General features: G+C 47.9%; 47 protein-coding genes and 7 pseudogenes (2 of these 54 running past the window's edge). 8 read left to right on the top strand and 46 right to left on the bottom strand.

All coding sequences use genetic code 11. The annotated features are described in order from the left end of the window. The 19 genes and pseudogenes from glyS to PAV_RS15860 all read right to left on the bottom strand — a co-directional run. Positions 1-1,244: the 5' portion of a glycine--tRNA ligase subunit beta gene (gene glyS, locus PAV_RS15940; RefSeq protein WP_005547996.1), read on the bottom strand. 826 nt of this gene lie to the left of the window's left edge; only the first 1,244 of its 2,070 coding nucleotides appear in the window; the start codon lies at positions 1,242-1,244; its stop codon lies off the left edge, out of view. Beyond that, a complete protein-coding gene (glyQ, locus tag PAV_RS15935) occupies positions 1,237-2,124 on the bottom strand; it encodes a glycine--tRNA ligase subunit alpha (protein WP_005547994.1) in 888 nt (295 codons plus the stop codon). The genes glyS and glyQ overlap by 8 nt, the downstream gene beginning before the upstream one ends. 309 nt (positions 2,125-2,433) lie before the next feature. Then, complete coding sequence (recO, locus tag PAV_RS15930; protein ID WP_005547992.1) at positions 2,434-3,198, bottom strand: DNA repair protein RecO; 765 nt, start codon at positions 3,196-3,198, stop codon at positions 2,434-2,436. Between the two features lie 33 nt (positions 3,199-3,231). Beyond that, positions 3,232-3,372, bottom strand: a complete 141-nt coding sequence (locus PAV_RS33500) for a YqzL family protein (RefSeq protein ID WP_005547989.1) — start codon at positions 3,370-3,372, stop codon at positions 3,232-3,234. A gap of 225 nt (positions 3,373-3,597) precedes the next feature. Then, positions 3,598-4,518: a GTPase Era gene (era, locus tag PAV_RS15925; RefSeq protein WP_005547987.1), complete on the bottom strand. Its 921-nt coding sequence runs from the start codon at positions 4,516-4,518 to the stop codon at positions 3,598-3,600. Positions 4,519-4,614: 96 nt separating this feature from the next. Then, the gene (locus tag PAV_RS15920) at positions 4,615-4,989 is read right to left on the bottom strand and encodes a diacylglycerol kinase family protein (RefSeq protein ID WP_005547985.1); all 375 of its coding nucleotides are present in this window, start codon (positions 4,987-4,989) and stop codon (positions 4,615-4,617) included. Next, positions 4,989-5,489: an rRNA maturation RNase YbeY gene (gene ybeY, locus PAV_RS15915; RefSeq protein WP_005547982.1), complete on the bottom strand. Its 501-nt coding sequence runs from the start codon at positions 5,487-5,489 to the stop codon at positions 4,989-4,991. The genes PAV_RS15920 and ybeY overlap by 1 nt, the downstream gene beginning before the upstream one ends. 66 nt (positions 5,490-5,555) lie before the next feature. Further along, positions 5,556-7,825: pseudogene (locus PAV_RS15910) on the bottom strand (HD family phosphohydrolase). 15 nt (positions 7,826-7,840) lie between these two features. Continuing rightward, on the bottom strand, positions 7,841-8,809 hold the full coding sequence (locus PAV_RS15905; protein WP_005547976.1) for a PhoH family protein: 969 nt from the start codon (positions 8,807-8,809) through the stop codon (positions 7,841-7,843). Between the two features lie 20 nt (positions 8,810-8,829). After that, positions 8,830-10,061: pseudogene (gene yqfD, locus PAV_RS15900) on the bottom strand (sporulation protein YqfD). Next, a complete protein-coding gene (yqfC, locus tag PAV_RS15895) occupies positions 10,058-10,351 on the bottom strand; it encodes a sporulation protein YqfC (RefSeq protein WP_005547970.1) in 294 nt (97 codons plus the stop codon). The pseudogene yqfD and the gene yqfC overlap by 4 nt, the downstream one beginning before the upstream one ends. A gap of 262 nt (positions 10,352-10,613) precedes the next feature. Next, positions 10,614-11,069: a hypothetical protein gene (locus tag PAV_RS32440; protein ID WP_157266880.1), complete on the bottom strand. Its 456-nt coding sequence runs from the start codon at positions 11,067-11,069 to the stop codon at positions 10,614-10,616. 84 nt (positions 11,070-11,153) lie between these two features. Then, positions 11,154-12,149, bottom strand: a complete 996-nt coding sequence (gene floA / locus PAV_RS15885; RefSeq protein WP_005547965.1) for a flotillin-like protein FloA — start codon at positions 12,147-12,149, stop codon at positions 11,154-11,156. A gap of 74 nt (positions 12,150-12,223) precedes the next feature. Further along, entirely contained in the window at positions 12,224-12,415 is a 192-nt protein-coding gene (locus PAV_RS37885) for an NfeD family protein (RefSeq protein WP_476638845.1), read from the bottom strand. Positions 12,416-12,556: 141 nt separating this feature from the next. Continuing rightward, a pseudogene (locus PAV_RS37880) lies at positions 12,557-13,425 on the bottom strand (NfeD family protein); the annotation flags it as partial. A gap of 403 nt (positions 13,426-13,828) precedes the next feature. Beyond that, a complete protein-coding gene (locus PAV_RS15875) occupies positions 13,829-14,272 on the bottom strand; it encodes a GatB/YqeY domain-containing protein (RefSeq protein ID WP_005547959.1) in 444 nt (147 codons plus the stop codon). 15 nt (positions 14,273-14,287) lie between these two features. After that, complete coding sequence (gene rpsU, locus PAV_RS15870; protein ID WP_005547957.1) at positions 14,288-14,461, bottom strand: 30S ribosomal protein S21; 174 nt, start codon at positions 14,459-14,461, stop codon at positions 14,288-14,290. A 183-nt stretch (positions 14,462-14,644) separates the two neighbouring features. Beyond that, positions 14,645-14,995, bottom strand: a complete 351-nt coding sequence (locus PAV_RS15865; protein WP_005547923.1) for a histidine triad nucleotide-binding protein — start codon at positions 14,993-14,995, stop codon at positions 14,645-14,647. A 188-nt stretch (positions 14,996-15,183) separates the two neighbouring features. After that, entirely contained in the window at positions 15,184-15,714 is a 531-nt protein-coding gene (locus PAV_RS15860; protein WP_005547921.1) for a hypothetical protein, read from the bottom strand. 209 nt (positions 15,715-15,923) lie between these two features. On the opposite strand from PAV_RS15860, the pseudogene PAV_RS15855 reads away from it, so the two are divergent. Continuing rightward, a pseudogene (locus tag PAV_RS15855) lies at positions 15,924-16,674 on the top strand (SAM-dependent methyltransferase). A gap of 267 nt (positions 16,675-16,941) precedes the next feature. On the opposite strand, the pseudogene PAV_RS37875 reads toward PAV_RS15855, so the two are convergent. The 5 genes and pseudogenes from PAV_RS37875 to addB form a co-directional block, all read right to left on the bottom strand. After that, positions 16,942-17,565, bottom strand: a pseudogene (locus tag PAV_RS37875) (SbcC/MukB-like Walker B domain-containing protein); the annotation flags it as partial. A 1,559-nt stretch (positions 17,566-19,124) separates the two neighbouring features. Then, on the bottom strand, positions 19,125-20,540 hold the full coding sequence (locus tag PAV_RS37870) for an AAA family ATPase (protein WP_051135139.1): 1,416 nt from the start codon (positions 20,538-20,540) through the stop codon (positions 19,125-19,127). After that, positions 20,537-21,736, bottom strand: coding sequence for an exonuclease SbcCD subunit D (locus PAV_RS15845; RefSeq protein WP_005547917.1), 1,200 nt, complete (start codon positions 21,734-21,736; stop codon positions 20,537-20,539). The genes PAV_RS37870 and PAV_RS15845 overlap by 4 nt, the downstream gene beginning before the upstream one ends. Before the next feature lie 36 nt (positions 21,737-21,772). After that, on the bottom strand, positions 21,773-26,110 hold the full coding sequence (locus PAV_RS15840; protein ID WP_005547916.1) for a UvrD-helicase domain-containing protein: 4,338 nt from the start codon (positions 26,108-26,110) through the stop codon (positions 21,773-21,775). Continuing rightward, positions 26,091-29,699, bottom strand: coding sequence for a helicase-exonuclease AddAB subunit AddB (addB, locus tag PAV_RS15835; RefSeq protein ID WP_005547914.1), 3,609 nt, complete (start codon positions 29,697-29,699; stop codon positions 26,091-26,093). The genes PAV_RS15840 and addB overlap by 20 nt, the downstream gene beginning before the upstream one ends. Positions 29,700-29,983: 284 nt before the next feature. Between addB and PAV_RS36215 the strand changes: the two genes are divergently transcribed. Continuing rightward, complete coding sequence (locus tag PAV_RS36215) at positions 29,984-30,289, top strand: hypothetical protein (protein WP_005547912.1); 306 nt, start codon at positions 29,984-29,986, stop codon at positions 30,287-30,289. Beyond that, positions 30,259-30,957, top strand: a complete 699-nt coding sequence (locus PAV_RS15830; RefSeq protein WP_238555838.1) for an RNA polymerase subunit sigma — start codon at positions 30,259-30,261, stop codon at positions 30,955-30,957. The genes PAV_RS36215 and PAV_RS15830 overlap by 31 nt, the downstream gene beginning before the upstream one ends. Before the next feature lie 152 nt (positions 30,958-31,109). Here PAV_RS15830 and PAV_RS15825 read toward each other — a convergent pair whose 3' ends face one another. Next, positions 31,110-32,492, bottom strand: a complete 1,383-nt coding sequence (locus PAV_RS15825) for a class I SAM-dependent rRNA methyltransferase (RefSeq protein WP_005547908.1) — start codon at positions 32,490-32,492, stop codon at positions 31,110-31,112. 104 nt (positions 32,493-32,596) lie between these two features. On the opposite strand from PAV_RS15825, the gene PAV_RS15820 reads away from it, so the two are divergent. After that, a complete protein-coding gene (locus tag PAV_RS15820; protein WP_005547906.1) occupies positions 32,597-33,562 on the top strand; it encodes a Na/Pi cotransporter family protein in 966 nt (321 codons plus the stop codon). Here the strand turns inward: PAV_RS15820 and deoC are convergent. The 13 genes and pseudogenes from deoC to hrcA form a co-directional block, all read right to left on the bottom strand. Continuing rightward, complete coding sequence (gene deoC / locus PAV_RS15815) at positions 33,495-34,208, bottom strand: deoxyribose-phosphate aldolase (protein WP_005547904.1); 714 nt, start codon at positions 34,206-34,208, stop codon at positions 33,495-33,497. The genes PAV_RS15820 and deoC overlap by 68 nt on opposite strands. Positions 34,209-34,241: 33 nt before the next feature. Beyond that, positions 34,242-34,673, bottom strand: a complete 432-nt coding sequence (locus PAV_RS15810; RefSeq protein ID WP_005547902.1) for an NUDIX hydrolase — start codon at positions 34,671-34,673, stop codon at positions 34,242-34,244. 194 nt (positions 34,674-34,867) lie between these two features. Further along, positions 34,868-36,208 (bottom strand): tRNA (N(6)-L-threonylcarbamoyladenosine(37)-C(2))-methylthiotransferase MtaB, encoded by a 1,341-nt coding sequence (gene mtaB / locus PAV_RS15805; protein WP_005547900.1) that lies wholly within the window; start codon positions 36,206-36,208, stop codon positions 34,868-34,870. A 3-nt stretch (positions 36,209-36,211) separates the two neighbouring features. Then, a complete protein-coding gene (locus PAV_RS15800; protein WP_005547898.1) occupies positions 36,212-36,991 on the bottom strand; it encodes a 16S rRNA (uracil(1498)-N(3))-methyltransferase in 780 nt (259 codons plus the stop codon). A 108-nt stretch (positions 36,992-37,099) separates the two neighbouring features. Continuing rightward, entirely contained in the window at positions 37,100-37,783 is a 684-nt protein-coding gene (locus PAV_RS15795) for a site-2 protease family protein (protein WP_005547896.1), read from the bottom strand. A gap of 17 nt (positions 37,784-37,800) precedes the next feature. Continuing rightward, complete coding sequence (gene prmA, locus PAV_RS15790) at positions 37,801-38,781, bottom strand: 50S ribosomal protein L11 methyltransferase (RefSeq protein WP_005547894.1); 981 nt, start codon at positions 38,779-38,781, stop codon at positions 37,801-37,803. A gap of 154 nt (positions 38,782-38,935) precedes the next feature. Further along, a complete protein-coding gene (locus PAV_RS15785) occupies positions 38,936-39,139 on the bottom strand; it encodes a hypothetical protein (RefSeq protein ID WP_005547893.1) in 204 nt (67 codons plus the stop codon). Further along, positions 39,136-39,333, bottom strand: coding sequence for a YfhD family protein (locus tag PAV_RS15780; protein ID WP_005547892.1), 198 nt, complete (start codon positions 39,331-39,333; stop codon positions 39,136-39,138). The genes PAV_RS15785 and PAV_RS15780 overlap by 4 nt, the downstream gene beginning before the upstream one ends. A 412-nt stretch (positions 39,334-39,745) precedes the next feature. Next, the gene (dnaJ, locus tag PAV_RS15775) at positions 39,746-40,876 is read right to left on the bottom strand and encodes a molecular chaperone DnaJ (RefSeq protein WP_040736000.1); all 1,131 of its coding nucleotides are present in this window, start codon (positions 40,874-40,876) and stop codon (positions 39,746-39,748) included. Positions 40,877-40,985: 109 nt separating this feature from the next. Further along, positions 40,986-42,823 (bottom strand): annotated as a pseudogene (gene dnaK / locus PAV_RS15770) (molecular chaperone DnaK). Between the two features lie 87 nt (positions 42,824-42,910). Further along, a complete protein-coding gene (gene grpE, locus PAV_RS15765) occupies positions 42,911-43,552 on the bottom strand; it encodes a nucleotide exchange factor GrpE (protein ID WP_051135138.1) in 642 nt (213 codons plus the stop codon). Positions 43,553-43,601: 49 nt separating this feature from the next. Beyond that, positions 43,602-45,197 (bottom strand): TCP-1/cpn60 chaperonin family protein, encoded by a 1,596-nt coding sequence (locus tag PAV_RS15760; RefSeq protein WP_005547888.1) that lies wholly within the window; start codon positions 45,195-45,197, stop codon positions 43,602-43,604. 26 nt (positions 45,198-45,223) lie between these two features. Further along, positions 45,224-46,251 (bottom strand): annotated as a pseudogene (gene hrcA, locus PAV_RS15755) (heat-inducible transcriptional repressor HrcA). Between the two features lie 982 nt (positions 46,252-47,233). Between hrcA and PAV_RS36210 the strand changes: the two are divergent. From PAV_RS36210 to PAV_RS36200, 3 genes are all read left to right on the top strand, one after another. Beyond that, complete coding sequence (locus PAV_RS36210) at positions 47,234-47,590, top strand: hypothetical protein (RefSeq protein WP_238555837.1); 357 nt, start codon at positions 47,234-47,236, stop codon at positions 47,588-47,590. Between the two features lie 266 nt (positions 47,591-47,856). Beyond that, positions 47,857-48,213 carry an IS3 family transposase gene (locus PAV_RS36205; protein ID WP_005547885.1) on the top strand — a complete coding sequence of 119 codons (357 nt, stop codon included), beginning with the start codon at positions 47,857-47,859 and terminating at the stop codon, positions 48,211-48,213. Between the two features lie 134 nt (positions 48,214-48,347). Beyond that, positions 48,348-48,560 (top strand): IS3 family transposase, encoded by a 213-nt coding sequence (locus tag PAV_RS36200; RefSeq protein ID WP_238555836.1) that lies wholly within the window; start codon positions 48,348-48,350, stop codon positions 48,558-48,560. A gap of 91 nt (positions 48,561-48,651) precedes the next feature. On the opposite strand, the gene PAV_RS15740 is transcribed toward PAV_RS36200, so the two are convergent. The 4 genes from PAV_RS15740 to tnpA (PAV_RS15725) form a co-directional block, all read right to left on the bottom strand. Further along, entirely contained in the window at positions 48,652-49,257 is a 606-nt protein-coding gene (locus tag PAV_RS15740; protein WP_005547880.1) for a hypothetical protein, read from the bottom strand. A gap of 215 nt (positions 49,258-49,472) precedes the next feature. Further along, entirely contained in the window at positions 49,473-50,201 is a 729-nt protein-coding gene (locus PAV_RS15735; protein ID WP_005547878.1) for a hypothetical protein, read from the bottom strand. A gap of 738 nt (positions 50,202-50,939) precedes the next feature. Then, positions 50,940-51,413, bottom strand: a complete 474-nt coding sequence (tnpA, locus tag PAV_RS15730; RefSeq protein ID WP_005547877.1) for an IS200/IS605 family transposase — start codon at positions 51,411-51,413, stop codon at positions 50,940-50,942. A gap of 283 nt (positions 51,414-51,696) precedes the next feature. After that, positions 51,697-52,170 (bottom strand): IS200/IS605 family transposase, encoded by a 474-nt coding sequence (gene tnpA, locus PAV_RS15725; RefSeq protein ID WP_005547875.1) that lies wholly within the window; start codon positions 52,168-52,170, stop codon positions 51,697-51,699. Between the two features lie 392 nt (positions 52,171-52,562). Between tnpA (PAV_RS15725) and PAV_RS36195 the strand changes: the two genes are divergently transcribed. Beyond that, positions 52,563-52,886 (top strand): hypothetical protein, encoded by a 324-nt coding sequence (locus PAV_RS36195; RefSeq protein ID WP_005547873.1) that lies wholly within the window; start codon positions 52,563-52,565, stop codon positions 52,884-52,886. A gap of 344 nt (positions 52,887-53,230) precedes the next feature. On the opposite strand, the gene PAV_RS15720 is transcribed toward PAV_RS36195, so the two are convergent. The 4 genes from PAV_RS15720 to PAV_RS15705 form a co-directional block, all read right to left on the bottom strand. Next, the gene (locus PAV_RS15720) at positions 53,231-53,692 is read right to left on the bottom strand and encodes an N-acetyltransferase (RefSeq protein ID WP_005547872.1); all 462 of its coding nucleotides are present in this window, start codon (positions 53,690-53,692) and stop codon (positions 53,231-53,233) included. A gap of 303 nt (positions 53,693-53,995) precedes the next feature. Continuing rightward, a complete protein-coding gene (gene hemW, locus PAV_RS15715) occupies positions 53,996-55,198 on the bottom strand; it encodes a radical SAM family heme chaperone HemW (RefSeq protein WP_005547871.1) in 1,203 nt (400 codons plus the stop codon). A gap of 93 nt (positions 55,199-55,291) precedes the next feature. Beyond that, complete coding sequence (gene lepA / locus PAV_RS15710) at positions 55,292-57,109, bottom strand: translation elongation factor 4 (RefSeq protein WP_005547870.1); 1,818 nt, start codon at positions 57,107-57,109, stop codon at positions 55,292-55,294. 127 nt (positions 57,110-57,236) lie between these two features. Continuing rightward, a protein-coding gene (locus tag PAV_RS15705) for a DUF3679 domain-containing protein (RefSeq protein WP_005547867.1) crosses the window boundary here: on the bottom strand, positions 57,237-57,671 show its 3' portion. Its footprint extends 45 nt past the window's final position; 435 of the gene's 480 nt are visible here — the last part of the coding sequence; its start codon lies beyond the right edge, outside the window — the gene reads right to left on this strand; it ends in the stop codon at positions 57,237-57,239.

Here is a 57,671-nt window from a genome sequence, read left to right as displayed (position 1 = left end):
TCTTCACCCATAACCCCTTGCAGTTCTGGGAACTCATATACCATTTGCGTAACAAGGTCGAACTTGCAAATGTCCGCAGCCCGGCTGACCCACAGTGCTGTCTCACGATCTGTCTGGACAGCCAGTGCCAATGCATCAGCAATAGCATGTATGCGGCGAACCTTATCACCGATCGAGCCAAGCTCCTCGTGGAACACGATCGAATCGAGCTTATGCACGCAATCAATAATATTCAGTTTTTGATCTTCTTCATAGAAGAACTTGGCGTCAGAGAGACGCGCACGAAGAACTTTCTCGTTCCCTTTTGCAACGATATCCAAGCCCTTGGAATCACCGTTGCGTACCGTTACGAAATAGGGAAGAAGCTGTCCCTCCGTATCCAATACCGGGAAGTAGCGCTGATGCTCGCGCATGGATGTAATCAGCACTTCTTGAGGAATGTTCAGAAATGCCTCGTCAAATCCGCCGAACAATACAGTTGGATACTCAACGAGGAAGAGAACTTCTTCAAGCAAGTCATCCTTGATTGCGATATTCCAATTTTTACTTTTAGCGAGCTCCTCGATTTGAGCCGTAATGTTCGCCTCACGCTCTGCCACATCCACGATGACAGATTGCTCTCGAAGACGTTCCACGTATTGAAGCGGCTCGTTAATAACTGTCTCTTCTCCGAGGAAACGATGTCCACGCGACGTACGGCCTGCTTTGACGCCTGCAATTTCAAGCGGAATAATCTCTTCCCCATGCAGAGCAACCATCCAGCGAATCGGGCGTACGAAGCGCATTTCCTTTGCACCCCAACGCATGTTTTTCGGGAAGGTCATCGCATGAATAATGGAAGTCAAACCTTCAACAAGCACATCCTCTGTATTGGTACCGAGACTGCTCTTATTTGCGTAAATATACTCGACTCCGTTCAATTCCTTAAAGAAGAACGCTTCAGGCTCTACACCTTGACTCCGTGCGAATCCGAGAGCTGCCTTCGTCCATTCACCATTGGCGTCAAGGGCAATTTTCTTCGCCGGCCCCTTTACTTCCTCGTGTACATCCGTCTGCTTGTCAGCTACATCCTGTATGAGTACAGCGAGACGTCTTGGCGTTGCATATGCAGACACAGTTCCGAATGTGATTCGGGATTCTGTCAGCCAGCGTTCTGTGCGATCCTTCAGCTGTTCCATCGCGCTGCGAATGAAACGTGCAGGCACTTCCTCCAAGCCGAGCTCCAACAACAAATGTCTAGGCATCTTGTTCCTCTCCTTTCTTCAAGAGCGGGAAGCCGAGCTTCTCACGTTCTTCCAAGTATGTTGCGGCCACATGACGTGCAAGATTACGAACACGGGTAATGTACCCGGTGCGCTCCGTTACACTAATCGCGCCGCGTGCATCCAGCAAGTTGAATGTATGGGAGCATTTCAGCACATAATCATATGCTGGGAATACCAAATGGGCATCCATCGCTCGATTTGCTTCTTTCTCGTACATATTGAACAGCGTAAATAGCATCGCCGTATCGCTTACTTCGAATGTATATTTCGAATGCTCGAATTCAGGCTGATGGAATACGTCGCCATAAGCTACTCCTTCTACCCACTCCAAGTCGAAAACATTTTCTTTTTCTTGAATATAGGAAGCAAGCCGCTCCAAGCCATACGTAATCTCGACAGCTACTGGATGTGCGTCGATGCCGCCCACTTGTTGGAAATAAGTGAATTGCGTAATTTCCATACCATCAAGCCAGACTTCCCATCCAAGGCCCCATGCACCCAATGTTGGCGACTCCCAGTTATCCTCTACGAAGCGAATATCGTGGATTGACGGATCGATACCAAGACGGTTCAAGCTTTCCAAATACAACTCTTGAATGTTGTCTGGAGAGGGCTTCAAAATCACTTGGAACTGGTGATGCTGGTACAAACGGTTCGGGTTCTCCCCGTAACGGCCGTCAGCCGGACGACGAGATGGCTCTACATAAGCTACATTCCATGGTTCTGGTCCGATCGAACGAAGGAAAGTCATCGGGTTCATAGTTCCCGCGCCCTTCTCCACATCATACGGCTGTACGATGATGCAGTTTTGTTCGGCCCAAAATTGCTGCAGCGTCAAAATCATTTGTTGAAAATTCACAGTCAGCACTCCTTTGCCTCATATTGACGGCATTGACGTATGGGAGAATGCAAAAAACTCCCGCCTCTACGTCTGATGCCAGACGTAGGGACGAGAGTTAAATTCCCGCGGTTCCACCCTACTTGATCGGAATAGATTCCGATCCACTTTCACATGAGCCCCTGCTCCAAAGCGCCATTTCATTCGTTTGTCCGTCCAGGCTTCCACTATCCCTGAATCGCTGCGTTCAAACATTACGAACTACTTTCTTCTTCAACGCAAGGTATAATCTTAATTCAATTAGCTTGATTTATTATAGCGAATTGGATTTTACTCGTCAAGCTGCGCCAAATCATATTTCTCCATCTGCTCAAGGAACTGAAGTGATTTCAAGCGCACCCCGACATGGGTGTCCATATAGCCTCGCATACATGCGCGAAGCTGCAATTTCGTTTCAGGCTTCAATGTTATATTGCCAAGACGACGCAAGTCTGTCATTTCGAAGCGCTGAAGCAATGCAAGCATGTGCAAATTAGCTACATAATTCGCATGCTCTCTTGACTTACAACTCTCACATAGGGCGCCCCCGAGACGCCAACTGAAAGCAGCAAGCCTATCTCCTGTACCACAAGCGACACATGCATGGAGTTGAGGAGCAACTCCCGTTCGCTGCCATAGCTTCATTTCGAACAAATGAGTTGTCACCTGCACATCCTTGCCTTCTGCAATTGCCCGCATATAGGCATGGAATTGGTCAAACATCGGCCCTCCAGCCTCTTCATCATGCAGTGCCTTATCCATCAGCTCGGCTGCATAGGAGGCGTAGGCTGCCAGATGAAGCTGTTCGCGCAGCAAATGGTTCGCTTCTATTATTTCGCAAGAATTAAGCGTTCCGATATGCCCCATACCGCGAAAGAATACATATTCTCCATAAGTGAACAGCTGAGTTGCCGCAGCATGACGGCTGCGAACCTTCTTCGCGCCGCGAACAAGAACACCCACCTTGCCATACGATTTCGTACAAAGTGTAATGATCTTATTTCCTTCCCCATAATCCATGCTGCGGATGACAATCCCCTCTACCCGATATAACACTCTCTTCCTCCCATGTATGACACTGCATAATCATTAATCTTCTGATTGCTCTGCGATTGGCGCCGTATCAGCTGTAAGTTCCTCCAACTCATCTGTCATTCCTGCCTGCTTATATAGCAAGTAAGCGTCGACATCCCCCGTCTTCGCAAAAACATTCCATGAAAAATCACGCATTGTTATAATCCCCTTTCGTATAAGAGAACCTTGATCAATGACATGCTTCTATGGTGCCCGCAAGCACCAACAGAGGCAGATATTAAATGCTGTGCCTATAACAAACATTTCGAGCATGAACGTCGGATACAGACCAGTAAGACTATGCGTCATCTTCTAGGTTGTACTGCTTATAGGGGAATATCCATTGCAAAAATTGGAGTGTATGAAACGTAAATAGGTTGCTTACTCGTGTCGGAACCCGAGATCCCGTAAAATCCGATCCTGATTTCGCCAATCTTTCTTCACTTTCACCCACAGCTCCATAAATGTCTTAGAGCCAAGTAAATTTTCGATATCTTGTCTCGCCAGCTTTCCAATTTCCTTCAACAATGCGCCTTGCTTGCCGATGACGATTCCCTTCTGGGAATCACGCTCTACAAATATGACTGCAGAAATATATACGACACCATTCTCTTGTACTCGCATATCTTCGATGGTTACGGCAATAGAATGAGGAATCTCCTCACGTGTCAGGTGCAATATTTTCTCACGGATCAACTCGGCCACAACGAATTGCTCAGGGTGGTCTGTAATTTGGTCATCTGGATAATACTGCGGCCCTTCAGGCAAGTAACCGCCAAGCACATCAAGCAGTCGGTTCACATTGCTGCCGTTTAATGCCGAAATCGGCACAATCTCCGCAAATTCATGCAGTTCATTGTACTCTGCAATTAACGGTGGCAATGCTTCTGGATGCACCTGATCAATTTTGTTCATGACGAGTATGACAGGAGTACGGACTTTTTTCAATTGTTCAATCACATATTTATCGCCGCCTCCAAGCCCTGCCGAGACGTCAACGAGGAACAACACTGCTTCGACCTCGTTCAAGGTATTCAGCGCCACATTATTCATATAATCGCCGAGCTTCGATTTTCTTTTGTGGATGCCTGGTGTGTCTAAAAACACAATTTGGGAATGATCGGTTGTGTAGACGCCATGGATTTTATTGCGAGTCGTTTGCGGCTTATCCGACATGATCGCAATTTTTTGCCCAATCACATGATTCATCAAAGTGGACTTCCCTACATTCGGGCGGCCAACTATCGCAACAAAGCCTGATTTATACGTATTTCGATTTGATTGATCTTGATTATAAAACATGTATTTTCCTCCAAAATGTCTCTGTATGTGCATAAACGGCGCCACGCCGTCCAAGTAACGACAATAGCGCCGCTTATGAAGTCTAATTTCATTACTTTAGTACAGGAGCCTATGAAGCAGCTTTATCCCTGGTTCGTAGAAAATCACGCAGCCGACAATAACGGCGAATACCGCCGTCACGAGCACGGCTCCTGCGGCGGTATCTTTGGCTACCTTCGCCAATGGATGCAGCTTCGGCATCACGAGATCGACGACAGATTCTACTGCGGTATTCATTAGTTCAGCTGAAATGACGATGGTAATTGCTAGTCCCAGCCACAGCCAGTCCGAGGTCGATATTTGCAGGATACCGCCTAAAATAAGTGCAATTCCACTCATGGCCACGTGTACCCGCATATTGCGCTGTGTACGTATCGCATAGACGATCCCTGCGATTGCAACGCGAAATGTATCGCTCCAAGGACGCTTCATTAGCGGCTCAGACCTACCTTCTCCAAAACAGCTTCCTGCTTGTCCATCATTACTCGTTCGCTTGGCTCATCCTGATGATCATAGCCAAGTAAATGCAGAAATCCATGCACAAATAAAAATCCAATCTCACGCTCCAAGGAATGGCCATACTCTTCCGCTTGTTCCTTGGCGCGCTCTGTAGAGATAATGATGTCGCCAAGCAAATCATTCATCTCATCCAATTCTTGCTCATCTTCAATTTCGTATAGAATATCCAATTCCTCTTCAACGGATTCGTTCAAGGCAAAGGACAATACATCCGTTGGACGATCGATTCCTCGATATTCACGGTTCAACTCGTGGATTTGCTCATTATCAACGAACGTTAGCGCGACTTCCCCCTCTTGAATGCCTTCCATCGCCGCAGCTTCCTGCAAAATGCGCTTCAGCAATTCGATCAATGAAGGATCGATCGGGTATATGTCTTGATCGTCATTCCATTCCAGCTTCATACTCGACATGTTCGTTGCTCCTTACTCACAGTTTATAGGTGATAGGCCCGTTCCTTTTTAATCATATATCGCAGATTAAGATTTTGCTGGTTCCTCGTTTGCGTCCGTTCCTTTATTTTTCAGCTTCGAATCGTCTGGATATTCGATGCGGGAATGGAATATTCCCATCACCGTCTCTTTCAGCGACTGTGCAACAATATCTAGTTCTCGAAGTGTCAAATCACATTCATTGAATTGATTGTCATCCATACGATCCTTCACAATTTTATGAATCATGGACTCAATCTGCTCAACAGTCGGGTGGCGTAACGAGCGAACAGCTGCCTCGACACAGTCCGCGATACCTACGACGGCCGCTTCCTTCGACTGCGCTTTTGGCCCAGGATAACGGAAATCGTCTTCTGTAAAATCAGGTTCTATCCCTTGCTCTTCTGCTTGCTTCTTCGCTTTGAAGTAGAAATACTTCAAGAAGGTTGTACCATGATGCTGCTCCGCAATATCGCGTATCGGCTTCGGCAGCTTATAATCCTTCAGCATCTCGGCACCGTCGCGTGCATGCGCAACGATAATAGATGTACTAAGCTTAGGATCAATTTGATCATGTGGATTGTCCATATTTGTTTGATTTTCAATAAAGTAACTTGGACGCTTTGTTTTGCCGATATCATGATAGTAGGCCCCAACACGGCACAGCAATCCGTTCGCACCAATCGCCTCAGCAGCCTGTTCCGACAAGTTCCCAACCATTACACTGTGATGATACGTTCCGGGCGTTTCCGTCAACAGCTTGCGCAGCAGTGGATGGTTTGGATTGGACAGTTCAACTAGCTTCAGTGCAGACAATATGCCAAATGTAACTTCAAAGAATGGCATAAGCCCAAGCACAAGCACAGAGGTCAGCAGACCGCTTGCAAAGGCAAACGCCGCCGCTAGCATCGTATTGCCCTGATTCATCGGTTCACCGTACAACATGGACAGCATTAAAGCAGTCACACTGCCGAAGATGCATACCATGATGCCTGCCTTCAATATCGTTGAACGCTGGCTGGCGCGATGAATAGCGAATATGGCTGCGTAGCACGAAACGAGTGCGAAAAATCCAAAATGGAAATCAAACAGCGTACTTTTATCTGTGTTCAATATAATACCCGCTATCAAGCTCAATACGATTGCACATAGATATGCCAGCGGCAGATCAATAAGCAGGGTAATCAGCATAACCCCCATAGCCGTAGGGGCCACATAGCCTATAAAAGGAATTTCCTTCGTCTGCGCGTAGCCGATAATATGAATCGCAATAATATTGATGGTAAAAATCAATACAAGCATTAATAGCTGAGTGTTGTTAAATTTGAAATGGGTGTGACTCGTTTGACGCATGAACATAAACAAAAAAGCGAGAGCATGACCGACAGAATCAGCAGGCCGAGCTGCGGCCAATAGTTAACCTCAGATTTCAAGAGATCGTTCTCTTTCAGCAAATCATAAGTCTCTTGGGAGATAAGCTGACCTTTTTTAATAAAGATATCGCCCTGCTTAATGAAGATAGGCGGCGTATTTTCCCGCGCCTGAACCTTCGCTTCCTTCGTTGCGTCATCATTATAGAACTTGTTTGGCGTAATGCACAGGCGAACGAGCTCCTGCACTGCCTCGCGAGCGGAACGCTTGTCAAGCGAGCTCGCATTGACGTATTCCGGCACCTTGGCTCGAGGCACAGAGGCATCTGGAACTGCATCTGCCATCAACTTGGACACGAGCTCACGGGCCACCGGCTTCATTTGCGCTACGTCTTCTTTGGACAAGCGTGCAATCTTCAGATACGTCTCCTCGGGAATATCGTACTTCTGCTCGTCAATACGTTTTTTCACTTCGTCAAGCAGTGTTTCCGAATACGTATCTTTATTTCGACTTGTCGTCATGAACTCTCGAAGATACTTATTAACCTCATCAGGGATGACTGTACGATACAGGCTAATCTTTTGTGAGTAAGAGATCAGCTCATCATCATTAAGTTGATCGATTCTCTCGAACAGTGAGTCAATTAATCGCTCATTTTTCAGCGAAATAATCTCGTAAATAGGCTGTACACGTTCAGCGGCCTGTTCCTGAGCTTTCAGCGTTGCCTTCTTGTCCGGTATTTGAATCGGTGCGATGATATCCTTTTCACTCTTCGCATTGACTTCAATATCCAGCTTCTCCGGCAAAATACTCGGTGCCAAGCTGAAATAAAATAATAATGTTAATAAGAAAAACAGAAGAAAACGTACGCCTACGCTATACTTCCATCCCGTCATATTGACCTGACGTTTGTTATTTCCGTTGCCGGAACGATTTGTCTGTAGCATAGAGAACAGTCCTCTCTATCCTTGGTTTTCGCTTTCCTTCTGGTAAGCTGTAATAATTTTCTGCACTAAGGAATGACGAACGACATCCTGCTCGGCAAAATGCACGAATCCGATCTCATCAATTTCCTTCAAGATCCGCCCTGCCTCTACTAAGCCTGAGTTCTTCCCGCGAGGCAAGTCGATTTGGGTAATATCCCCGGTAATGACCATTTTCGAGCCGAACCCGAGCCGCGTCAGGAACATCTTCATCTGCTCAGGCGTCGTATTTTGCGCCTCATCCAAAATGATGAACGCATCATCCAGCGTCCGCCCCCGCATATAGGCAAGAGGTGCGATTTCAATCAGTCCGCGCTCAAGAGCCTTTGCCACCTGTTCGGTGCCCATGACATCATACAGCGCATCGTACAGAGGACGCAAATATGGATCTACCTTTTCCTGCAGATCCCCAGGCAAAAAGCCAAGATTCTCCCCCGCTTCTACGGCAGGCCGAGTCAGTACGATTCGCTTGACAGCTCCTTCTTTTAGTGCAACCACGGCCAGCACGACCGCCAGATAGGTTTTGCCTGTACCGGCAGGACCTACTCCAAATACGATGTCTCTCTTCTTAATCGTGGATACATAATGCCGCTGGCCTATTGTCTTAACGCGGATTGGCTTGCCGCGGTATGTATGTGCGATTTCACCCCTGAATAAATCAAGCAGCTCATCAACCTTCCATTCCTGCGCCAAATCGATTGCATACATAATATCCCGCTCAGACAGGATAATATTGTTGCGGATCAACTCGAGTAGAACAAGAAATAACTGCTCTAATTTTTCAGTTTCTTCCGCTTCCCCCGTAATGACAACCTCTGCTTCGCGCGATGACACAAGTGCATCCGTACGGCTTTGGATAAGGCGCAGATGCTTATCTTGCGGCCCGAACAGCGCAAGTCCTTCAGCAGCGTTTTGCAGTGAAATTTTAACAGTCTGTTGTTGCGACAAAAACCTCAGTCTCCTTGTATTCAGTGTCCTTGTTCTTGTGGTTCTGATTCCGGTTGTGATTTCTGTTCAAACTGGCGAACAAGCGGAAGTTCTTCCGCAATTGATTGCTCCACTTCAAAAAGCACCTTCATGACCACTTTACCATTGTCCGTCTTCTGATGCAAAATTTTTTCCGAGTGGATGCGGGCATTCGGCCCATTCTTTCCAAGCACATCTGCTCTTGCCTGCTTAAGTCCCGCTTCTGACGCCTGTTCTGCCGTCCGTTCTTCAGAAGCAAATTGAACTTCCTTAATTTTTTCAATCATCCAGCCAATCGGCAATGACAGTTGCCTCCACCGGAGGGTGTTGTCCTCCTGCAGCAGTTCATAATGAGCATATGGAATATCTCCGAAGCCAGCTATCATGAGCCTACGACTGCCGGTAACAATATATTTCCGTTCCTTTTCTTCACCTGTATATACTTTATGTCTCATCACCAGCGGTGACGAAATCTCATACTGATGCCAGACTAATCCTCTCACTTCTCCTTTTGCCACCACATCTTTTGGCTCCGTCTCATTGCCAATTGCACCTGAGATCAGCACATCGCCTTTTTTCACTCGGGCATTGCGTGCAACGACAGCTCGTCCATTCTCCGCAATAATATCTGTAACTACTGCATCTGCTGAAGCCACAATATGTCTTGGGTTGACCAGCTTTAATGCATCAGGTTTAGTTGCCTCTATGACCTGTATAGCCACCCTTGTCCCTTCCCAATTCACACCGATCCAAGAAGCCTCCTTCAGCTTCGTATGCATCGCCTTGGCAATTACATCCGGATCGCGAAGTCGGAATGTCCACTGGAAAGGATATATTCCCTGCTCCTTGGCAGCTGCAAGAACCTGTTCTGTCGGGATACGAACATTCCCCTTTACTTCAATTGACCATACGAGTGAAGAGAGCATGTACAATCCGAGCATAAAAAAGCGAAGCCAATGAGAAAAAACTTTCGTCGCAGAACTCGTCTCATCGTGAAAGGCAGGCCCATTCGTTGTTCAACATGAACCCGACAGCCTGTCTGCTTCAATATTGGTTTCAGCTTAAAATAATCAGACACTAGTACATAACATTGGAAGTCGTGGAATGAAGTCCGTTGCACATCCCACACCTGAATTTGACTGGAGACAGCCGAATTGATAAAAGACTCCGCACTCCCTCCTCGAATACGAACTCTTACATAGCCTCGCGCATGTGCTAATACAGGTGCCTTCACTTCAATTCCCCCGTTCCTTTATATGTGATATGGCCTATTGTCCCTTCAATACGTATTTCTTCTGTCCATATTGCTCGAATCACAAGTTCAGATCCGGTTATCTCCAGTTCTCCATTGGTTAGCGCCAGACGAACCAGCTCGTTCGAAAAGTGAACAATGCCGCGATGATTTTCAACGATGAGATGCCGATTCCCAATCATGGCCAACCGGGGCGTATCCGATAAGGTATCCTGCGGCAAATCCAGCCAATTTGCTGTCCAGTTGCTCAATTTGCGGCCAAAGCGACTCATATTGCGACGGGCCCCCTTCCTATTCGTTACAATTTATGCGCCGGATGGCGTGATTATAACGATGGGAACAGGCCTTGGTGCGATATCCTCTAGGAATATTCCAAGAGATTGAGCCCAGCATAGTGAAATAAAATAAGAAAAAGAGCCCCACTCTACAGGATAAGCACAGATATGCCAATACTGTAAAATGGAGCTCTTTCGGTTCTTACATCATCCATAAATGATATAGCAAACAAGCTTGCGTATTTAGTTAATCAAGCACTTAGCGCTGCCGCTGATTGTATGGACGCTTGGCACGCGGTGGACCGAGGACTTCTGACCAAATGATCCCTTGCATTACCTCATCAGAAGTGATTTCCCGGCTCGGTATGCCCTGCTTCGATACAGACGAAACAGCCGCTGAAGCAGAGCCTTTTTTAACCCCTGCACCAGATGAAATGGAGCTAGCCATTCGGTCAATTGCAGCGAGACGCTGCTCCATCTCCGCAAGTCGTGCTTCATCGGAGTCAATCGTATCGCGAGAGATGTCGGAAGAGGAAGTCAGTACAATTGGCGAGGATTTGTCTGCGCTCGCATAGGCAGGCTGATGCTCTACTTCCTTATACTCCTCTTCGAGATCCTCATTGTACTTTTTATCCTCGCTCCCCCGTGTGCCTCCGCTAAAATCAGGCATCCGGTTTTTGCCGTCCTTTTTCTTCGAACCACCCAAGGATGACAAGATCGCACCTAAAATAAAATGGCGATTAACGGATTGCTCGTGATGAAATGAATAATCTTCTCAATGATTACCATGGCTCATCGCCTAGCTTTCCGATTTATTGTCATGATTGTTATCAGACGCTTTACCAATCGTGCCGCGCATTTGTGTATCGGCCTCAATATTCTTCAAATTCATATAATCCATAACACCCAGCTTGCCTCCACGAAGTGCCTCAGCCATAGCAAGCGGAACTTGGGATTCCGATTCTACAACACGTGCACGCATTTCAACAACGCGCGCTTTCATCTCTTGCTCTTGCGCTACCGCCATTGCACGACGCTCTTCCGCTTTTGCTTGGGCAATGCGCTTATCCGCCTCTGCTTGCTCGGTTTGCAAATGAGCACCGATGTTCTTGCCTACATCTACGTCCGCAATATCAATGGACAAGATTTCGAAGGCTGTTCCTGCATCCAGACCTTTGCCCAGTACAGTACGAGAGATCAAATCAGGATTTTCTAGAACGTCTTTATGAGATGCACTGGAACCTACTGTTGTTACAATACCTTCGCCAACGCGCGCAATAATGGTTTCTTCCCCTGCACCACCGACGAGTCGTTCGATGTTAGCACGTACGGTAACGCGCGCACGAACCTTTACTTCAATACCGTCTTTCGCCATAGCTGCGACGATAGGCGTTTCGATAACGCGAGGGTTAACGCTCATTTGTACAGCTTGCAATACATCACGTCCAGCAAGATCGATCGCTGCCGCGCGTTCGAATTCAAGATGAATGTTAGCACGCTGTGCTGCGATCAATGCGTTAACAACGCGGTCAACATTACCTCCTGCAAGGTAATGGCTTTCCAATTGGTTAATGTTCAAGCCAAGACCAGCCTTAGTAGCCTTGATCATCGGATTGACAATACGGCTAGGCGTGACACGACGCAAGCGCATTGCAACAAGCGTAATAATACCAATCTTGACTCCGGACGCGATTGCCGAGATCCAGAGCATGACTGGGAAAAAGCTAAAGAATACACTTAGCGCGATAACAATGACAACCCCAATTAATAGCGTTGTTACGATAGATGGATCCATACTCATCATCCTCCATTATTTTGTTATATGTGTAAAGCTGTAAGCTAACACGCAGAATTTGTTACTTTTCAACCTCAATCTTGGTTCAAGGAACGGACAACAATCCGTACCCCTTCTACTTGCACAACCTTAATTGCCTCGTCACGGCTTACAAAGGCTCCGTCTGTGACGACATCATATTTAATATCGTCAATTAGTGCCGTTCCTGATGGGCGCAACGTCGTCAATGCACGACCTGTCTTCCCAATCAGCTCCGTATGATTCACATTTGATACATACCCCTCATCTGTCGACAAGGAGTCCCGTAGAATGAATTTGTTCCAAATGCCTCGATGCTTGAATATCCGAACGACGATAATCACAACAACCAACGCAGCTACAAAGGCAATACCTAGCGACAGCAGTGCATGACCAGTATCATTCGCAGCTAGCACAACTCCCGTTATCAAGCTCAATGAGCCTAGTATACCCAATATACCGAAGCTTGGGATAAACAACTCCAGTGCTAGCAGTATCAGTCCTATAATGAACAATACGATGGTCTCCACCCCCGCTAGTCCTGCAATATAATGACCGAAGAAATATAATCCAAATCCAGCAATCCCCAGAATCCCTGGAACGCCGAAGCCCGGAACGAACAGCTCAATCGCAACGCCTGCAATCCCAAGGAACAGAAGCAGGGTCGCAATGCCAGGATGAACGACAAAAGCAGCAATCTGTTCTGAGATAGATGGTTCAATCTGAACAAGATTCGCTTGATCCAACTTCAACTGCTTTAGCAAATCTGTTGTATTGGAAGCTACATATTCAGTGTATCCGGCTTTACGTGCATCCTCTGAACTCAATGACAGCACTTCTCCAGATGGCACTGTGCGTCCAAGCTCCTTAATCTCATAAGAACCCTGCAAGTCAGCCATAGCTTGTGCGATAATCGGGTCACGTCCATTTTCTGAGCAACTGCTTTCATTTTGCTAACCCACATCGCTACTAGCTTTGGATCGTCCACATAATTGTGAGCTCTGTCAACTAGTGCAGCCGATCCGATTGCACTGCCTGGCGTCATGGCGATCTCATTTGCGCTCAGCGCAAGATAGCTTCCTGCAGAAGCTGCATTTCCTTCTACGAACATAATGGTACGCACAGGACTAGTAATTATTCTTTGACTGATCTTTCCTGCCGACTCCAATTCCCCGCCAGGTGTATCCATTTCGATAATAATCGCTTCAGGACTCAACTGCTCTGCTTCCTCAAGTGCACGGTACAGAAAAGATTCCATTACAGGATTGACCGTTCCCTTCAACGGAAGGACAACTACATTGTGAACAGATCTTCCGTCTGCCTTCGCTTGAGCGCTTACAAATGGAATGCTGGAGAACAACAACATGATGGTGACCAAAGCCAAGATGGCTAGCCCAAATGTTCTTTCTCGCAAAAACCGCATACTGGATGACTACCCCCTTTCTTATTCTGTTGTAAAGTATATGCGATACATACTATTCAAAAAGTCCTTGATCATTCGGATATGTTGCAGAACCACCGTGCGACAACCTACCTTTTGAATACATATAATAATACGTCAACATTATACATTGCGTTTCACCTTTACATATACAGAAAAAAACACTCCTCAAAATAAGGAGTGTTTTTTATCGTTTCGTCAATAGACGCAAAGAGATCGTTTATTGCAGACATTGTTGCACGACAGAATTGACTAACTTGCCGTCTGCGCGCCCCTTCACCTTAGGCATGAGGGCACCCATTACTTTCCCCATGTCGGCTTTCGAAGAAGCACCGGTCTCTTGGATGGTCTCTTGTACAATCACTTTTATCTCTTCTTCGGAAAGCTGAGCTGGAAGATAAGGCGTCAAGATTTCAATCTCCGCCCGTACACCATCTGCCAAATCGCCTCGACCTGCTTTTTCGAACTCGTGGAGGGCATCTTTCCGCTGTTTGATCTCACGACCTAGAATTTCAAGCACTTCATCGTCATTCAAAGTTCTTCTTTCATCTATCTCAACATTCTTGATCGCCGAACGAACCATTCGGATGGTGGAGAGTTTGAACTTGTCTTGACTTTTCATCGCTTGCTTCATATCTTCGTTCAATCTTTGGCTAAGATCCATTGGTGCGTTATCCTCCTAAAACTTTCTCTTGCGGGCAGCCTCGGACTTCTTCTTGCGCTTAACGCTTGGCTTCTCATAGTGCTTGCGCTTTTTAACTTCAGCCAATACGCCATCCTTTGCGATGGAGCGCTTAAAGCGACGAAGTGCGGCATCGATTGTCTCGTTTTTGCGAACTTTCGTTTCAGACACCAGTTATCCCTCCCTCCGAACAGACCGTCCAAGAACAAAAACACGGTTCATCAAACTACATTATATGTGATTCTAAAAGTAGGTGTCAACCATGAGGAAAGATTATGACGAGATTTCACCATTGGAAATGTTTGCCCAAGTGCAATCAAGCCACAACCCCCTCATCATCATTGCAGTATTTTGTTAAGCCGTTGGCCCAACCAATGCACCCAATTGCTTGCCGCCAAGCAAATGATAGTGGATATGGAATACGACTTGTCCGCTATCCTTCCCGCAATTGTTAATCAGGCGGTAGCCTGATTCTGCAATGCCAAGCTCACGGGCAATTTGCTGTGCTGCACGATGAATTTCTCCAATAAGAGCAAAGTCCTCTCCTTCAGCATCATTCATAGTTGCAATATGCTTCTTCGGAATTACGAGAATATGTACTGGAGCTTGTGGGGTAATATCATGGAAAGCAACTACAGTATCATTCTCAAATACTTTTTTCGAAGGAATGGAGCCTTCGATAATTTTACAAAAAATACAATCCATCTCTTTCATTCCTCCTCGTATGAGTTCGTCACGCCCTAGCTTTCTCGCTGTCGGATCGTAATTGTATACCGCTATCATATCAAAAAATAGAAGCTCGTCCAAGTCGGACTAAAAATCGATAGCTCCGGTTCCATCTATACATAGCGGAGCTTTCATTTTTCGTGAATGACCGTGAATTGAAAGATTTCTTAATAAAAGGGAAGAAGCGATAGATCAGCTAGCCCAGCGAGCGGGAGCACAACTTTTCCGAATCGTTTGCCATAACCATAGGGATAGTAATAGTCTGGGCAATACCCTGGAAAATGGGGATCTATAAATGGCGTTTTTACATATGGTGTGCCTGGATATGGATAAGGTTGCGTACGGGGTTGCGGATAATAGCCGTAAGCGGAACGCTCCATTTCCATATACGGGACAAGATTGCCAATTGGCATATTGGTTTCACTGGCCTGCACTGGCTCTGCATGTGTGCATGTTGGAACCGCCAAGCTAATATAATTTTGATCTACCGACTCTACAATAGCCTGATAGACAACTCCATCATGTGTTTGCACACGCACAAAACGATGCATATGTTTCTGACAGTGATCGAATATAGACTCTTTTTCTTTCCCTTTCCCTGTCGCAGTAACTTCAGGAGCAGCATTGTCATCGGCACTGATAGTCGCTTGCGGTTGAACAGTACCCGATTTCTTTGCAACAGATGACCTTTTCTTCATAAGTGCCTCCTTATACGGAAGATCATGCTACGACATCGTATTCGCCTATGGGCTTAAATGTGTATGTAAAGGCAACTTTGTTCAAAAAAATTACATTTCAATTTCCTGACAGTGAAATGTTCGTTCAAAATCGGTAACACAGAAAAAGAGTCACTATGATATATTTATTAAGTTCATAATTTTTTCCATTTTGTTAGGGGATGCAAATTTTGCAACAGAATACTGCGTTTTTACAATTATTGAATGATACGCATAAGCATTTTTCTGGATGGGATTTTCCCTTTATCTCAGCGACGGGGCGTATGCAAGAAGAACTGCTTCCTTGGTCATATGGGAGCATAATTATTCCTCTCATAAGAAAATCCTCTTCTGAGCTTGACAGGCGGCGGTGAATTTTTGTCAAAGCTGCTTCCCTTCCCTCCGCTTATCGCAGCAACAGAAGGTTACCCGCCCAATGTTCCGATAGCGAAGCAGAGACTCGAGCCGCTCGGAGTCAAGGTCGTGGAATTCGACGACGATCATAAACTGCCGCTTGATAGCGCAAGTTTTGACTTAATCATAAACAAGCATGATTCCTACTCCCCTCGTGAAGTTAGGAGAATAATTGTAGACTCTGGTATATTCGTGACACAACAAGTCGGCGGGCAGGATTGCACGGAAATTAATGAGATGCTAGGCGTTCCGCTAAACGAGGAATATAACGATTGGTGCCTGCAATCGGCGGTTGATGACTTAGAAAACAACGGATTTAAAATTGAGTACAGCAATGAAGCCTATCCCGCACAACGCTTCTACGACATCGGGGCACTCGTATATTACATGAAAGCCATTCCTTGGCAGGTTCCTAATTTCGATATCTACTACCGAGAACCGCTATATGAAATATACAATCGGATACAGACCGAAGGATTTTTCGAGGTGAAGCAGCACCGATTCATCTTAATGGCTACCGCCCTGTAACTTACGATTTCAACTACTGATAGCCAACACGCTGTGGTACTAGGATTGTGACATTACTAAAAAAGAGCACCTCGTACCCCGCTTTGCGGGCAGCGCGTCAGCGCTGTGAGCATACTGTTTCTGCAAGCATTGCGCCTATCCTTCATAAAGCACGATTGTTTGCAGACACAATACGATCACCGAGGTGCAATCAAATAATATTAGATGTCGGCTATCTGTATTATAACAGCCTGTTGAAACTGTTACTGTGAGCTATTTCACATCGTTTCAATTCATTTCCATCACAATCCGCGATCCTTGTCCTGCTTGCTCTGCCGGTAGTACAGCCAGCTTTCTCGCCAAGCGCGCTCTCAGCTCTGGAACATGGCTGATTACCCCAACAGACAAGCGGTCCGAATGCAGTTTCTCCAGTGCTGTTACGACGGTATCAAGCAGTTCGGGATCAAGCGTACCGAACCCTTCGTCAAGGAAGAAGAACTCCAAAGGATATTTGCCGCGCAATTGAATTTGCGAGGAAAGTGCAAGTGCCAACGCTAGCGATGTCAAGAAGGTTTCGCCTCCGGACAACGTAGATACCGGTCTGCGAATGCCTCCATTACCATCGTCGCGAATGACGAACCCTCCGCCAGAATCCACTTCCAATGCATAGCGCTGCTTCGTGAGCGACTTCAACCGTTCTGACGCGGCACGGCTAACTTGCATGAGCTGTTCTTCCGCAATAAATTCAACAAAGGCATTGCCTCTGAATACCGACTGCAGCTGATGTAACCGGCCAGCATATTCCTCCGTGCGTGAACGCGCTTCTTCAAGCTCCGTCCAACGCGCATGCTTGCTTCTTAATTGCTCAGCATCCCGCTCTGCCTTAGCCTTGCCGGCAAGTGCGGTTTCAGCGGCTGCTTCGGCTGCTTCTTTCTGTTCGCTGCAAGCGATCCATTGTTCATCGGTAACGAACGAAGCTCCTATTCGCTGCTGCAATCGATTCAACTGGGAAGTGACGTCTCGAACTTCTTCCTTGTAGCTTATCAAGTCTTTCTCCACTTTCTCAACAAGCTCTTCTGCCATTCTAGCAGCATGTACCTCCGCAACATCTACGAATGAAGATTTCTCCAACTGTTCTTGAAGTCGCTGGCTGCTCACTGATGCCTGTTCAGACAGACTCGCCCAAGCCTGCGCAGCAATCGCCGCTTGGCGTCCTGCAGCCTCGCTGGCTGCACGAGCACGACCTGCCACATCTGCTGTGCGCTTTGCTATCTCGCGCAATTCAGCAAGACGTGCTGACGTTGCTGCTGCAAGCTCTTCAAGCGATTGCTCTTGCAGCCATGGCTTCAAGCGTGTCTCATAATCAGCCAGCATGCGTGTAACACCGTTGCACTCTGCTTGTGCGTTAACGCGCTCCACTTCCGCAGCTTGTCGCTGCTGGGTGTACTGTAGGATGCGTTCCTTCATTTCTTCCAAATATACTGCGCTCTTCTCCAGACGTTCTCGACAGTCGCTGACAACGGCCTCTCTCGCATTCCATTCTTGCTGCAGGGTCTCCATCTGTTCGAATTCCCATTGAAATGCCACATAGCGAGCATTCCATGCCTCGCGCTGTTTCAAAAGTGCATCCTTGGCTTCCTTCCACGCGCCATCCGCCTCTCGCAAGGATGCCTCGGCCGATTGATAGCTTAACGACAGCTGCTGAAGCTCCCACTGCTTGCCTTCAGCATCCTTCAGCAACTGATCCATATGCCCTTCCATTTCTCGAGTATGCTGAATATAGGATTGCATGTCATGCTGCAGAGACTTCAATTCCGCTCTCACTACAGACAAGTCGTTTATCACTACTTCCTCGGGCGAAGACAATCCTGCTGCTGAATGGAACTGCGCATGTTCTACAACCGTTGAACCCTCTGATTTGCCATCGAACCATATCTCTCCGTCTTTCGTGAATGACTGTGCAGCAGCAAGCTCGATTATCGAGTCTCTCCACGGAAATTGAACCGTATCCGCTCCGCCTTCTTCAGCAGCCCTCGACAAATGTGCTTGCATCAGCTGCGACGCTCGTTCAGACACTTCCTGAAGCCGGTTCATCCAGGATGCGAACTGTTCACGGCTGCGTGCTGCTTCAGTATCCGCCTCCAGCAATAATCGGCTGGACAAGTTCTTCAGTTGCTCCCATTGCTGCCAGCGCTCATTTCCATCAACAGCGAGCTCCGCGCTTCCTTCCTTATGGGCAGGAGCTGGATGATCCTTCGATCCACACACCGGACAAGGTTTGGAAGGCGCCAATGAAGATGCGAGCTGAACCGCCATCCGCTCCGCCGCTTCCTTCCACTGGCTTTGACGCTCTTGCTCCATTGCTGAATCAATTTTCTCCAAGAGCCGTGACAATTGCTCCCGAATTCGTCTCCAATCTGTCCTTGCTGGCAGCCCATCTTCCATATTGTTCCGAATCGCCCCGGCAGCTGTCAGCAGCTCTCCCAGCTTGTCTTGGAGTTTGTGGAGGACTGCATTCGTCTGCGATTCATGCTTGACCCGAGTATGCTCGAGCTCCTTACAACGCTCCCCCATGAACGAAATCTTATCATAGTGAGATACGGCTTGATGGAACTGCTCCTGCTCCTCTGACGATTTAAGATGAGCCGCAAGTATTGTCCGCAGCTCCTCTTGGCGTACCCCGCCTTTTTCACCAACTGCTCTGATCGCTCTATTTCTAAGGCAGCAGCGGTATACCGCGCATGCGCGTTCTCCATACGGAGCTTCCACTCGCCTTCCTCCTTGCGCAGACGATCGCATTCATGCTGGAGGCGAACGGCCTCCTGAAGCTGCTCGCTTCGTCGCAGCAGTTCCGGTTCCTCGCGTTCCTGAATCCTCTTGGCTTCCTCTGCATCGGACATCGCTTTCTCTGCTGCAAACACTGCTAGACGAGCTTGTTCCTCATGCGCTTTACGCTCCTCCTCAGCCATGTTCTGCTTCACATTCAACTGCTCCGCTTCTAATGCCATGGGAGCAATCCGCTCTGCCTCTTTCGCTCGCTTCAGCTTTAACTCTTCATCCGCACGCATCGGCTCCTCAGCATGTAGTTCAGCCATTCTTAGGGAGATGCGCGCATGCTCCTGCTGGAGATCACGCTGTTCAGCCATCTCATGGTATTGGCGATCAGCAGCTAACTTCGCCTCCTTCGCTTGCTCAGCATGCAGGGACGCTTCAGTCAGCACCTGCTCTGCCAGAGCCAAAGCCTCCTTCGACGCATCCCCCAAGCCCTGCTGCTCAGCCGAATAAGCCATTAGCTCAGCTTCGGCTGCCTTCGCTCGGCGGGAAATACGTGCGGAAAGCTCGTCTCCATATTTTTCGAGCGAGAAGAGGCGCTGAAGCATTTGCCTTCTATCGCTTCCCTTGAGCGACAAAAATTCTGCGAACTTCCCTTGCGGAAGGACGACTGCCCTAGTAAAATCATCCATTTTCAACCCAATGTGCTGCTCTACACAGCGTGTCACCTCAGCCAGCTTATCAGCCAAGACAACATCACCTTCCGATGTTATCTCGACAAATCGACTGACCGTATTGCTGACCGTTATATCGCCTGTACGCTTGAATCTCCGCTCAACGCGGAACATTCTATGTTCACCGGCACCGTTCAACTCAAACGTAAAAGCCACAGACAATTGATTTTCCGCCTGATTCAAAATGCCCTGTGTACCATTGGTTGCTCGCTCCACCTTCCCGTACAGCGCAAGCGTCATCGCATCTAATATTGTGGATTTGCCGCTTCCTGTCGGGCCAAATATGCCGAATAGTCCGGTTTCGCACAGTGTCCGGAAGTCGAGGCACTGCTCTTCTCGATAGCTTTGCAATCCTGCAAGCTTCAGCTCGATTGGCTTCACGCGCCTTCACCTTCCTTCTCCAATCCGTCTTCTCCAATCAATTCCAGGAAACAGTCAACCAGTGCATCGTCGGGCTTGGCTCCCCCAGTTTGACGTTCATAGAATCGCCGAAACAGTTCATGCACAGGGAGTTCACTGCGCCTTCCTTCCTCTGCTGCTATTCGTTCGATTTCTGGATAAATGGGACGAATATTGACGATCCCTTCATGTATCCGGCGCAGCTTTTGAATTTGTTCCATAGTCAATGCTTCCGTAAGATGAATACGAACGTCCAGCCATGCCCCAGCATCTCTACCTTCCTCAATCCAACGGAGCACTTCTTCATATCCGCCGCGCACATTCCATTCTATGAGCGGCTTGCCCGAAGACAGGAATCGCTCCTGCGGCATAGCCTCCATGCCCGGAGCCAGATCGAGCAAAGTTACCGACTTCGCCTGACCAGCCTCAGAGAAGCTGTAGCCGAGCGGTGATCCGCTGTACCGAATTACACCAGGCCCCTTGACTGCCTGCGGCCGATGCAAATGGCCGAGCGCACTATACTGCGGCGCTGCAGGAGCCCCCAAACAGGCGAATACACTTGGATCGACCGTATATGCTCCCCCTACCTGAATAGGACGTTCAGAATCCGTCTCCAATCCGCCAAGGACATATAGATGACTCATAATCAGATTCACTGCGGATGGACGGAAATGCATAGCCTGACGCTGCAGCAGCTGACCCACTTTCGCACTGTATGCGCTGCGCAGCTCATGCTCTTCATTTGAAGAGGTAAGCAGTTCTCCCAATCGCGCCTCAGACGGATAAGGCAGCCCTGCAATAACTGCATCTTCCCCCGTTCTGGCACAATGGATTGTAACTGCTTCTAAAGTTGGCTGCCCAATCAGCGTTACGCCAAGCTCATGAACGAGCGGTGCAGACGCAGACAGCCGATCTGGATGATCATGGTTACCGGATATAATCACTACCGGCCGCTGGCCGCTGCGCGACAATCTAGCAGCCGCCTCATAGAACAGTTGCTCTGCCGCTGCCGGCGGGTTGACTGAATCATATATGTCTCCTGCGATCAAGATTAGGTCTGCCTGCTCCTCATCCGCGAGCTGCACGAATTCATCAACAAAAGCTGCCTGCTCATTCAGACGGCTTCTCCCTTCCAGCGTTCGCCCAAAGTGCCAATCCGCCGTATGCAAGATACGCATGGTTGTCTCTCCTTCCCTATCTGCGATAACAATTGATTACAGTTCACATGCCTGCCCTGCATCGAAAAAGTACAGCACCTTGCGGTCGACTGGGCGATGGAAGATCTGCTCAATTGCGCGCGCGTATAAATTCAACTGGAAGCGATAGTGCTCCGTCAAGGCCTTCAGACCGCCCCGATCCTCAAGCACCTTATCGGTCTTATAGTCAAGCAGCACGAGCTGTCCCTCCCACTCGAACATGCAATCAATGACCCCTTGGACGAGCACCGTCTCCTCGTCAAGCAAGCCAGAAGCATCTCGTGCCGCGAAGGTGGAGGTTGCGACAAAGCGCTCGATTGACTGTTTCTCCTGTTGGCGGCTGTTTTCCTTCACTATCTCTACCGAATCAACCTCTCCAGACTGTGTCCCTTGCTCAACAGAATCCGGCTCAATGTTGTCTTGCTCAAGCGTCAATTTTCCAGAACCGAAATGCAGCTGTCTCGTCAGCTCAATTGTGTACACTTCAGCTGCCGTCAGCCCATAGCTGAATGGAAGCTCCCGCTTCACCCATGATGCCTGAACCAATTGACGGCCCACCTCGCTTTGGAAAAAGCCAGCAACCGCAGCCTGATCGATTGCTTCCGCCTGCTTATCAGACATATATTGATGCTGAACCAAGTGCAGCAGCGTAGCTCTAACCGTATCTACTGTTACATCCGAATGAAGAGGCATATGTTGCATGAGCAAATGATACATGGTTCCCCGTTCCGCAGGTGTCACCTTGCTTGCCTCCATGAATTTAGGGCGTTGCAAATGCAGGGTGAATCCCTCTTCGCTGTTAGCAGGAGAAGATGCGGATGCACTGTCCCCTTTCGGTATCACCAAGGATGGAGCATTTTCGATTGAAGCTCCGCCTTCCACTATCTCTTCCAACATAGGTAAAAGCTCAGTGTCAGGCTCAGCAACCCATTGATCAGCCGGCCATTCTTCTGATGCTGCCATCCGCTTCATTTCCGTCACCGATGTCTTGGCGGGCAGCAGGCTAGCAATCCGATTCGGATCACGCCATTTAAGGCGTTCATCCAATACTGCCTGCCAATCACTTGCCGGCATCTCCTCCTGCACTTCCAGCCGCGCCAATGCTGCAAGCAGATCTGCCTTATCTTCATCCAGTTCCATCCCGCCAATTGCGGTGCCTGAAGCAAGAATTGCTGCGGACATAATCGACAGGCGCCACTCCGATTGATCCTCCAACAGGCATTCGCCATTGCGATTCGGAAGTCCCGCATAGCGGCGCCATTCAGAAGCAGACTTGTGACGAATGACAGACGGGCCGATCCAATCCATGTAGGAACGTGCCCGCGCAACCATGTAATCAGGCAGCAGCAGGGATTCTACATCAAGAGCCTCTCCCCACTCGCGAATGGCCTTCTCTGGATCATTGACGGTGCCGATTAGAATCATCTTCTCCTTAGGCCGTGTCAAGGCGACGTATAAGACACGCATCTCCTCTGCGAGAAGCTCAAGCTTCATTTGTCTGCGAATCGCCAAGTTTGGCAGCGTCGGATAAGAAACTCGAAGCTCTTCATCAACGAACTTCGGCCCAAAGCCAAGCTGCTTGTGCACCAAAAAGGAAGAATTCAAATCTTGTTGATTGAAACGCTTCGATAGTCCCGCAACAAAAACAATGGGGAACTCCAAGCCTTTACTTTTGTGGATGGTCATAATCCGGACAACATCCTCTTGCTCCCCTAATGCGCGGGCAGTTCCCAAGTCCCCGCCTGTGTCGCGCATACGATCAATAAAGCGAAGAAAACGGAACAAACCGCGAATGGAGGAGGATTCGTATTGACGCGCCCGATCATACAGTGCACGCAAATTGGCCTGGCGCTGCATGCCTCCTGCCAATCCACCTACCCATTCATAGTAGCCTGTTTCCCGGTACAGCTGCCAAATAAGCTGCGATAGACTTCCTTGACGAGCTGCTATTCGCCAATGCTCCAGCTTGTATAGGAAGCGGTACAGCTTGTCCTGCAGGTCTAAAGCCTCTGAGGCATCGTTTCCAGCTTGCTTTCCCCCCTCATCTTGCACTGTTCTGCATACTGCGTCATAGAAGGAGATTCCTTTCCCTACAAGCCGAATATGTGCTAGCTCTTCTGGCGTAAGTCCAACGATAGGCGAGCGAAGAACAGCCGCCAGCGGGATATCCTGCTGCGGATTATCAATCACGCGAAGCAATGACAACACAACTTCAACCTCGGTAGCTTGGAAATAGCCCGTATTAAACTCGGCATATGCAGGAATGCCTTCCAATCTAAGCTCCTCTACCATGAGCGGCGCCCAGGCTTGTGTCGCTCGCAGCAATATCACAATATCCCGATACGTCGCCGGACGCATACGCTTCAAGTGCTTGTCGTAGACCAGAAACGGTTCTGTCCCTTCATCCCCAAGCAGTCTGCGGATTCTCCCTGCAATTGCCCTCGCTTCGAGGCGGGCTGTTTCCATTTCAGCCGGGTCAAGCGAAGTCGCTGAGGATCCATCCATATCCGACTCTTCATCCTCATTCTCATCTGCAGCAGCCTCCGTGTCTGCCCCTGCGCTCGCCTTCTCAATCAATACCAGTTCGGTTGCATAGTTCTGGCGCTCTGCAAGCTGCTCGCTATCGGGTTCCCGCTGAGCGGCGCGCAATTCCTCGCTGATATCCTCCAACGTCGGGTAGGAAGCGCCGCATACAAGTTCAGCGGACTCATCATATTTCAGCTCAGCGACTCGCTCGTTCATAATTTGTCGGAACAGCATATTGACTGCATCGACGACCCCTTGTCGGCTGCGGAAGTTGCGCGCCAAGTCAATACGGATTCCCTTATGCTCGCTGCTGTCTAAAGAATACGATTCATATTTGCTCAGGAACAGCCCTGGCTCAGCAAGACGGAAGCGATAAATGCTTTGCTTCACGTCTCCAACCATAAAGCGATTACCTGCGCCGGAACGCGTAATCAGATTCACAATCGCTTCCTGAACCATATTGGTATCCTGATATTCATCAAGTAAAATTTCAACGTACTGCTCTTCATACTGTCTGGCTGCTTCGGATGGAATGGTGTGATCCGGCGTCGAGCTCGGATCACGTAGAATGCGGAGGCAATAATGCTCCAAATCTGAAAAATCAAGCCATCCCTTTTTGCGTTTGGCTTCCTCGAAGCGTATGCCGAATTCAATCACGACATCCGCGAGCGTATGCATAACTGGTGCAATGACAGTCAGTTCCTGCAAAAATTGCTCCGGAGTTCTGCGAAACAATTCGTCCCGCAACTGCTGAAGCCGAGCTTTTGCTTGATCGCGAAGACGCTTTACCTGCTCCTGCAGCGATTTATCATACTTATCCCCCCGGCACGCAGCCAATCGACCAAACGACAGCAGATCAAATGAAGCATGCAGCTTCTCCCACGGTTCATTCTCAGCCGCCTCGGCCAAGGCCGCTGCTCCTGACAGCTCCTGAATAAGTGCCTCCCGATACGGTTCAGGTCCGCCAGGGGCATCCAACAATCGATACGCTTGCCGCAGCAGCTCTACAACTCCGTTCAAGGTCAAGCGTGCATCCTGCATGACGCTCGCCACCCAAGGCGTACGACCCAGTTCGTCCACCGATTTCACTTCGAACGAAGCGGCCATTTCCTTCATCCAATCATCCGGCCAAGGGTGGCTGCGCGAGAAGTCATACAGCTGTTGAACTAAGCGAAATGCAGCTTCATCGCTGCGTTCTCCGCTGAACCAATCAACCATTCGCTTGAACTCCACGTGTCCGTCTGCATAGCGCTGCTCGAACAATTCTTCCAATACATCCTGCCGCAGCAGCTCTGTCTCGGTTTCATTCGAAATCCGGAAAGCCGGATCAAGCTGCACAGATTGGAAATGACGTTGAATCACTTCAAGGCAGAAGGAGTGCAGCGTTGTGATGGAAGCACGATTCAATAGCGCCAGCTGACGTCGAAGATGCTCTGAATCCGGCTTTGCCTCCAATTCCCGCTCCAGAGCAAGCCGAATCCGCTCTCTCATTTCAGATGCGGCCGCTTTTGTAAACGTTGCGACAAGCAGCTGATCGACATGAACAGGATGCTCCTCATCACGAATCGTCCGGATGATGCGTTCAACGAGCACAGCTGTTTTCCCTGAACCGGCCGCAGCAGCGACAAGCACATTTTGCCCCCCGTCGACGACAGCGCGCCATTGCTCGTCTGTCCAGGTGCTCCCTTTCGGCTTGCCTGGAAGCACCCTTACTGTAGACGATGCCTGATTCTCATCCGAACGAGACGATACCCAATCCAGCAAATCAAGCTCCAGATCCTGCTTATCGTCCAGAATCTCACTTTCGTTCTTATTTTCGCGCTGATCCATCCTCGTCTTCCCCTCCTTCCATCTTCATCCATACTTCTTCCTTCGTCATCCGCGGCAATACATGATATTCATTGCCCTCGGTCAACTCATCGAACTGGCATACAGGTTTATAGCTGCAAAAATCACACGCCTTCTTTGTACCAAGGCGATACGGATCAATGCGAACGTCGCCATCGGTAATGCGGGTTCCGATATCTTGAATCACATGGCGTGCCGTTCCGCGCAGCATATCCCACTGTTCTGTAGTTGCAACAGAGGCATTGCTGTAAAACGAACCGTCCGCCTTTACCGCTACGGGAAGAACGTCCGAATATCCTTTTTCAAGCGGCTCATCCATCAAGGACACTACCTCTCGATCCGCTAGGACGAGTCCGCGCATTTTATATTTCTTCATCATTTGCTCGTAAGCTTGCTCCACACTCATTCCATTCGCAGCCTGCAATAGCGGATTGTGAACATGGAAATAGAGTGTGCCTGCAGGCAATGCCGCCGTTCCAAGCCACATTTCCGCATATGTGATCAACACATCCAAATAAGTGAGCATTTGCAGCGACAACCCATAATACACTTCCTGCAGCTTCAAATCTGTCGCACTTGATTTGTAATCGATCACCCGCAGAAGAACGCCTCGCTCGCTTTCCGCCTTGTCGACTCGGTCAATGCGGCCGATGATCTCCATCGTGCATCCATTGCTAAGTGTGAAGCGAAGCGGCGGCAGCAGCTTATCTGGCCCAAAATCCAACTCCAGCCCAATCGGCTCAAAACGGCCTCTTCGCGCATGCTCCCCAAGCACAGAAGCCGCACGTCCTACAATTCGCTTCAACTTGAGGGAAATATGCTCATAGCGCTTCGAGCTCAGCAGGATTTCCCCCTGTAGCCTTGGAGCAAGCATATCTACAATGCGATCCGCTTCTGCCCGGCATTCATCCGCAGACAGAGCCGCCCATGTGCGGTTCGAGCTTTGCAAATCTATCGCAAAACGGCTGAGTGCCGCATGGAACAACTGCCCAATATCCGGCGCCTCCAATCGATATACTCGACGCTCCTTCAACTTTAAGCCATGGGAAGCGAAATGCGAGAATGGACAGGCAACGAAACGCTCCATGCGAGACACACTCGTCCGCAAAGCAGTGCCGTACAAGTGACGGCTCGTTACCGGAGTTAGCGCCTCTGCCTGATTGCGATACAAGAGTGAGCTCATCAGCACCTTCAGTCGATCATGCCAAGCTGGCTGCGCTGCAAACCAGCGGTATACATCCCACCACACATTAGCGATCGGCCTTCCTTGACGCCATTGACGCAGCTGGACGATCAAGTGCTTGAGCGCAGATTCTGGATAGACGGCGAATTCCGCTTGCTCCTGTTCATTCATAAACTCGTTCGGCTCAGCCATGACGAGCCGTTCTTGCACACGCGGGAACATGCTGCGCACATGCCGCACCACCTCGGACGGCAGCAGGGTCTTTCCTTCTTCATCAGCGAGCGCATAACTAATCCATAAACTTCTGCTTGGAGTAGCAAAAGATTGATAGATTAAGAAACGCTCATCCAAAAGCTTGCGGCGAACGCCCGGCGCAAGCTCCATGCCAATTTGCTGCAGCGTATCCCGTTCATGCTCGGTGAGCACTCCATCCTCAATCGGCCGCGCTGGTATAACGCCATCATTTACGCCTAACATATATAAATGCATAATTTGGCCTGGTCTTGTCCGATCCATCGAAGCAATGAGCACCTGATCAAGCGCAGGCGGCACAAGCGCCATTTTGATGCTCTCGAATCCAGTATCGAGCATGCCGCCGAACAATTCTATACTCATCTTCTCTTCGCCAACCATTTCAACCATTTGATCCAAAATGTCTAAGAGCGAGCCCCATATTTGCCGATGCTCCCGCGATAACTGGACATCCCCATCAAGCAGAGCATCCTGACTCATGCGCTCCAGCTTGTGAGGTACGCCAAGCGCCATCCAGAAGGAGTACAGGGCTTCGCACATGCCTCGCACATTCGAGCTTGCCTTCATCGAGCGTGCAAGCTCGGCAATCGGCTCGGCAATGATGCTGCGGCAATGCTCCACCCATTCTGGCGCATGTTTTGGTTTTTCCGCAGCATCGGCTTCTTCTTCCGTACGCTCCGCCGCTCCGTCAGCATGATCCGGATCGAGCGACAGGTCTGGAATCGCGGGCCACGGACGCTTATTCGTCCACATCGTCCCTTCAATGCCGCAAGCAAGCACATAGTTCTCCAGCTTGTCAAAATGCTCTCTTGTTATCGAGGCGTCGTCAGGCAGCAGAAAGTCTGTTTTGACAAATCGAAATACAGCATCGTATTTCCAATTGCCTATCAATATATCAAGCACAGCCCGCGTCATTTCGACAAAAGGATGATGTAAAACTGATTTCTTCTGATCCGTAAAGTATGGAATCCCCGCTTCCGTGAACACCGTATCAATCAGCTCGCCATAATGCGCAATATTTCGCACCATAACCGCCATGTCTCTCCAGCGGACTTGTTCATTGCGCACACGGCTCAGCATATCTCTAGCTATCGCTTCAACCTCTGCGCGGCGATGAACAGCAGCCTGCACGGTAATCTCTTGTTCATCTTTACGGGCAGGCGGATGCCCATCCTTGATCTTGCTTGCCGCGGCGGCATTTTCCGACTCGCGATACTTTACTTTGCGCTCGAAGTTCCGCTCCAGATGAGCGAGCATGGGCGATGCCGCATAACGTGGAAGCGGATCTTCCTGCGGCTCCAGCTTCGTGATGCGCCCGATCTCTACACCGAGGGTGTCGGCGATTTCGCGCAGCTTCAGCATCGTAGTAGCCGTCGGGTGGAACAAGTTCAGCTCATGCGGAACCTCGCCTAGCTCATACGCCTTGTCCAGACACAGCGTCACGTTCACATTAGGCGCATGAAGAATAAGGGAAGCGAGAACTGCATATTCCTGTGGGGTAAATCCATGAAACCCGTCAATCCAAATATCGGCATTCTTTACATACTTCGATGCTGCAACCCCCTCGGACAGCTTGGCAAGCACATCTTCGCCATCCAAATAGCGGCCAGCCAATTCCGATTCGAATTCGTGCAGAATGCTGGATATGTCTCGCAACTTCGCGGACAGCAGCGGCTGGCCGGTCATATGCGCATCCAAAAAAGCGAGATGCTCATCCACCTCACTGGGTTCCACTCGATATCGCTTCATTTCATCAAAGAGATCATTTAGTTTCTCAATAAATCCAAATTGCTCCGCCGCACCAGCGAATAAAGGCAAATCCGACTTGCGGCGCTGCAAGATTTTGTACAGCAGCATCTTCTTGCCTTCTTCATTGATAGGAGTCAGTGCTGTGCCGCCCGTTTCCTGCATTACCCGATACGCAAGACGACGGAAGCTCAGCACTTGCGCTCTCATAATGCCCGCGATTCCTTCCTCGCGAATGAGCGCATGTTCTGCTTGAAAAGTTGCCTGTTCAGGCACTATCCATATGATCGGAGTCCCGTCCGCTTTACTCCGAAGCTCATCTCGTACTTGTCTCAATACATGCTCCGTCTTGCCACTGCCGGAACGACCGATGACAAAATGCAACGGCAAAGTGATCCCTCCATTTCCCTGATTACGATTCATGGCATCTGCTTGCCACGATGTGATAAACTATAATCAAACCAATAAATGGTATATATTTTCGAATACAGCCGATTCTAGCATTAGGTTTCATTATACCATAATCCAATCTGTCGATAGAACACATGTTTGGAAAAGATGCCGATATTCGCCAATCGCTTCCTGTGATAGACATCATTTTACGAGGAAGGCGGGATCGAAGACGAGGCTCATGTTCAACATACCCTCTAATTCGAACAAGGAGGCTGATTGTCATGATTCATATTGTCAACGGGGAGTGCACTGCCAGACAACTAAGCAGCATTGCTGAACAGCGATGGAAAGAGAAGGTATGGGTATATTCTGAACTGCTGACCGAAGGCCCTGTATATGCAAGGCTAGAGCAGTATTTAGCGTATCGGGCTTTGCAACTGGAGCGCATGTGCGGACTGCCTTCAACTGTTTTTTGCAGAGAGGAAATGAACAGGAACGTTCGTGGAAATCTGATATTTTACCCGCTAATGAGATTGCATTATGGTTCGAACACGATTTGTTTGACATTACAATGCTACTCCGCTTAGTGGATCGCCTAACACAGGAAAATGCGAACGCCAAACTTTACTGGGTCGATATTGCATCGATCGCTGAGCATGATCGCTATCTCGGATTTGGCGCGTTGACAGGAGAACAATTGGCTCCTTATCGCGACACTGCCATTTTACTGACCGCAGAGCGTATCGAATGGATGCGATCAGCATGGATCGCATATACGAGTCCAAATCCGCTTAAAATTGCGCAATGGGTTAACGATGCCAGTTCCGTATCTGCCCCATTCTGCGCTATTAGGGAAGCGCTTCAGTTCCATCTTTCCCGTTATCCATCCGTACAGGATGGAATGGGAATTGTGGAGCGAATCACACTGCATGCCGTTAAGGATGGAACTGCTTCCTTTCAACAATGCTACGACATTGTTCGCAAGCAGCTGCCGGAATACGGACTAGGGGATTTGCAATTCTGGGGCTACCTGCGCAGATTGACAAGTGGCGATGCTCCTCTGCTTGAGCTGTCTCCAAGCTCGTCCCCATTGCCTGAACCTTTCCAGTCCTCTGCTGCGAATGACGGGCAGCTGTTCGTAACCGACAATGGCCAACAGGTGCTGAACGGCACACTCAACTGGGCGCAAGCCGGTGGATATGGACGCTGGCTGGGCGGTGCATTTATAACTCGCACTGCAGTCGGAATAAAATAGCAGCAAGATGAAATCTTTAAACGGATACGATTTTGAACATGTACGTATGCAAAAGAAGCGCCGTGCATTGTAGACCAATCCGATCTGGTCTACAGTGCATAGCGCTTTTCACGTAAATCCCTTCAATTGCAGCGGATGAACCGCTTAAAATACTACTTCGTGCGAACCTCGAAAATAGCGAACTTCAAATAATGTCCTTCATCAACACCCGCAATTTGCGGGTGATCCTTGCCCGCAGGGCGCCATTCCACAAGACGAAGCACCTTGCCCGCATCCTGTGCCGCATCCAATATCGACTGCATGAACATGTCTGGCCGCATATGATAAGAGCAGCTTGCCGTTACCAAATAGCCGCCATCATTAACGAGCTTCATGCCGTGCAGATTAATATCCTTGTATCCGCGATACGCCCCCTCAACAGCGCCTCGCGTTTTTGCAAAGGCGGGAGGATCCAGTACGACAACATCCCACGTACGTCCGCCGCCAGCGGTCATCGGCTTCGAAGTATCTACCTTCTTCGCACCGGCTTCTCCACTCGCCCGCTGTGCACGCTCCTCCAAGCCGTGAACCTGCTCGCGCAAGTAGGCGAAGGCATCCGCAACGACAAACTCTACACGCTCTGTAAAACCATTCAATTCAACATTGCGCTTCGCACTCTCGATCGCATGCTCGGAAATATCGAGACAAGTGACCTTCTTGGCCCCATATTTACAAGCATTCAGTGTGAAGCTTCCCGTATGAGAGAAGCATTCCAGCACAGTCGCTCCATCCCACCAAGGGAAGGTAACCGGCTTGCCCTTTGCATTAAGCGGCAGCGTCTGAACAGTTCCATCCTCTGCTTCTACTTCACCCAATCGGATGCCGCTGCGGGCTCCCCAGCCTGTCATGAGCGGGGCAATGGAAGCGCGGTTCTCACGCTGATCGAAGAAGTAGCCAGTCTTCTGTCCTTCTACAATATCCACTTCGATGAGAAGCCCGTTCTCCTCCACTTGAACATGACGCGGGCAATCTCCGTACAGAATACCTGTCTTCTGTTCAAGTCCTTCCCGCTCGCGAATTGGCACATCACTGCGCTCGTAGATGCCGCGCGGCTGCATGACATCTACCAAAGCTGCAACCAAAGCCTCCCGATGCACATCCATACCGAGTGTCACGATTTGCACGACGAGAACATCACCAAAGCGATCGACGATGAGTCCCGGCAGGAAGTCGGCTTCTCCATACACAAGACGATATGCCGCAGCTCCAGGCAAGAAGCGCTGGCGATGAGCGACACAGCGTTCAATCCGTTCCTTGAAGAAGGCTTCATCCATCGCTTCAATCGGTTCATAGGACACGATCCGAACCGTAATTTGCGATGCAGGATTATAATATCCTGTTGCGATATATTTCCCTTGGGCGTTCTGGACATCCACAAGCGTTCCCGGCTGCGGGTTACCTTCTACCACCTCTATTTCCGATTGATACACCCATGGATGAGAGCGTTCAATTCTCTTTTTCCGCGAACGGATTAATTTTACAAAAGGCCTATTCAATTACAGTTCTCCTCTCGGCTCCCATAGCTTGTCATGGCTGTCCACTCGCAAGCATAGAATGGATAACGTATTGCGATGAATGATCAATGACAAAGGAGCCCTTCATGTTCAAAGAAATTTGGTTCCCGCTCCTTGGCGGGTTGGCACTGTTTCTGTTTGGAATGAAAACGATGGAGCTTGCCCTTCATGCTTGGGCAGGCCCTTATTTGCATCGATTTCTGCACAGCTCGACCCGAACCCCGCTTCACGGTATGCTGTTCAGCACAGGCATGACAGCCGTGCTGCAAAGCAGCACAGCCATCACAGTCATAACGATTGGCTTGGTCAATGCAGGTATTATAAACTTCTCCCGCACGCTCGGCATCATATTAGGAACAAACATTGGCACCTGTTTGACGACTGAACTGATTGGTCTCAATATAAGTCAATTTGCAGCACCGCTCCTCTATCTGTCCATAGCTGGATGGCTGATGGGAGCATTGGTCGATGAATATCAGCCTAGGCTTCTGCAACACTTTTCCTCTTGGATGCGGCCGCTCCAGTACGGATCTCTTGCCATAGCCGGCTTCGCCTTTATCATGCTGGGCATAGAGTGGATGAAGAAAATTAGCGAGCCGCTCCAGCAGCGCGGCTTATTCACATGGTTCCTAGAACGTTCAAGCGACAGTCTGCTCTGGGCTCTGGCTGCGGGCATCGTCATTACAGCGCTCGTGCACAGTAGTGCAGCAATCATTGCCATGGCGATGGGATTGTCAGCAACCGGAGCATTGCCTGTTGAAGTAGGCATCGCGATAGCAATCGGCTCTAATGTCGGCACCTGCTTCACCGCTGTCATCGCCTCTCTCGGCGGAACGAAAAGCGGCCAGTTCGTCGCCTGGTCCCACGTCACATTAAATATCGGTGGTGCCATCTTATTCTATCCCTTTATCAACCAAATTGGGCAGCTGAGCGCAGCTTTCTCCTCAGATGCAGCCGGCCAGATTGCACATGCCCAATCGATATTTAATATTGCGAGCTCCCTGCTGGCCCTGCCTTTGTGCTACTTGCCGGTATGGAGCCGAATCCGTTAATAATTGCAATGCCGGAGCTTGTTCCGATGCGCGTTGCACCAGCTTTAATCATTGCGAGGGCTGAGGCAGTGTCCCGAATACCGCCAGATGCCTTGACACCCAATCGAGAGGATACATGTGCCCGCAAAAGACGAATATCTTCGAGGGTTGCCCCGCCCTTGCCAAATCCAGTTGACGTCTTGACAAAATGAGCACCCGCCGCTTCTGAAGCTTTGCAAGCCGCAATTTTTTGCTCCGTATTAAGAATGCCCGTTTCCAATATGACCTTGACGATCGCGCGTCCTTCTACCATTCGAACGACCTGAGCAATATCCTGCTCCACAGCCTTCACATCTCCACGTAGAAGGCTTCCAATTTGCAGCACCATATCGATCTCAGCAGCCCCGTCCTCCACGGCACGGGCTGCTTCAAATGCCTTGGCTTGACTGGCAGTGGCCCCCAATGGGAACCCACATACCGCAGCCACATGCACACCTGTTCCATTCAGCAGTTCACGACAGGCTGATACCCAAAACCCGTTGACGCATACACTGTAAAAGTGGTATCGACTCGCCTCCGAGCACAGTTTCTCGATATCGCGCAATGCCGCCTCCGGCTTAAGCAAGGTGTGATCGATATATTGTGCCAATTGAAGTTGATCCGTCATGCATACTCTCTCCTTCCGGCAATGTGCAGAGGATTAAAGATTTACGGATACGGACAATTCTTCAAAAGCTTTTTGCAGGATGTGATCGTTGTTATCATATCCGAGCTCCCGCTGCTTCTCCCATGCTTCCTGTGGACGATACCACTCTACGCTGCGAATTTCCTCAATTTGCGCATGGAGCTTGCCTTCCTCTGCCTCAACGAGGAAATAATGCACCTCTTTATCAATTGTACCCGCTTGTGGTTGTACATATTGATAATAAATGGTATCGAGTTTTTTATCGATACGTCCATGAATCCCAGTCTCTTCCCATATTTCCCGCAAAGCAGTCTGTTCAATCGTCTCCCCTGCTTCCATCTTGCCTTTGGCTAGCGATATTTTGCCATAGCGATCTTGGATGAGCTGAATTTCCAGCTCTTCTCCTCTTCTGCGGTATACAACTCCTCCTGCTGATACTTCCTTCATATGCGCACCTCCATCAAATTCATAACTCGTATGTATATATCCTAACCGAAAAGAAAGAGGATTTCATCCATTCAGCCAAGCGCCAAACGGAGAATCCTCCTCGATTCCTTATTCAGTAGTTTCGGTTATTTGTGTCTGTAGTTTATTGCCGTTCATCTATTTCTGGCTGTCCTTCATGCTGCTGAACTGTACAATTAGGAAGCAACATTCGGCTCCTGACCGATGACGCGTGTAAGGACGCCTTGATTCTCATTCACGCCCGCTTCTGTAATTTTTACGCGGCAGACTTGGCCAATTAAGGATTCATCTCCTTCAAAGATCACTTGAAGGTAATTGTCCGAGTAACCCATCAGCATGCCAGCACCTTGGTCGCCTTTCGTATTCCGTTCCGGAATGACATCGACGACTTGTCCAACGAACTGCTTCGCGTATTCCAGCTGCATTTGTTCAGACAGGTCAATCAGCTCATGAACGCGAGCATGCTTCACCTCTTCATCCACTTGATCCTCCATGCGCGCAGCCGGAGTACCTGTGCGCTTCGAATACGGGAATACGTGCATTTCAGAGAAGCCCACTTGCTTCATAAATTCATAGCTTTGGCGGAAATGCTCATCCGTTTCGCCTGGGAAGCCAACAATAACGTCTGTCGTAATTGCCACATTCGGCATTGCCTCGCGTATGCGTGCAAGCTTCTCCGCGAATTCCTGTGTTGTATATTTGCGGCGCATGCGCTTCAACACTTCGTCATTGCCCGCTTGAAGCGGAATATGCAGGTGACGGCACATTTTCGAAGACTTGTTCAATACCTCGATCATGCGATCATCAATTTGGCTTGCCTCAATGGAGCTGATGCGAATGCGTTCAAGCCCCTCTACCTTGTCCAAATCCCACAGCAAGTCAGTCAAATCATAATTCTCCATATCGTCGCCGTAGCCGCCGGTATGAATTCCTGTCAAGACGATCTCCTTGTAGCCTGCCGCTACGAGCTGGCGAGCCTGATTCAACACACTCTCCGCTTCACGGCTGCGGGACAGACCGCGCGACCAAGGAATGATGCAGAATGTGCAGAAGTTGTTGCAGCCTTCTTGGATTTTCAAGAACGCGCGCGTCCGCTCTGCGAAGTCTGGCACGTCCAATTCCTCAAACGCCCGAGTTTTCATAATATTCCGCACCGCATTGATCGGCTGGCGCTGCTCTTGCAGCTCACGGATGTAATCCATCAACTTTTCGCGATCCTGCGTTCCAATAACGAGATCGACGCCTGGAATATCAAGAATCTCAGCAGGCGATGTTTGCGCATAGCATCCTGTTACCGCAATAATTGCGTCTGGATTGCGACGCACAGCACGGCGAATAATTTGGCGGCTCTTCTTGTCGCCTGTATTCGTTACGGTACACGTATTAATCAGGTACACGTCTGCCGTCTGCTCGAAGTCTACCTGCTCATAGCCTTCATTTTTGAACAATTGCCAAATCGCTTCAGTATCGTAAAAATTGACTTTGCAGCCTAATGTGTAAAATGCTACTGATGGCATCGTTCACATTCCCCCCATTTCTCCAAATTGATACATGATGCAGGCACATGCAGCCATTCCTGCCGTTTCTGCCCGCAGAATGCGGCGGCCTAGGCTGACACATCGTGCTCCAGCTTCCACTGCGGAATGAATTTCCTGCGAAGTAAACCCGCCTTCTGGCCCAATGACAACCATAATGCGTGCTTGCTTCACTGTACGATTCTGCATGTCGCCCTCTGTAGGCGCGAACGCTTCTAATACGTCGCGCAGCATCGTACCCCGCTCATCCTCATAACAAATGAGCACAAGGTCATAAGAAGCAAACTGGGACATCAAAGCCTTCCAATTCATAGATGCTTCAATCGTGGGCACTACATTCCGATGAGACTGCTCAGCAGCCTCCTTCGCAATTTTGCCCCAACGCTCCAAGCGCTTTGCTTCCTTCTTGCTGTCATATTGTACAACCGTCCGTTCAGACACGAACGGCATGAAATGCACGGCACCAATCTCCGTGCATTTCTGAATGATAAGCTCCATTTTATCGCCTTTAGGCAAACTCTGCGCAATTGTCACTTGGACAGACGGCTCTCGGTCAAAGTCTCTCATTTCAACAATTCGAGCTTCTACCCCGTCCGCGCTGCATTGTTCAATCACGACGACCGCTTCACGCTTCTCTCCATCGCTGACCAATATCTCAGCTCCAGGCTTGAGGCGCATTACGTTCATAATATGGTGGGCATCATTGCCCGTAATTTGTATGCTTTCATCTCCGAACTGCTCGGAGGGCACAAAATATTTCTGCATCGTAATCAACATTCCTCATCATACACGTTTTGAGCGGCATCCGCCAGTATTGTCAACATTTTCACTCTAGTCATTGTAAGGACTCAGCCGTATCTTACATAGCCATTTTTAACTGCCTACGATGAACATGGCTGCTCTGGACATTTCCCTCATGATCGGCTGAATCAGACTGAACAAAGGCCCTAATGTCTTATCTCGCAATACCGGGATGAACACGATAAGCAAGAAGATAAAGATCGACCATTGCTCAATTTGCTGCAGCCGGGCACGAACATGAGACGGTGCCAAATCTTCTACAATTCGATAGCCGTCCAGCGGCGGCAGCGGAATTAGGTTGAACAAGAACAGCAGGATATTGTTAGAAATCAAGAAAGACAAGAAATAAAATAATGCCAAGTGAATCCGGTTGCCGGACTCCACATCGACGAATCCTAGTTTAAATCCTAAATGCAGCACCAATGTGCCAACAAATGCTAGCAATAGGTTGCTCAGCGGCCCGACTGCCGATACGACAATCCCCATTGTGCGCGGATTCTTGAAATTGTCCCGATTGACTGGAACAGGTCTTGCCCAACCGAAGCCAGCAATAACGAACAGCAGCATACCAAGAAAATCAATATGCTTCGTGGGATTCAAGCTGACACGGCCGAGCATCTTCGCTGTCGGATCACCGAACTTCCATGCGGAGTAAGCATGAGCAAATTCGTGAACGGTGAATGAAAGCAGCAGCGACAACACTAGAAAGGGCAGCAGCTCCAGCTTGACCACCAGCAGGCTATTTAGAAAATCCATAAAACGTCCCCTCTCCTTTATTCAAACGGCTTGCGCGCCACAAACGCAATCCAGTCCTCTTCACGATGCTTCGCTTCAATGATGAAGCCTTTCGCCAGCAAGTCCTGCTCTACGACGTCTTCTTTATTTTTGTAAATCCCTGACGCAATGTAAACACCGCCAGGCTGCAATGCTTCATATACATCCGTTACGAACAGCAGAATGATTTCCGCCAAAATATTAGCGACTACAATCTGGACAGGAAGCCGTACGCCAAGCGCCTGCTCTTCTGCTGTACCGCTCGTTTTGATAATGCTTAGCAGATCGCCCTCTCGTACGGTAATGGCGTCAGATAACCCGTTCAGGCTGGCGTTCTCCATCGCACTGGATACTGCCACCGGATCCAAATCAATTGCAAGCACATGCTTGGCGCCAAGCTTACAAGCACCGATTGCCAATATACCAGAGCCTGTCCCAACGTCAATGACTTCCTCTCCACCTTGAACGACACTCTCCAAGGTGCGCAAGCATAGCGAAGTCGTCGGATGCGTCCCCGTTCCGAACGCCATGCCCGGATCCAGCTCAATAATCTGCTCACCCTCTTGCGCCGTATAGGACTCCCATGTTGGCTTGATTGTCAGCCGATCTGTTACGCGAGCTGGTTTGAAATATTGCTTCCATGCATTTGCCCATTCATCTTCATGAACCGTACGCCAAGTAATTAGTGCCTCACCCGGATCTATCTCATAGCTTCTCAGCTCTTCAATCCGCTCACGAATGATTGATTCAACTTCCTTCAAATCAGTGCCGTCTGCAAAATACCCTTGTACGACAGCTTGTCCTTCTGGGATATCGTTCAGCGGCAGCTCATACCATTCCCCATACTTTGTATCGCGCTCCTTGTTAAGGGTCCCCGATTCTTCAATCGTCACGCCTCCAGCGCCAGCTTCATGCAAAAAGTTCGAAATCATCTCAATTGCTTCTTCGGTCGTATGTATCGTTAATTCATGCCAATGCACGATCGTACATCCTCCTATACATCTTAAAATAGCTACACATTCTATTTATTGTACACAAAAACAAAACTCCATACAACGAGCGTTCCTAATAGAACGCAATTGTCGTGGAGTTTTGCCTCTTTGCGTTGGTTCGATCAACGCATTATTCAACTGCTTAACGTTCGTTCTTCGCATTTCCAAGATGGTCGCGGATAAGCGCATATGCCCGATCCAGCACGTCATCCTCTACATCTGCGCTAATGAAATACCCATTGGTTCCAGCGGTTATCTGAATGTCTTGTCCCCGCAACGCCTCCAGCTTGCGTTCGCACATATCTGCGGCGGCGGCATGTTCAAAGGTAGCAGTAATTCGTGTCACGACTGCTCTGCACGCTCATCAGCCTGCTTCGCGCGCTCCAACGCCTTCAAATCATCGCGATCCGCCTCTTCATATGAAAATTCCACATCCTCAAACTTGCCATCCGCTAGACCTGCTTGCTGATTCACAACCGCATCTGCTTTATCGCTGTATGAGCTTGCCGAACGGTTCGAAGTATTACGGAAATTGTTCATCGGTGCGCCTCCTTCGTGTTCATAATCGATACGCTTCCTCCATAACTTGAGTCAGTTTCCATCGGATTATGCACATTGGCAATCTTCCGCACTCCTAAACCCAATCATAGCTCCTCAGAACGAGGTTTAAATCCCCTATAGCTACTTTGCCAATACCGCAAACCTCTATCTAACAAGTTCCCGGAACTGCTGTAATACTGCAGAATGCGTTGGATTCATTGAGTATATACTCGAAAGGTTATCTTGATAGGATTTTCTACTTTCAAGGGACAACAAAAAAGAACCACAACATACGCACTGGTAATTTTAATGCGTGGTTGTGGCCCTTCTTTATGCCCCGACCGAAATGATGAACGTATACAATATGATAAAAGGTATAGACAATTCGGCCATTGCCAGCATGAAAGTATGATTAATCTCCGCGGAATGCACGCTTCATACGATCAAAGAACGATTCTTCATTTCCGCCGTAGTTCGGATGCTCGCCGCTCTTCTCCGCGAATTGACGCAGCAACTCTTTCTGCTCATCAGACAGCTTTGTCGGTGTCACGATGACAACCTTCACGTGTTGATCGCCTTGACCGGAACCACGCAGACGAGGAACCCCTTTGTTGCGCAAGCGGAAGAACGTTCCTGTTTGTGTACCTGCTGGTATTTTCAGCTTCACCTTTTCCGTCAGCGTCGGGATTTCGATCTCGTCGCCAAGCGCTGCTTGCGCGAACGTGAGCGGAATCTCGCAATAGATATCATCTCCGTCACGCTCGAAGAATTCGTGGCGCTTCACACGGATTACGATATACAAATCCCCGTTCGGACCGCCGCGAAGTCCACTTTCCCCTTCGCCGCTCATGCGCAGCTGTGCGCCATCATCGACACCTGCCGGAATGCGAACATGAATTTTGCGCTGCTTCTTCACAGTACCTGCGCCGTGGCAAGTCCCGCACTTTTCACGAATAATTTTGCCGCGCCCTTGACATGTCGAACAAGCACGACGGTTGACCATGCGGCCAAACGGCGTATTCTGTACGACTTCCTGCTGTCCAGTACCGTGGCAAGTCGTACACGCATCTGGCTTCGTCCCGGGCTTAGCTCCAGAGCCATAGCACGTGTCGCATTGCTCAGTACGCGGAATGGTAATATCCATCTCTTTGCCAAATACAGCTTCCTTGAATTCGATTGTCATCGTGTACTGTAAATCGCCGCCGCGCTGCGGTGCGTTCGGATCCTTGCTGCGGCCACCGCCGCCGAAGAACATATCGAAGATATCGCCGAATCCGCCGAAGTCGCCCCCACCGGAGAAACCGCCGCCCATACCCTGGTTCGGATCGACATGACCATATTGGTCGTACATCGCCCGTTTTTGATTGTCGCTCAGCACATCGTACGCTTCTTTGACTTCCTTGAACTTGTCTTCTGCGTCCGCGGCCTTGTTGACATCCGGGTGATATTGGCGTGCGAGTTTGCGATACGCCTTCTTAATCTCGTCGTCGCCAGCACCTTTGGCAACGCCAAGCACTTCATAATAATCTCGTTTCGCCACTATTCCACCCCCATACGCTTTCGTAGCATACCTCTATAGAAGACTATACGAATTTGCTGCAAAAGGAAAGTCAAAGCCGAATCTCCCGGCTTTGACCTCACCATCGAAAAGCTTATTTCTTGTCTTCGTCTACGACTTCATAATCAGCATCAACGACGTTGTCTTTCTTCGCTGCGCCTTGCTCTGGCTCTTGGCCTTGTGCCGCTTGCTGAGCTTGAGCAGCTTGCTCATACAGCTTTACAGACAACTGCTGTACGATTTGCGTCAACTCTTCTGTTGCTGCTTTGATCTCGTCAACGTTGTTGCTTTCGATTGCTTTTTTCACTTTCTCTTTTGCTTCGTTCGCTTTATCTACTTCAGCTTGGTCAACCTTGTCTCCCAAGTCTTTCAATGTTTTTTCAGTTGTGTATACCAATTGGTCAGCGCTGTTCTTCACTTCGACCATTTCTTTACGCTTGTTGTCTTCTTCCGCATGCATTTCTGCTTCCTTCATCATGCGGTCGATTTCCTCATCGTTCAAGCCGCTGGAGGAAGTGATTGTGATGTTTTGCGTCTTACCAGTACCTTTATCTTGTGCAGATACTTTTACGATACCATTCGCATCGATATCGAAGCTAACTTCGATTTGCGGTACACCGCGTGGAGCCGGTGGGATGTCCGCCAACATGAAGCGGCCGAGTGTTTTGTTGTCAGCAGCCATGGAGCGCTCACCTTGAAGAACGTGAATTTCTACACTCGTTTGGTTGTCTGCATATGTCGAGAACACTTGCGATTTGCTTGTAGGAATCGTTGTGTTGCGTTCGATCATTTTCGTGAATACGCCGCCCGCCGTTTCGATACCGAGGGACAGTGGCGTTACGTCGAGTAAGACAACGTCCTTCACATCGCCAGTCAATACGCCCGCTTGAACTGCTGCACCAAGTGCTACAACTTCGTCTGGGTTAACGCCTTTATGAGGCTCTTTACCAGTCAATTTCTTGATTGCTTCCTGTACAGCTGGAATACGAGTAGAACCGCCGACAAGAACAATCTTGTCAATGTCAGCAGGAGTCATGCCAGCATCTTGCATCGCTTGGCGAGTTGGTCCAAGTGTGCGCTCTACCAAGTTCGCAGACAATTCTTCGAACTTCGCACGAGTCAAGTTTACTTCCAAGTGTTGAGGCACGCCATCAACAACCGTGATGAACGGCAAGCTGATTGTTGTCGTCAGCACACCGGACAATTCTTTTTTCGCTTTTTCTGCAGCATCTTTCAAGCGCTGTACAGCTGCTTTGTCCTTAGCCAAGTCAATGCCGTGCTCTTTCTTAAATTCTGCAGCCAAGTAGTCAATGATCACTTGGTCGAAGTCATCGCCGCCCAATTGGTTGTCACCGCTTGTTGCTTTAACTTCGAAGAAGCCATCGCCGAGTTCAAGGATCGATACGTCAAATGTACCGCCGCCCAAGTCGTATACGAGAATTGTTTGATCGTTTTCTTTGTCAGCGCCGTAAGCAAGTGCTGCTGCTGTTGGCTCGTTGACGATACGAAGCACTTCAAGACCTGCGATTTTACCAGCGTCCTTTGTTGCTTGACGTTGGGAATCGTTGAAGTAAGCAGGAACCGTAATTACCGCTTGTGTAACCGTTTGGCCCAAGTAAGCTTCCGCATCGGATTTCAATTTTTGCAAAATGATTGCGGAGAGTTCTTGCGGCGTGAAGTCTTTGCCGTCAATAGATGTTTTATGGTTTGTACCCATATGACGCTTAATGGAGATGACGGTGCGGTCAGGGTTCGTGATCGCTTGGCGCTTCGCCGTTTCACCAACAACACGCTCTCCGTCTTTTTGAAACCTACTACGGAAGGGGTTGTGCGCGCGCCTTCCGGATTTGGGATAACGACAGCTTCGCCGCCTTCCATTACTGCAACGCAAGAGTTTGTTGTACCTAAGTCAATACCAATTACTTTACTCATGAGTATTTCCTCCTCTAACTTAACATGCAATCTCTAAATTGATGTGTCCATACAAATGCGGTGTTTACCCAGCTTGTACGTTCACGTTTATCCACTAACTTTGACCATTGCCGGACGCAGTACTTTGTCCTTCAGCATGTAGCCCTTTTGCAATTCTTCGACAACGACGCCTTCTTCATATTCATCTGTGTCGACTGTCATTACCGCTTGATGGAATTCTGGATTGAAAGGCTGACCGACAGCTTCCATCGGCTTCACACCTTCCTGCTCCAGCACTTGGCCTAATTGGCGGAAAATCATGTCTACACCTTTAATGAATGATTCAGCCTCGCTAGACGCTTGTTCAGTTGCAAGCGCGCGCTCGAAGTTATCAAGCACCGGCAGCAGCTCGGTAACGAGCTTTGCGGATGCGTACTTTGCGAAATCTTCCTTCTCCTTCAACGTGCGGCGGCGGAAATTATCGAAATCCGCCTGTGCGCGCAGATAGCGCTGCTGATATTCCTCAGCCTCTGCTTTTGCTTTGGCAAGTTCAGCATCCTCCACTGCACCTTCGCTTGAAGAAGTATTCCCTTCGCCCGATTCCGCTGCCGCGTTCTCAGAAGCTGAAGTGTCTTCAGTATGATCATGGGCAGCTTGTGCCGCCTCTTCATTCATCGTTTCAGTAGTGATGCTTTCTTCTTGTTCTGGGTTCAACCCCTTCACCTCCCCTTTATAGTTCAAAGCCTTCATTTATAGTAACTTTACATTGTTACCTATCATCAAGTGATGAGGTCACGAATCAGGTTTGTGCTCTCATCTTAATCACGGTATGTATGCGAAGCACTGCAGCAGCTACTTCTCCTGCTGCACGCAGCGCATGAAGCTTGACTGCCGCTGGATCATAAATGCCAGCTTGTGCATAATCGAGCAGCGCTCCTGAATCGCAGTCAATGCCAATTGCATCATTGTTCGAAGCAATTTGTGCTGCACGCGCTTCCTCCAGCTTCTCAAGCGGGTTGAAGCCGGCATTGAGTACGATCTGCGCCATCGGCTTGCGCAGTGCCTGAGCAACGGCAGCGATGCCGAATGCCTCCATGCCGCGCACACTCTCGCGGTAGCGCTCCAGCCGATAGGCGAGCGCTACCTCTGTGGTGCCTCCGCCTGGAAGCACGCCGCCCTGAATGGCGGCCTGCAGCGCGGAGGCTGCATCTTGGGCGATGCGCGCTCGCTCGCCCACCACCTCGCGCGTGCTTGCGCCAACGATGAGCGTCACCTGCGGGCGCTGCGGCGCCGAAGCCGGATCCGGGACGGAGCCGGCTTCGGCGTTCCGGGCTGTGTGGCCCGGCGCTGCCGGGGCATACAGCCGTACGCGCTCCAGGCGCTCATCGTAGCGAACGCAAGCGGTGCGCCCGAGCAATGGCTCAAGCACGTCCCGCTGCTTCGCTAGCGCGGTACGCTTCAGCGGCTTGGCGCCGCTCAGACGGCAGACCCGCATGATATCCTCACGGCTCACTCGCTGCACGACCATCATATCGTGATCCAAACAATATTGTTCCGCATCCGGATGAATTCCACGCTCCAGCACGATGAAGCCTACACCAAGCTCATGCAGTTGCTCAAGCATTTGCATGAAACGAGCCTGTTCTGCCATATACTGCTGAAAACCCGCTTCTGTCGTGAGAAGCTGTTCGTCGAGCGACACCGGCTCCAGACTGTCCTGCAATACGAGAACGCGGCAGTTCAAGCGCTCCGGCAACCAATCCCGCTGCAGTGGCTTCTGCTTGAGCATCACGCCATGGAACCACTCATTGACAGCCTTCTCATGTGCGACAATGCTGTCTGCATACCGATAATTCGGCTGCTTTAGCTGTTCCCAGCCTACCGCCTGTCCGGCTTCCAGTACGAGCTTCACAATATCGTCCTGCTCTCGTCCTGCAATATGTACGGCTCGGTAAAGCCGCTCATCATTCCATCCTTCAAGCGGTACCGCCCGATGACGGAGTTCTTCGCAAGCAGCAGAAATGCCGTGCATCAGCCCAGTAACAACCTTTGCGGCTGGAACACCCCGTGTCACCTGAGCTACCCCTTCTTGCACGAGCGCACCAGCGAGCACAGTAGCCGTGGTCGTACCGTCGCCTACTTCATGTTGTTGTGCTCGAGCCACCTGAATGAGCAGCTTGGCCGCCGGGTGGGACACGTCCATCTTTTCTAAGATCGTAACCCCATCATTCGTGATAATAACCTCTCCGTCGCCTCCAACGAGCATGACGTCGAGCCCCTTAGGCCCAAGCGTTCCTTCTACTGCTGCGCACAAGGCGCGAACAGCCCCTGCATTATTGAGAAGCGTCGCATAACGCTCATCGGTCTCTTGCACATGTCCGCTTGCTTGAGTCATGACGACGCCTCCTTTTCCCTGCTACCTTATTTATTCGAGCGCTGCGAAAGCAGCGCAAATTGATTCGACAAATGGTTCATCAAGTTAATAACCTTCGCATACTCCATGCGCGTCGGACCTAATACGCCTATCGTTCCAAGTGTCTGTCCGTCAATGGTATAAGTCGCTGTAACTAAGCTGCAGTTGGCAATCGCCTCATGCGGATTCTCTTGCCCAATTCGGACTTGAATCCCGGTTGGCGCGCTGCCGACGACTTTAATGAGCGTTGGCGTTTCCTCTAAAAGCTCCCAGATCGTCTTAATTTTGTCGACATCCTTGAATTCAGGCTGTGCCAGCATATTCGTTGTACCGCTCAAGAACACCTCGCGGTGATTGTCTTCACCAACGAGCACACTTTCAACAAGCGTCATTAGCTCTTGCACATGAGAAACATATCTGCCCATCTCATTTCCCACTTCGGTATACAATTGAGAACGAAGCTTATATAAAGGAACGCCGACAAGTTTCGCGTTCAGCAAGTTGACAACCTGTTCCAGCTCCGACACCGATATTCCCGGCGGAATTGGCACTGTCTTATTCTCTACATGTCCTGTATTGGTTACAACAATTGCGACTGCTGTATCCTCATTCAGCGGAAGCAGCTGAAAATGGCGGAAGGAAGCTTCAAATACTTCCGGGCCAAGCGCAATCGACGTATAGTTTGTCATCTGCGATAATATCGAAGCCGTATGCTGCACGATTTCTTCCATTGCCGTTATTTTTCCGCGAACGCGGATTTCAATCGGCTGACTTCTTCACCCGACAACCTTTCCAACTGGACTAAGTTGTCGACGTAGTAGCGATATCCCTTTTGAGAAGGAATGCGCCCTGCAGACGTATGCGGCTGCTCCAAGAACCCAAGCTCTTCCAAGTCGGCCATTTCATTGCGAATAGTTGCCGGACTAAATCCGACATCGCCGCGCTTGGAAATGCTGCGGGAACCTACAGGCTCCGCAAAACGGATATAATCATCTATGATGGCGTTCAAAATCATACGTTGGCGTTCCGTCAACATGCGCATTCCCTCCTCGTGAATGTTCTGGCTGTAGTCGTTAGCACTCATCAGCGTCGAGTGCTAACCGTTAATACAAAAATACCAAACGGACGAGACCATTGTCAAGTCAGTTCGGTACTTTGGGCGTGCCTATTTTATATGCAGGCAGTATTCAGTATTATTCCTGATCGTATAAATCAGGTTTGATGTCAGACCACTATATCTGAAGGACTTTATCTTCAATTATATAGTGGCTTCATTAGCCTGAATAGTAGCTTGGACAAAATTAGAGTTTTATGTTTTATATAGAAACATATTTAATGAATTAATTTCACTTATCACCTACTAATAGATATAGGCATCACAGTTAGATTGTGTTGCGATAGATGGTGCAGTCACAATGTAATTCAAAATGCTGACAGTTATGAAAACATCACTGACAATCAATTCGATATTGACAAAATGACAATCGTTGATGTAAATGTATCTGGTGTAGATAAGGTTATACTTAAGATTTATAGAACAAACGAGAGTGAAAAAGATGCAAAATTATAAATATCACCAGTCCCTACTGAAAAAACGAATAGAGCCAAGGGAAATACATTTTATCACAAGATAGAAGGAGTCCAATATAGTCAATAATTATATGTGATTAGATATAATGTTAGACATTTTATTAGTAAAAGAAGAATGGATAGAACTTTCAGAATACGTCTGTGTCTCTATCCATCCTTTTGTTTATTTACAATTACATTATGAGTTTGTAAAAAGTTTTAGTTATTATGGTGATTGAACTATCGTTTCCCGTTAGTTTAATGATCCGTACTTTACCTACGATATGGCCGTAAGGTATCTAAGCATGAAGTACAGTTCGACCACAAAGTATATATCAGTATATAAAGACAAGCCACTCCTGAACTGTAACCCGTAAGATGCACACTTGAAAAAAGTGACCTCTTACGGGTTTTGTGTTTTAATCATACTATCACGGGGAATGAACATCATGAGAAAAACTAGAACAGGATTTACTGAAACGGAGATTAGGCTGTTGGAGTCCAATCTGAACGTAAGCCGCGTATCGGGGAGGAACATCTCGTATGTTCCAGCCTTTAAGCTCGCAGCAGTGCACGCTAACCAAGCAGGAGAGCCACCAATGGAGATTTTCTTGAAAGCAGGCTTTAGTATCGAACTTATCGGTCAGAGAATACCTACAGAGAGCCTCTATCGCTGGAGGGAGACCTACGCTAAGTACGGTGAGGCTGGCTTGCTAGAAGAGTGCAGAGGCATAGGAAGTACGGGCACGATCAAAAACGGAATCATAAGCAGAAGAGAAACTAAAACAAGCAGAATCTCGGATTAAACTCCTCGAAGCGGAGAACGAGCTTTTAAAAAAGCTAGAAGCGCTCGAAAGGAGAAACAGTAAGGAGTTGACCCCCTCCGAGCGCTTTCAACTCATTAATCAAACAATTCGAAAGCATGATTTACGACGAGTAACACGTTATCTATGTCAGATTGCCGAAGTAAGTACAAGCGGCTATTACCGTTGGTGCAGCTGAAGAGGCTCGCCAACTACGAGAGACAGCCGATCAATACGACTTTCAGCTTATTAAGGAGCATTTTGAATCGTTGAACGGAAAAATAGGCGCATTGGTTATCAAAATGAGGTTGGAGAAATTGAATGGCGTTGTCATGAATCATAAAAAGATCCGTCGCATCATGCGTAAGTTCGGGTTAGTAGCTACGATCCGTCAAGCTAATCCCTATCGCAAGATGGCTAAAGCGACTCAGGAACATCGTACATGTCCCAATCCTCTAGAGCGTCAGTTTGATCAAGGAGAATCAGAGAAAGTCTTCCTTACAGACATCACATACATACGCTATGACAGCGGTCAGTGTGCGTATCTTTCTTGTGTGAAGGATGGTGCCTTCGAAGCAGATTTTGGCGCACTATCTCTCTTCTACATTGGAGTTATCCTTGGTTGAACAGACAATGACTCGCTTACTCAAACGACTGGACGGCAATATTCATCCCGACACCATCTTCCATTCCGACCAAGGTATGCACTATACGCACCCTAAACCCCCTCCTTATCGCCAAAGCTGGATTTAAACAGTCGATGTCTCGTAAGGGAAACTGCTGGGACAATGCGTCCATGGAGACGTTCTTTGGCCATATGAAGGATGAGCTTAACTACAAGGACTGTAAATCACTTAAAGAGCTGCGTCTACGAGTCAATGAGTACATGACCTACTACAAATCTGAACGTTACCAATGGACATTAAAGAAGATGACTCCTGATGAATTCAGAAGCCACCTTCTAACTGCTTAAGACTATAGTAACCGTCTTTTAATACTGTCCATAAATGGGGTTATAGTTCACTCCTTATAATGAAATGGTTTTCTTATTCCAATTTTTACTTTTAATAAGAACTTGCCCAAAACCAGTTTTTTCCCATGCGCTTAATTTCCTTATAGTCTCCCCCAAAATCCACTTGTTGCGGCTTTTGGTCATCTGACGAATATATGAACCCAGAAAAGTTGTCAAGAACCCCACGAAAAGTTAAGAAAAGCACCTTTTTACCTTCTTTTTCAATCATAATATCCCCTCCACCTTTTGAAAGGTGTTTAAACTCTTTCGGTAAATGAATGATAGAGTCATTATACGAGACATTTGGCACTAATGCTTTTGACTCAATTAGTTTAATAACTTCTAGTCTTACTTCTTTATTCAACCTATAATCAAGGTTTATTACAGTTTGCGTAACTGGAAAGAAGAAGTAAAAAATCAGTGCAATAATATGGATTGAAAATGGCTTCCACAACTTTCCTCTTATTAGGACAATAATTGAAACTATCAAAGTGATTAGAAAAACAGCAAAAACTATAAACCAGATAATCGGCATTAAAAAAGGAGTAAGTACATCCACTAAAGTCCATTGAAATACAGAAGTCAAAATTACAATTAAACCACTTAATAGCGATAATACTAAAATAGATATGTTTGTCGAACCTCTATTTGTGTCCAATAAAACCTCACCTTTATGATAAAATCATGTTTCATTATACCATATGTTGGTATTAATCTGCCTTCAAAGCTTCATAGTTTCTAACCTTTTATTCAATTTAAAAGTGATGATCATGCTAACCTGCCCGTTAGTTGAGAAAAGGCATCCATCAAGAATCCGGATACCTTTCAATAATGTTTTTATTGAGCTATCGTTTCCCGTTAGTTCAGCCACAATTATACAAAAGATGGTGGTTCAAGTCTTGTAATATCTCTATGTACCAAAGCAAATCGATTGTCCGATAAAAACAATGGCTCTGAAAATGTAATCACCTCATTGTTTCCTCGAGGGGTGAACTCTATGTTAATTTCTACTTTTAAGTCACGAAAAATCATATCTGAAGGTTTGTCATAATAATTTTCCAGTGATAATTCATCACCTTCAACTATGACATAATGCAAAGTTGAAGTTGTTCCTTTGATTTGCATCAGACACCGATTATCGATTTCCCATTTGAATTTCTCAACAGTTGTTGAGAATGGATGGAGAAAGCACAACCAACCATCTCCGTTTGGCTTGAATACGATTTCGGTATCCTCCATAGCACCTGGTGCATACACTGCGTCCGCCGACCATCGGCCGATAATGTTTTCTACTAAATGACCCTCTTTAATGACTGAGATCTTCTCCGTAATTTCTTCTTCTATAAAATCTTCCATTAGACCTGGATAAGTATTAGCCAGCCATGCATCGGTATCTACGGGTTGTAGTAATGTACCGCCTCTTCTTCGGTATGCGGCTTCACATCTCTTACATACTCTAACCCCTTCTCTAGGTTGAGTCTCATATCCAGAGAGGAGTGAACCACAAAGAACATGGTCAGTATCAATGTCCAAGTAATGAAGCTTCATGCGTTTTTGACCAGCGAATGTTCCCGCTGTAATTAATTTATACTCTCTTGGCATTTCCTCGCCTCTCTGAATCTATATGTGAATAAAGTGATTCTACTTTTCATCACAAACTATTCCTATGTATTTTACATCTAACATCACCTTGGAACACAAGTAAATTGTTCCACAACCTGCCCGTTAGCTTAATGCTTACTTGTATCGTCCTTCATCAATTCTGTTCTTTGCCAACGTTCGTATTTCTTCGTCCTCATCGTTTAGTAAGATACCTAGAACTTAAAAGGTCACTTTTTTGTTATATACAATCCGTTGTCTGACTGAGTTATCTGAGTCTTTTACCAGTTTTAATTGTAGGTGTTCAGGTAGCCGATTTTTAGTTGCAACGTTAAATCTAACCCTTTCATCTGCATTGTCAACGAGAATTTCCATTAGCTCAACTGGATTGATTTATTATGTGCTACCCATTCACGCATATCAGGGTACTTATTAATTACTTCTAACCAAACCTCAAAAGGTGCATCATCCCATGCCGCTTTCAGGTACTCATCCATATTTCCACTAATTCTTCAGCAGAATTAATCATCTCTCAACCTCAATTTGCCGATTTTTTTATTTTATCATGAATAGCTTTGCGCTATCATGCCCTTTAGTTAAATCAAAACCACCCGTCCAACGGGTGGTTTGTACTCGGGGTATAACCCCCTGTTGCCAAACTGCGCCTAAAGACGCTAGCCTGACAAATAAATTGTTCAGGCTCAGTGTAACTTGTCACTTTCACTTACCAGTTAAACTGGTTTACTTTTGCTTGCTACTGTTTCTGTTGAATGGATCTTTATACTCTTTCACACTTAGTTTATCAACTGCTTGGTCATGTGCTTCCTGTTCACGTATATATTTTGCGACGGTTGCTTCATTTAAGCCTACTGTGCTGACGTAGTATCCCTCAGCCCAAAATTTCCGATTTCCGTATTTATACTTCAGGCTTGCATGCTTCTCGAATATCATCAATGAGCTTTTTCCCTTTAGATATCCCATGAATGATGATACTGAGATTTTTGGAGGAATTGCTACTAACATATGTACATGATCTGGCATCATGTGACCTTCTAAGATTTCCACTCCCTTGTATTTACATAAACGCTTGAAAATTTCAACCAAGTCTCTCCTTACTTGATTATAGATCTCTTTTCTTCTATACTTCGGGGTGAACACAATGTGGTATTTGCACATCCACTTCGTGTGAGCTAGACTATAGTTCTTGTTTGCCATCTAAGACCATTCCTTTCATTGAGCCTGAACATCTCAATTTTATCGGGATGGTCTTGTTGGTCAAACCCTCGATCCCTCCACCCGCATAGCGGTGGTTTTTTTGTTTCGTGCGGTTCACGCACTCAACGGGCTAAAGCCCATAATCAAAACCACCCGTCCAACGGGTGGTTTGCACTTGGGGTATAACCCCCTGTTGCCAAACTGCGCCTAAAGACGCTAGCCTGACAAATAAATTGTTCAGGCTCAGTGTAACTTGTCACTTTCACTTACCAGTTAAACTGGTTTACTTCTGCTTGCTACTGTTTCTGTTGAATGGATCTTCATACTCTTTCACACTCAGTTTATCAACTGCTTGGTCATGTGCTTCCTGTTCACGTATATATTTTGCGACGGTTGCTTCATTTAAGCCTACTGTGCTGACGTAGTATCCCTCAGCCCAAAATTTCCGATTTCCGTATTTATACTTCAGGCTTGCATGCTTCTCGAATATCATCAATGAGCTTTTTCCCTTTAGATATCCCATGAATGATGATACTGAGATTTTTGGAGGAATTGCTACTAACATATGTACATGATCTGGCATCATGTGACCTTCTAAGATTTCCACTCCCTTGTATTTACATAAACGCTTGAAAATTTCAATCAAGTCTCTCCTTACTTGATTATAGATCTCTTTCCGTCTATACTTCGGGGTGAACACAATGTGGTATTTGCACATCCACTTCGTGTGAGCTAGACTATAGTTCTTGTTTGCCATCTAAGACCATTCCTTTCATTGAGCCTGAACATCTCAATTTTATCGGGATGGTCTTGTTGGTCAAACCCTCGATCCCTCCACCCGCATAGCGGGTGGTTTTTTGTTTCGTGCGGTTCACGCACTCAACGGGCTAAAGCCCAAAAATAAAAATAAGCAGGCTTAAGCAGCCTGCTCAACAATTTAGCTATTCAATTATTGTTAATGGCTTTAGTAGACTTCCAATCAACCCACGACGATCTTATTTGGCTCAGATAAACCTACGATTAAAACAAGTGCCTTCTTTTGTTAATTTCAAATAAAAAGACATCTGGCGACAGTTCAACCTCCATTTATTTCATTAATAAATACACAAACAAATTGAGAAGATAATGATTATAAGGAGGTGATAAAATATGAACAATCAAACAAAATATACAAATACAGAGAACTCTGAACAAATTTCCTCCTTTGCAGGGAGCCCGTGTCAAGAACCAGGGGCTAGTGTTTGTAGAGGTGATATTCGGTACGTTTGTAGAGGTGGTCATTGGCAATCTACAGGTCGCTTTTGTCAGGAGGATAATCTGTCACAAAGCCTCGAACAAAATTTTCCCGATGATATGGGCTCATGTGAACAAGAAGGGTCTACAACTTGTATTGGTGATATAAGATTTACATGTAAAAATGGTCGTTGGAAACCTACTTACGATTATTGTCAGAGTGATAATACACCAACATAGATATCGCTTTTGACACAAGTTTATTCGTCTTATCAACCTTTGCAGTAATTAACTTCCGGGAACGTTACATTTATCACCGAGATTTCCATTTCTACGTAGAACTTATATAAAAACGTAAAGGTTTCAGGATGTCGATAAAGTCTCGATAGCCTGAGGATGCCTTTTTCGAGGCATCCTTTATTTTTATAACAACAAATACTCTTGTCGCTTCACGGGAATGCATGGCTATCCAGCCATTGTATTTCATGTCGGCTTAATTTTTCAGTATCTCTGCTATCGAATATCCAAAGTTCCCCACTTTTCCCCGGGGGTCTGACCTGCAATTCCCTCTCGACCTCACAATATCAATCCAACACCCTCATTACTGCGATCTCATCACAGCAATGGCGCTTGTTGCAATGAATGCAATCCGTCCATACCTTCTCTGGAAAAATCTCTTTTTCTACAATTTCAAAGCCATTTTTCTGAAAAAATTTCGACTCATACGTTAAGGCCATAACCTTCGGAATGGCTCGTTCCCTTGCTTCGGTAAGCAGTTCGTCCACTAAGCGTGTGCCGATGCCTTTTCCTTTATAATCAGGCGATATGCCTAATGAACGGATTTCGACCAAATCAGCTCCAAGCTGGCAGAGCGAACCGCAGCCAATGAGCTCTCCTTCCCATTCGGCAACGATAAAGTGCTGAATCTGCTTCGCCAGCACCTCTCTGGAACGAGGAAGCATAATTCCCTGCTGTGCATAGAATTGAATAAGCTCTGCCAATGACTCAATATCGTTCTCATCTGCCTTCCGAATCGTTGCTACCACGGTATAGTCCCCCCAACCCAATCTCTATATACGGATGTACATTTCTGATCGACTCAAAAATATGTACGTATTAATATACATGCAACCGCATAAATTATCAAGACTATTTTTACCTGCTTCTTCCTTATATTTGACTGTTGTTGAACCTTTTTACGAAAATAAAAAAACGAGCAAGAGAAACATATCCATGTTCTCAAGCTCGTTTTTCTACTATTGTCTTATCTCACAGCACTCATGCAATTGACAGGATACCTTTGAACGTTTGCGGCCAGCCCCTTATCGTAATGCACACCATTCCATCTATTATTCTTTAGCTGTCAGCGTTCCTACAAAATCACCAAATACGTTATTTCCGAACAACAGTCCTTGCTCTGTCAACCGATAACCGTCATCCGTAGCCTCTATCAAGCCCTGCATCAGCAAGCGGCGGATTGGATCCGAAAACACCTTATCCAACAAAGCACCATTGAACTGTGATGCAAAGCGAGCGCTGCTTACTCCCTCGAGCAACCGAAGGCCAACCATCATGAAGTCTTCCATTGCTTCGTTCTCATCAATTGTGAACGTATCGAGTCTTGGCAAGCCCTGCCTGCAGGCCTCTACATACGGGTTCACGCCTTTAATGTTCAGATGGCGACACCGATTGACATATCCATGTGCCCCTGCTCCAATACCATAGTAATCCTCATTGCGCCAGTATACCGTGTTATGACGACTTTCAAATCCAGGCTTCGCAAAGTTACTGATCTCATATTGCTCATAGCCTGCTGCCTTCATCCGCTCCATAATGAGCATATACATATCCAGTTCATCCTCTTCACTCGGAAGCGGAAGCTCATTGCGGTGGTACATAGCATGGAAGAGAGTGTTTTCTTCTACCTTCAGACTATATATAGACAAATGGGGCAGATTTAATTCCAATGCCTTCGTTACACTATGATCAAGCATTTCAACCGTCTGGTTTGGCAAGCCAAACATCAAATCGATCGACATATTGCTGAAGCCTGCCTTATGTGCATTCTCAATACTGCGGTACACATCATCCGTATTATGAATGCGGCCTATACCGTGGAGAAGGTCATTGTTGAACGACTGAACGCCGAAGCTGATCCGGTTCACGCCTCCATCACGCATTGCCCGCAGCTTGTCTAAGTCAGTCGTTCCTGGGTTCGATTCCATGCTGAACTCAATAGCCTGGCTCCAGTTCGGAAACGCCTTGCGAACCGATTCCAAAAAGTAAGACATTTGATCGGGTGTCAAGACCGTCGGGGTACCGCCGCCTACAAATATCGTGTCAATGACACCTGGAGGATGCTGCTCTACTGTATGCGCCATCTCCTGCTCCATCGCCCGCAAATAATCCATAACAGGCTGTCCTTTCAGTACATAGGAGTTAAAGTCACAGTAATGGCATTTGTTCGTACAAAATGGAATATGAATATATACCGCGCGTGGAGCACGTGCCGGTATTATTGCTTGCTCTGGTGAAGGTTGATTCGCCGGCATGGCGAGACCCTCCTTTCATGGCTGAATGACACCAGCCTATCTATAATGATGATCTTTCTAAAAAAGAGGAGGCGTTTCGCCCCCTCCTCCGAATTAGTTATCGTCGATTTTCAATACGGCCATGAACGCTTCCTGCGGCACCTCAACGCTGCCGACCTGCTTCATGCGTTTCTTCCCTTCCTTCTGCTTCTCAAGAAGCTTCCGTTTACGGGAAATATCGCCGCCGTAGCATTTTGCGAGTACGTTTTTACGCATTGCCTTAACGGTTTCACGCGCAATGATCTTTGTTCCGATAGATGCCTGAACCGGAACTTCGAACATTTGTCGCGGAATAAGCCCGCGCAGCTTCTCACAAATGAGTTTACCGCGATGGTATGCGCGATCCTTGTGTACGATAACAGACAATGCATCGACTTGCTCGTTGTTAAGCATGATATCCATCTTCACAAGATTAGACTTGCGGTATCCGGATAGTTCATAGTCGAAGGATGCATATCCTTTTGTGCTTGACTTCAATTGATCGAAGAAGTCATATACAATCTCCGACAATGGAATTTGATACGTAATCGTTACACGAGTCGTATCCAGATACTGCATATCAACGAATTCACCGCGCTTGCCTTGGCACAGCTCCATAATCGCTCCAACGAAATCGTTAGGCACGATAATAGATGCTTTGACATAAGGTTCTTCTACAAAATCGATCTTGCCCTGCTCTGGATAATTTGAAGGGTTATCGATGTCTAAAGAAGTGCCATTCGTCAGCGTAACGCGATAAATAACGCTTGGTGCAGTCGTAATGAGCGGAATATTGAATTCACGCTCAATTCTCTCCTGGATAATCTCCATGTGCAGAAGACCAAGGAAACCACAGCGGAAGCCAAAACCAAGCGCTGAGGACGTTTCTGGTTCAAATGTAAGAGACGCATCATTCAATTGCAGCTTCTCCAGCGCCTCCCGCAAATCATTGTAGTCCGACGTCTCGATCGGATACAAGCCGCAGAATACCATTGGATTGATACGACGGTAACCTGGAAGTGGCTCCGCAGTAGGATGCTTCGCATCGGTTATCGTATCACCTACACGAGTATCTCCTACATTCTTAATGCCCGCAACAACAAAACCAACATCACCAACATTAAGCTCGTCGACGATCGACATGCGCGGCTTAAACGCACCAACCTCGATAACTTCAAATGTTTTGTTCGTTGCCATCATTTTAATTTTGCTGCCTGCACGAATCGCGCCATCAATGACACGAACGTACACGATAACACCTTTGTACGGGTCATAGTGGGAATCGAAGATGAGCGCCTTAAGCGGCTCTTCTGGGTCTCCCGTTGGAGCAGGTACTTTCTGAACTACTTGCTCCAAAATTTCCTTGATTCCGATACCCGCTTTGGCAGAGGCATGAACAGCCTCAGAGCAGTCCAGCCCAATTACTTCTTCGATCTCCTGCTTTACACGTTCAGGCTCCGCACTTGGAAGATCGATCTTGTTGATGACCGGAATGATCTCCAAGTCATTGTCAAGCGCCAAATATACATTCGCCAGCGTCTGAGCTTCAATCCCTTGTGCAGCATCTACAACGAGCAGCGCCCCTTCACATGCTGCCAAGCTGCGAGATACTTCGTACGTGAAGTCGACGTGTCCCGGTGTATCGATCAAGTTCAGGATGTACTCTTCTCCGTCGTCTGCTTTGTAGCTCAAGCGTACAGCCTGTAGTTTAATCGTAATTCCCCGCTCACGCTCCAGATCCATCTGGTCAAGTACTTGAGCTTGCATTTCACGGGACGTTAAAGCCCCCGTATATTCTAATATCCGGTCGGCGAGTGTAGATTTGCCATGGTCAATATGTGCTATGATGCAAAAATTCCGAATTTTCTTTTGTCGTGACAGCAATTCCGTCATTCGATTTCAATACCCCCACCACTATGCCAAGATTCAATTTATTTATTATACCGGAATGACCCTCTAACAGCAATGGGGGCATACAATCCTCTCTGACATGACCGTTTTTGCCGAGAACCGCTGAAGGTTAGAACAACCCATTAAACAAGCCAACAACTGCCCGAATTCCAGCCTGTGACACACGCTGCAGCACGCCTGCCGTCTTGTCAGCCAATTGGTTCACGGTAGCATCCTTCACTGGCGGAACAGGCCAACTATCCGAATTGTTCATCTCATTCACATGCCTATTTGTTTCACTACGTTCCGCTTCCAATTGGTTTTGGCGCTTATCCTCAACTCGAGTTTCTGTTTCGTTCATCGCCGTTCGAGGATTATCCTGCAGTGCAGTCTCCCCGTTCGAATGTCGGCGGTTATCGATTGGCAGATTGTCTCGATATGTCCCTGCGGCTGCGTATCTGTCAGTCGAATCCAAGGCACTTGTTGCGCGGGACGCATTGATCGGCCCATATATGCGCTCAATCCCCGAGGAGGTGATTTCCATACCTATAAATACACCTAGCGT

Origin of the sequence: Paenibacillus alvei DSM 29, from assembly GCF_000293805.1 — a bacterium.
In the GTDB taxonomy this organism is placed as follows: domain Bacteria; phylum Bacillota; class Bacilli; order Paenibacillales; family Paenibacillaceae; genus Paenibacillus_B; species Paenibacillus_B alvei.
Note: the sequence above shows the minus strand (reverse complement) of the source record. Positions and strands in the feature narration are given on the sequence as shown.

Excerpts from the sequence above, each read along its gene's own strand:
- PAV_RS33500 (WP_005547989.1), bottom strand. The coding sequence starts at position 3,372 with ATGCGTGATTTTTCATGGAATGTTTTTGCGAAGACGGGGGATGTCGAC.
- era (WP_005547987.1), bottom strand. The coding sequence starts at position 4,518 with ATGTTTTATAATCAAGATCAATCAAATCGAAATACGTATAAATCAGGC.
- PAV_RS15920 (WP_005547985.1), bottom strand. The coding sequence starts at position 4,989 with ATGAAGCGTCCTTGGAGCGATACATTTCGCGTTGCAATCGCAGGGATC.
- ybeY (WP_005547982.1), bottom strand. The coding sequence starts at position 5,489 with ATGTCGAGTATGAAGCTGGAATGGAATGACGATCAAGACATATACCCG.
- yqfC (WP_005547970.1), bottom strand. The coding sequence starts at position 10,351 with ATGAGTCGCTTTGGCCGCAAATTGAGCAACTGGACAGCAAATTGGCTG.
- floA (WP_005547965.1), bottom strand. The coding sequence starts at position 12,149 with ATGGATCCATCTATCGTAACAACGCTATTAATTGGGGTTGTCATTGTT.
- PAV_RS15875 (WP_005547959.1), bottom strand. The coding sequence starts at position 14,272 with ATGGATCTTAGCCAAAGATTGAACGAAGATATGAAGCAAGCGATGAAA.
- PAV_RS15865 (WP_005547923.1), bottom strand. The coding sequence starts at position 14,995 with ATGGATTGTATTTTTTGTAAAATTATCGAAGGCTCCATTCCTTCGAAA.
- PAV_RS15860 (WP_005547921.1), bottom strand. The coding sequence starts at position 15,714 with ATGAAGAAAAGGTCATCTGTTGCAAAGAAATCGGGTACTGTTCAACCG.
- PAV_RS15845 (WP_005547917.1), bottom strand. The coding sequence starts at position 21,736 with ATGCGTATCTTGCATACGGCGGATTGGCACTTTGGGCGAACGCTGGAA.
- PAV_RS15840 (WP_005547916.1), bottom strand. The coding sequence starts at position 26,110 with ATGGATCAGCGCGAAAATAAGAACGAAAGTGAGATTCTGGACGATAAG.
- PAV_RS36215 (WP_005547912.1), top strand. The coding sequence starts at position 29,984 with ATGATTCATATTGTCAACGGGGAGTGCACTGCCAGACAACTAAGCAGC.
- PAV_RS15820 (WP_005547906.1), top strand. The coding sequence starts at position 32,597 with ATGTTCAAAGAAATTTGGTTCCCGCTCCTTGGCGGGTTGGCACTGTTT.
- deoC (WP_005547904.1), bottom strand. The coding sequence starts at position 34,208 with ATGACGGATCAACTTCAATTGGCACAATATATCGATCACACCTTGCTT.
- PAV_RS15810 (WP_005547902.1), bottom strand. The coding sequence starts at position 34,673 with ATGAAGGAAGTATCAGCAGGAGGAGTTGTATACCGCAGAAGAGGAGAA.
- mtaB (WP_005547900.1), bottom strand. The coding sequence starts at position 36,208 with ATGCCATCAGTAGCATTTTACACATTAGGCTGCAAAGTCAATTTTTAC.
- PAV_RS15800 (WP_005547898.1), bottom strand. The coding sequence starts at position 36,991 with ATGCAGAAATATTTTGTGCCCTCCGAGCAGTTCGGAGATGAAAGCATA.
- PAV_RS15795 (WP_005547896.1), bottom strand. The coding sequence starts at position 37,783 with ATGGATTTTCTAAATAGCCTGCTGGTGGTCAAGCTGGAGCTGCTGCCC.
- PAV_RS15780 (WP_005547892.1), bottom strand. The coding sequence starts at position 39,333 with ATGAACAATTTCCGTAATACTTCGAACCGTTCGGCAAGCTCATACAGC.
- grpE (WP_051135138.1), bottom strand. The coding sequence starts at position 43,552 with ATGAAGGCTTTGAACTATAAAGGGGAGGTGAAGGGGTTGAACCCAGAA.
- PAV_RS15760 (WP_005547888.1), bottom strand. The coding sequence starts at position 45,197 with ATGACTCAAGCAAGCGGACATGTGCAAGAGACCGATGAGCGTTATGCG.
- PAV_RS36210 (WP_238555837.1), top strand. The coding sequence starts at position 47,234 with ATGAGAAAAACTAGAACAGGATTTACTGAAACGGAGATTAGGCTGTTG.
- PAV_RS36200 (WP_238555836.1), top strand. The coding sequence starts at position 48,348 with ATGTCTCGTAAGGGAAACTGCTGGGACAATGCGTCCATGGAGACGTTC.
- PAV_RS15735 (WP_005547878.1), bottom strand. The coding sequence starts at position 50,201 with ATGCCAAGAGAGTATAAATTAATTACAGCGGGAACATTCGCTGGTCAA.
- tnpA (WP_005547877.1), bottom strand. The coding sequence starts at position 51,413 with ATGGCAAACAAGAACTATAGTCTAGCTCACACGAAGTGGATGTGCAAA.
- tnpA (WP_005547875.1), bottom strand. The coding sequence starts at position 52,170 with ATGGCAAACAAGAACTATAGTCTAGCTCACACGAAGTGGATGTGCAAA.
- PAV_RS36195 (WP_005547873.1), top strand. The coding sequence starts at position 52,563 with ATGAACAATCAAACAAAATATACAAATACAGAGAACTCTGAACAAATT.
- hemW (WP_005547871.1), bottom strand. The coding sequence starts at position 55,198 with ATGCCGGCGAATCAACCTTCACCAGAGCAAGCAATAATACCGGCACGT.
- lepA (WP_005547870.1), bottom strand. The coding sequence starts at position 57,109 with ATGACGGAATTGCTGTCACGACAAAAGAAAATTCGGAATTTTTGCATC.